This window comes from Asanoa siamensis (genome assembly GCF_016862555.1).
GTDB lineage: Bacteria > Actinomycetota > Actinomycetes > Mycobacteriales > Micromonosporaceae > Asanoa > Asanoa siamensis.
The window spans coordinates 1-54,712 of the sequence record NZ_BONE01000011.1; the positions used below are offsets into that span (position 1 = coordinate 1).

Consider the following 54,712-nt stretch of genomic DNA (forward strand, 5'->3'; position numbering starts at 1 on the left):
ACGATCACCTTGCCGGCAACGGGAATGGCTACGCCGAGCAGCGGCGCGAACCAGAACTGCTCAAGGGTCTGCTACACGAACTCTCCTCAACTCGACGCGATCTTGGCGGTCGAGCCGATGCGCGACGACTCAATTCGAACGAAACAGCCCCTGCTGCCACCCACGCGGTGAGAGCGGTGGGTCGGCTGAGTCCGTTGGCTAGCGGCGCCTCGGGACATCAGTGGCCCAATTACTGGCCTCCCTATGAGGGATTGCCTTCCTCGAGGGCTAACACCAGCCTGCGGAGCATTCCCACGAGATCAGTAATGCGCGAAAGGCCCTGCGATCTGTTCCAGCCACGAGCCACGAGCGGGGTAGGGCACCCCGCCACCGTGTTGGCGATGGTGAGCGAACCTTCCGACATCTTTGCCGCGGGCATTTGCACGTGTTCCTGGGGGCGCTCCAGCAGATCGTCAGGGACCAGCACCGATGCGGCTACCTACGCGACCGGCAATTCGTCCGGAAACAGCGACCTGGAGCGAACCGACTGCGCACGCAGCACTGCGCACACACGCCGTAGCGCGAAGCTCGTCGCCTCGGGCGACGTCATCGTCAAGCGCCCTCTAGCGCCTCTAGCGCCTCCCCGCGTATCTCAAGCGGCTGCCGTATCCTTATCCACTCCGCGACACCCCGATCATTCCGATAGAGGCCATGAGTAAACCGAGCCTCGTCCCGCTCGGCTGAGGAATTCAACTCGCTCAAAGCTCTGCCGTGTGATCGTCCCCGGCGACGAACACCCGACGTAACGAAACCTCAGGGGCAGAACGCGAGATAGGGCTTGCCCGCGCTGAACGCCGTGCGCAGCTCGGTCTCCCAGGTGATCCGGCCGTCGTCGTGGGCTCAGCTCATCATCCAGAGCGTCGTGGCCGCGCCCGGGTGGAAGTGGCGGGCGCCCAACTGGGAGACCAGGGCCGGGGAGGCGCGTTCGGCGCTCAGGACCACCGTGTTGATCATTCTGGCTGCCCACTGCGTCGCCGCGTGGTTGATCCAGTCGATCGGTTCCAGGGGGATCAGCAGCTTGGCCAGCACCGAGGCGCGGTCGCGGTCGCCGGGGATCACCTGGTAGCTGCCGAAGACCGCTTCCTGGTTGAGGGCGTTCACCCGTTCGTAGCATTTCTCGTCGAGCCAGAACTCCGTCGCCAGGCCGCAGGTCAGCGACAGGAACGGGTCCTGCTGCGCGCCCAGCTTCGGCGCCAGCAACGAGACCGTGGCGCTGCCGACGATCGCCAGGGCGCGGTGGTCGCCCATCGCGACCTCCTGCCAGCGACCCGGGTACTGGGCCTCGACCATCGCCTGGGCGAGTTCCATGCCTTCGTCGAGGTTCATCGATTCCCCTCATCGGTGCCTCAGCGCGCGCAGCGAGTCTCCGGTGAGCCGACAGTGATCACAATCCACCGGACGGTCACAGCCGATCGGCTCACCGAAGTGGACGGTGAAGACTGCCGATGCCGGCGGCTAGCATGTGTCGATGGGGGGTCGCAGCGGTGGGTCCGCGGACGTGCGCCGGCCTCCGGTCGCGCCCGTCTTCTGGCTGACCTTCGCCATCCTCGCGGTGATCTCGTTCGGCTGCGGGCTGATCGGGCTCGAGCAATATCTCAGCCAGAATCCCGATCTCGGCTACAGCGACCACCCACTGGACGTCCTCTACTACGCCCTCCAACTCTTCGTGCTCGGCTCTCCCCCGCTCGACGCCGGCGGCCCGTTCCCGCCGATCCTCGACTTCGCCCGGTTCGCCGCGCCCACCGTCACCGCGTACGCGTTGATCGAAGCCAGTCGCCTGCTCTTCGCCAGCGAGATCCGCAAGCTCAAGGCCCGCACCGCCCGCGGCCATGTGATCGTCGTCGGCGACAACCTCGTCGCGACCACCCTGTCCCGGCGGCTGCGGCAGGCCGGCCACCAGGTGATCATGGTGCCGAGCCGGGCCACGGAGCCCGCGCGGGTCACCGGCGCGGCCCGCGACCCCGACATCCTGCGCGCCGCCAGCGTCGGCCGCGCCCGGGCCGTCTACGCCTGCACCGACGACAGCGCCGCCAACACCGCGATCGCGCTGGCCGCCGCCCGGCTTCGCCGCAACGGCACGACCCTGGCGGTGTACGCGCAGGTCGCCGACCCCGAGGTCTGCGCCGCCCTGCAGGCCCGGCTGCTCAGCGCCCCGCCCCGGCACGGCACCCGCCTCGACTTCTTCAACATCGACGATCTCGCCGCCCGGCACCTGGTGGCCCGCGAGCCCGTCACCGTGCCCGGCGCCCGGCCGCCGACGATCGCGATCCTGGGCGCGACGGCGTTCGGGCGCGCCGTCTTGGTGGAACTCGCCCGGCAGTGGCGCATCCGCGACCCGGCCGCCGCGCCGCTGCCGATCGAGATCATCGACGCCGACGCGACCGCGGCGGTCAACCGCCTCACCGACCGCTACCCGTTCCTGACCAGGATCTGCAAGATCACGCCGCACGACGCCGGCCTCGAACGGCTGCTCGCCAGCCCGTCCGACGACGGCCCGGTGCCCGACCGTGTGTTCATCTGCTACGACGACGAGCAGCAGGCGCTCAAGGCGGCCCTGACCGCCGAGCAGGTCTGGCCCGGCGAGCCCGGCTCGGTGGTCGTCCGGCTGGACCGCCTGGCCAGCCTCCGCGAGGCGTTCGACGGTGGCGACCGGGTGCTCGATGAGCTGTCCGGCACGCTGCGGCTGTTCGGCGTCGTGCACGCCGCCTGCGACCCGGCGCTGATCGGCGACGACCTGGTCGAGCGGCTGGCCCGGGTGATCCACGAGCGCTACGTCCTGGACGTGTCGGGCCGCGGCGGCGACACGCCCGCGCTCGTTCCCTGGGAGGACCTGCCCGACCGGCTCAGGCTGACCAACCGCGCCCAGGCCGAGGACATCGGTCGCAAGCTGCGGGCGATCGGCTGCACGCTCTCGCCGCGCGTCGGTCCCGGGCGGGCGCACACGCTGACCGACGACGAGACCGAGCGGCTGGCGGTCATGGAGCACGAGCGCTGGCGGCGCGACCGGGCCGCGCAGGGCTGGCGGTACGCGGCCGAGCGCGACGACGAGCACCGGCTGCACCCGGCGATGGCGGCCTGGCCGGCGCTGCGCGACGAGATGCGTAACCGCAACCTCGACGAAATCCGCCAGCTCCCGGCTATTCTCGCGGATGCCGGCTTCAGGATCGTCCGGCTCCGGGCGTAGGAGGCCGTATGCCGCGGATCGGTGTCACCGGGCACGTGCGGCTCGCCGATGGGACGGCTGAGCTCGTGTACGCGGCGCTGAGCGCGACCCTGGCGACCCACGACGGCCCGCTGCACGGGGTGACCTGCCTCGCCGACGGCGCCGACCAGCTCTTCGCGCGCGCGGTGGCCGCCCTCGGCGGCACGTTCGAGGTGGTGCTGCCGGCGGCCGACTACCGCACCGTGGTCGACGACCGCGAGAGCTTCGACGACCTGCTGGGCAAGGCGATCCGGGTCGACTACCTGCCGTACGCGCGATCGGACGCGGCCGCCTACTTCGCCGCCAGCGACGAGTTGCTCAACCGGGTCGACCACCTCATCGCGGTCTGGGACGGCGTCGCGTCCGACGTGGTCAGCAGCACCGCCCACGTGGTCCGCACCGCCCGCGACCGGGGGCTCCCGGTGACGGTGATCTGGCCGGCAGGTGCACGGCGCGCCTGAGTTCTGTCCGGTCGCCGACAGGTTTGCCCGTTGTTCATCGAAGTCGGTTCACCATGCGCCATGAACCTCAGTCCACTGGTCATCGCGGTCATCGTGATCGCGGTAGTTGCCGTGCTGGTCCTGATCTGGGCCATCCGCACGTTCAACGTCCTGGTCCGCCAGCGCAACCAGGTCCGGGCTTCCTGGGCGCAGATCGACGTCCAGCTCAAGCGCCGCCACGACCTGGTGCCGAACCTGGTGGAGACCGTCAAGGGGTACGCGGGCCACGAGCGCGGCACGCTCGACGCGGTCGTCGCGGCCCGGGCCGGCGCCATGGCCGCCGGCGGCTCGGTCGACCGGCGCGCCGACGCCGAGAACATGCTGACCCAGACGCTGGGCCGGCTCTTCGCGCTCGCCGAGGCGTACCCGGACCTCAAGGCGAACCAGAACTTCCTCGCGCTGCAGAGCGAACTCGCCAACACCGAGGACAAGATCGCGTACGCCCGGCAGTTCTACAACACGGCCGTGCAGGCGCTGGACAACACCGCCCACTCGTTCCCGAGCCTGTTCGTGGCCGGCGCCACCGGGATCAAGCCGCCGGGCTACTTCCAGGCGTCGGGCGGCGAGCAGGCCCCGGTCCAGGTCCGGTTCTGACCGAGCCATGTCCCTGACCATCGCGATCGCCGTCGCCGTTGCGGCGACGGCGGCCTGGGCCGGGCTCTACGGCCTGATCCTCCTGATCACCCGGTCGTCGCTCCCGACGCCGGCACCGGCCACCATGGACCTCGGCCCCGAGCCGCCCGCCGTGGTGAACCTGCTCGCCAACCGCTGGACCCGCCCCGACGAGGACGCCGCCGAGGCGACCCTGCTGGACCTGGCCGGGCGCCGCTTCTACGAGATCCGGCAGCCGGGGGACGACCCGGTGCACAGCACGATCCACCTGCCGGGCACGCCGCCGTCCGACGCCGCGCTGCTGCCGTTCGAGCAACGGATGCTCGGGCGGATCCGGGCGGCGGCGGTCGGCGGCGTGGTGCCGCTGACCGCGCTGACGTTCCGCGACGCGGGCCAGGCCCGGGGCTGGCGGCGGCGGTTCGACGCCGAGGTGGTCGCCCACGCCCGCCGGCTCGGCCTGTCCCGCCGCCGGATCAGCCCGGCGCAGGTGGCGCTGCTGACGACCACCGCGCTCGTCCCGTCGCTGGCGATCGCCTTCGCCGTCGGGCAGCAGATCGAGCGGCACGCCGCGCCGGAGGACAAGGGCGGCGGCTATGCCGCCATGGTCATGCTGACCATCGTCCTGATGTCGACGTTCGGCCTTCTCTCCGGGCGTTACCGCGGTGACCGGTCGACTCCGGCGGGCCGTGCGGTCGCCGCGCGTTGGCTGGGCGTACGCGACTGGTTGGACGGTCATGACGCGTTCGCGGACCTGCCGCCGGCCGCGGTGATGGTCTGGGACCGCTACCTCGGGTACGGGGCCGCGGTGCACGTGGCACACGCCGCGACCGCCGCGCTCGACCTCGGGATGGGGTCGAGATATCTCGTCTGGTCCTCGTACGGCGGCCACTGGCGCAGGGTCAAGGTGCGCTACCCGCGCGTGCTCGACCGCTACGGCCAGACCACGAAGACGCTGGTCAAGGGCGGGGTGATCCGCCTGGTGATCGGCGCGGTGCTCGCGGGCGTCGCCCGTACCCTGCCGAACGTGGTGCCGACGGAGCTCGGCCCGCTGGACAGCTCGTACAGCGGCGACGACATCTCGACCTTCACCTCGCCCACCCGGCTCATCGCGGCGGCGCTGGCGACGCTGTTCATCGTGTGGGGCCTCTACCGGATCGTCCGCGCGACCGTCGACCACCACACCCCGGTGGAGATCACCGGCGAGGTGCTCTGGATCGAGGTCTGGCGCTCGGCGTCGCAGGGCGAGGACAGCCCGTCGATCCCGTGGCTGCACCATTACGCGGTCGACGACGGCACCGCGGACCGCACGGTGGCGTGGGGCCTGCCGTCGGAGTGGTCGGGCCGCTCGTCCCCCGGCGACGTGGTGCGCTTCTCGGTGCGGCGCTGGAGCCGGCGCGTGGTCGCGCTGACGGTGGTGCGCGAAGGCGGCGGGCGTTCGCTGCACCGCGGTTTCGACACCACGGACAACACCGACAACCTGGTGCTGGAAGCACTGGGGGAACGCAAGCGCGGGGCGGCGCCGGTCGCGATCCGGGACCAGGCGGCGACCGCGGTGCTGTCCGCGGAGGACCTGGCCCGGGCGATCGGCGCCCCGATCAAGGTCCGGGAGATCGGCCCGCTCAACGGGCTGTACGAGACGATGGACGGCAAGCCGGTCGCCATGATCCAGATGCAGCGCGGCACGATGGCGAAGATGTGGTGGGCGGCGGCGAAGCGCGGCACCCCGGTCCCCGGCATCGGCGACGAGGCCTTCATGTCGGAAACAGGCGGCGCGATTCGCAAGGGCGACGCGGTGGTCATCCTGGTCCTCCACCGCGGCGGCCGCGTCGCGGCACCGCACCTCCCGTGGTTGCTCGGCCAGGTCGCGACGCGGCTCTGAGGGTTTACGCGAGTGCGGCGGTGTAGTGCCGTTGGTATTTCGCCAGGATCGGCTCGAGGTCGGACGTGGCACGTGCCTCGAACGCGTCGAAGACGTGCCGGTAGAGGCGGATGTCCGTCGCACTCGTCGAGGTGAGCGAGGTGTTGAAGGTGTCGACGGCGACCGACCTGTCGTCGAAGATCTCGAAGCCGTGCAGCGCCGGGATGACGGGCTCGGCGCCGGCCGGCACGATCCGGATCGACACGTGCGGGAACTGCGCGCGTACCTCGAGCAGGCGGCGGAGCTGGCCGAGCATGTGCTCGGGCGGGCAGAAGGTGTTGTCGAGCGTCGCCTCCATCAGCACGAACTGAACCGACCGCTCGTCGTCGGCGAGAATCTCCTGCCGGGCGATCCGCGCGGCGAGGGCCTCGGTCACCGAGCCGCCGGCGTTGCCGACGTCATCGGGAAGCACGACCTCCTGCATCTGGAACACCGAGAGCAGGGCGCGGGCGTACTCGCCGGTCTGCAATAGCCCATGGATGATCGTCGACTCGAATGCCCGGATCACCTGCACGCCGGCTTCGCGCTCGGCGATCGCGCGTTGGCCGCTGGCGAGCCCGAACGGGTTGGGCGTCCAGTCACTCGGCCGCCGGGCGGCGATCTCGGCGCGGCTCACGAGCTGGTCGACCAGTGCTTCGCTAGCGCCCAGCGCCCGCGCCAGACGGGCGACGTCGTCGAGCCCCGGCTGCAGGGTGCCGGTTTCGATCCGCGACACCTTGGCCTGGCTCATCCCGGCCCGCCGGCCGACGAGGCCACCGCTGAGCCCGCTGGCTCGGCGCAGCCGAGCCAGCACGGCTCCGATGGGCTCGTCAGGATCGATGGAGATGCCGGGTGGGTCGCTCACGGGGCACCTCCTCGCCGATCAGGATCTCATTACAGCGAATGGAACGCCTCCGCGAGAAGAGCGGCGGGAATCCGCACGAGCCCTTCGCCGGCCGGAAGCTCCACTCCACTGTTGTCGGCGGTGGTGTAGCCCTGCACCAGGAGGTCACCGTCCGCGGTGCGATAGATGGTGGGGCAACCGCCGGCGGAGCAGAGGTTGGCCACGACTTCTAACCCCGGGACGCCGCCCGTTGCGGGGGACTCGATCTTCGCGCTCATGGCTGGTGACCTTATGCAGCCGTGTGGCATAGCGTCAACGATCATTAGCCTTGTACGCCGTACGGGGGTTGGTCCTCTTCAGAGGGTTGCGGTCGCTTGCAATCATCGCCACCATTGCGGACAGTACGGGTGGGACGGTGGCCGTTCATTCTCTCGGGTGTGGGTCAATTCGCTGGTGGTGAATGATCATGGATTCTTCCCGCATCGAGGAGGACGCTAGACCTTGAGCGATGTCGCTCCCACAGGTCTGACCCGCCGATCAACCGGGCGCCGTCGCCCGGTGCGGTTGCGGCAGGCGACGGCTGGACCCCGTCACCTACCGCGGCGATCGGCGGGACAGACAACCGGACCGTGACAGCAGCGTGGGTCCCCACCGGCGGTTGGCTGTGGGAAGGCCCGCGGGCATCAGCGGCGGGGGCTCAGCAGTCGACGCGAACTCACGAAGCTAACCCCTGACGACCCGTCACCGCCCGCCGGCAGGCCGCGCCGAAGACACCCCCGACCGCGGCGCCACCGCCCCGCCCGCCAGCGTTCCCGCTGCCGCGAACGCAACCCACCGCGAGCGCCGCCCTACCGCCACCGCGGCCACCGGCGGCGCCCGAAACCGCCGACGCGAGCGCTACCGCCGCTAACCGAAACCGCCGCCGCGAACGCCAGCGCCGCGTTACCGCTCACCGCTGCCGTGAGCGACACCGCTGCCGCTGCCGCAACCCACCGCGGGCCCCGCCCACCGCGGTCGCCGCCGCTCTGGGCATCACCCACATCCAACGGGTCATGACCGACAACGCCCTGGCCTACCGCCGCGGCCGCGCCTGGCACCAAGCCCTGACCGACCTCGGCGCCCAAGCCCGGTTCACCCGCCGCTACCGACCCCAAACCAACGGAAAAGCCGAACGCTTCAACCGCGCCATGTGCGACGAATGGATCTACGCCCGACCCTTCACCACCAACCGAGACCGCGCCGACGCCCTACCTCACACACCTACCACCACCACCGCGGACACACCGGCCAACCACCCATCACCCGCGTCAACAGCGCTCCTGGTGCTTACAGCTAGTGCTGTCGCGAGCGCTACCCATCGCGAGTGCCGCCTCACCGCTACCGCGACCGTCACCAGGACCGCCGCCGCCGCCAACGCCGCCCAGCCGTGAGTGCCGCCGGGCCGCCACCGCTACCGGGACCTCCGCCCACCGCGAGCGCCGCGGCCGGCGTCAGACGGCGAGCGTCGCCACGTCGTAGCGCATGATCTCCGGGTCGCGCGTCACCACGGTCAGGCCCTCGACGATGGCCTGCGCGACCAACATGCGATCGAAGGGGTCTCGGTGGTACGCGGGCAGCCTGCCGGCGAGCGTCGCGTGCGCGCTGGTGATCGGAAGATCCCGAAATCCCATGTCGCATACGCGTTCGGCGGGATCGACAGGACCCTTGAGCTTGCCGAGATTCTGCTTGATGGCGATTTCCCAGATAGTGACCGGGCTGAGGTAGATCTCGGGATCATGCCGGAGCCGGTCGAGCATCTCGTCGCTCAACTCGGGGTCGGCTGCCAGGCCCACAGGACGACATGTGTGTCGAGGAGAACGCTCACGCCGAAAGCCCGAAGTCCGCGGCGATGTCAGCGTTGGTCTCCGGCGAGTCCCAGTCGTCGGCGAAGTCGATCTGCCCGGCAAGCGAGCCCACGGCCGCGCGATCGACCGTGCGGCGCAACGGATGATCTTCGCGACAGGAGTGCCGGCACGATCGATGATGATCTCCTCGCCGCGCTGCACCCGCTCGATGATCCGAGACGGATGCGTCTTCGCGTCGTGCATGTTGAAGTGCTCTGCGGCGTCGGCAGACATGGCGGCCCTCCTTGGCTAAGCCGTTAGCTCACCCGGGCGGTCGACGCGAGGCGGCGCCGGGTGAGAGGACGCCGAAGGCACCTGAGGCCCACCAGGCAATGCCTGGCGGGCCTCTGGCAGCGAACGGTTTGACGGACGATTCAGGCGACCATCGAGCCGACGACCGGCTTGGTCAGCAGGGCCGACTGGTTGCGGGTGATGCCCGGGTCCAGCGTCCGGGCCACGAAGATCGCGTGCCAGATGCAGAAGATCAGGACTGTCCAGACCTTGCGGGAGTTGTCGACCTCGCCCTTCTTGTGCTCGTCGAGCAGGCGCAGCGCGTAGTTCAGGTCGATCAGGTCCCCGGCCGACGAGTTGGCGATGATCCAGCGCGCCCACTCGTACATCTCGCCCGCCAGCCAGACGCGGGTCGGGGTCGGGAAGCCCAGCTTCTTGCGGTTGACGATCGCCGGCGGCACCACGCCCTGGAGTGCCTGGCGCATCGCCCACTTCGTCGCGTCCGAGCGCGGCGGGAGGCGCAGCTCGACCGGGATCCGGGACGCCACGTCGAAGACCTCGCGGTCCAGGAACGGGACGCGGACCTCCAGCGAGTGCGCCATCGAGATGCGGTCGGCCTTGACCAGGATGTCGCCGCGCAGCCAGGTGTACAGGTCGATGTACTGCATCTTCGTGACGTCGTCGAGGTCCGGGACCTCCGCGTAGATCGGCGCCGTCACGTCCGTGTAGCGCACCGACGGGTCGTACCGGCGCAGCAGTGACTGCTTCTCCTCCTCGGTGAACATCCGCGCGTTGCCGTAGTAGCGCTCCTCCAGCGGCGTCGTGCCCCGCTCGAGGAAGCTCTTGCCCTTCACGCCCTGCGGGATGACCTTGGACATCGCCCGCAGGCCCTTCTGCATGCCGTCGGGCAGGCCGTTGACCGCCGACAGCGACAAGGGCTCGCGGTAGATCGTGTAACCACCGAAGAACTCGTCGGCACCCTCACCCGAGAGCACCACGGTCACGTGCTCGGCAGCCTTCTGGGCCACGAAATACAGGGGTACGAGGGCCGGGTCCGCGACCGGGTCGTCGAGGTGCCAGACGATCCGCGGGAGCGCCTCCATCATGTCCTGCGGCCCGATCTTGGTCGGGATCGTGGTCACCTCGAGGTGCCGCGCCGAGTCCTGGGCGACCTCGATCTCCGAGTAGCCCGGCACGTCGTACCCGACGGTGAAGGTCAGGATGTTGGGGTTGAACTGCCGTGCCAGCGCGACCACCGCGGTGCTGTCGATGCCGCTGGAGAGGAACGCGCCGACCGGCACGTCGGAGCGCATGTGCAGGCGCACGCTCTCGCGCAGGGTCTCGCGGATCTCGGTGAACAGGCGCTCCTGGTCGGGGACGGGCGCCGGGTTGAAGACGGGGCGGTACCAGCGGCGGACCTCGACCGGGTAGCCGGGCACCCAGTTGAGGCACTCGCCCGAGCCGATCCGGGAGATGCCCTGGTGCAGGGTGCCGGGCTCGGGCACATATTGCAGCGTCAGGTAGTGCGACAGGTTGGCCGTGTCGACGCCCGCGTCGCCGGCGTGCGCGGCGGGCGCGAAGGGGAGCAGCGCCTTCTTCTCGGAGGCGAGATAGACACCGTCGACGGTCTGGAGATAGAACATCGGCTTGATGCCGAAGTAGTCGCGGGCGCCGAACGCCCGGCGCTCCTGGCGGTCCCAGATCACGAACGAGAACATGCCGCGCAGGCGGGTCAGCACCTTCTCGCCCCAGTAGTGGTAGCCGGCGACGATCACCTCGCCGTCACCCTGGGTGGCGAACGTGGCACCGTAGTCGCGGGCCAGCTCCTCGCGCAGCTCGATGTAGTTGTAGATCTCGCCGTTGAAGGTCAGCAGGTAGCGCCCGCCCGCGTAGGGCAGCGGCTCGTGGCTGAAGGCCACGTCGATGATCGAGAGCCGCTTGTGGGCGAACACCGCGTCCTGCCCGATCACCTCGACGCCGGTCTCGTCGGGGCCCCGGTGGTGAAGGCTTTCCAGCGCTGCGGCGATCGCGTCGCGGTGGGCGCCGGCCGCGCCGTGCGCACTGAAGAAGGCCAGGATTCCGCACATGCCGGCCATCTTTTCACGTGTCGCCGACCGCCCGGCCGCCTCCCATCGGAATCGGGTCGCGTGGCGGGGTAGCGTGTCGTGGAACGCGATCAATGGGGAGGCGGCAGCGGTGATGGGTGACGAGACGACCGAGCCCGTGATGAGCGAGAGCACGGCCAAGGTCGAGGCCCACGATCCGGGCTTCCCGCCGAAGTTCCTCGAGTTCATGCGCTCCGGCTGGGCCGAGGACTCGCTGGCCGTGCAGCCCTCCACGGGGTCGCCCCGCTACGCGCAGCGACGGGCCGCGCTGTCCGAGCAGTTCCCCGGCGAGACGCTGGTGATTCCCACCGGGCGGGAGAAGACCCGGGCCAACGACACCGACTACCCGTTCCGCGCGGGCAGCGACTTCGCGTACCTGACCGGTGATCTCGACCCCGACAGCGTGCTGGTGCTGCACCCGGTCGGCGACGGGCACGATGCGGTGCTGTACACGAAGCCGCGCAACTCCCGCGAAACGGACGACTTCTTCCGCAGCCGCGACGGTGAGCTGTGGGTCGGCCGCCGGGCGACGCTGACCGAGAAGACCTCCGAGCTGGGCGTCGAGACGGCGGTCCTGAGCGACCTGTGGCCGACGCTGGCCGACTGCGCGCCGCGCCGCACGCGGGTGCTGCGGGGCTTCGACCCGGAGGTGGACGCGGCGGTGCTGCCGTGGACCGAACGGGACGAGAAGGACCAGAAGGCACGGGACGGGCGTACGCGGGACCAGGAGCTGGCCACGGCGATCGCCGAGCTGAAGCTGGTCAAGGACCCGTGGGAGATCGAGCAGCTCCAGGACGCGATCGACGCGACGGTTCGCGGCTTCGAGGACGTCGCCCGGGTGCTGCCGGCCGATCGCGGGGTCCGGGAGCGGCTGATCGAGGGCGTCTTCGGCCTGCGGGCCCGCTACGAGGGCAACGACCTGGGCTACAGCTCGATCGTCGGCGCCGGCCGGCACGCCACGATCCTGCACTGGATCCGCAACGACGGCATGACGGTGCCGGGCGAGCTCCTGCTGATGGACATGGGCGTCGAGAACCGCAACCTCTACACCGCGGACGTCACGCGTACGGTCCCGGTCTCGGGCAGGTTCAGCCCGCTGCAGCGCGACGTGTACGACATCGTCCACCGCTCGCAGCAGGCGGGCATCGACTTCATCAAGCCGGGCGTGAAGTTCGAGGACATCCACCTGACCTGCATGCGCGTGCTGGCCGAGGGGCTGGCCGACCTCGGCGTGCTCCCGGTCAGCGTCGACGAGGCGATGGACCCGACCTCCACGATCTACCGCCGCTGGACGCTGCACAGCTTCGGCCACATGCTGGGCATCGACGTCCATGACTGCTCGCAGGCCCGCAAGGAGAACTACCGCGACGGCGTGGTGGCGGAGAACTACGTGCTCACGGTCGAGCCGGGCCTCTACTTCCAGGCCGAGGACGAGCTGGTCCCGGCCGAGCTGCGCGGCATCGGCGTCCGCATCGAGGACGACGTCCTGGTGACGGCCACGGGCACCCGGGTGATGTCCGCGGGCCTGCCGCGCTCGTCGGCGGAGGTCGAGTCCTGGCTGGACGCCCAGCGCGCCGCCGGGCCGCGCATCCCGGGCGCCTGAGCCGCTGACCGACCGGCGGAGAGCGAGCGTCCGTGCGCTCGCCCTCCGTGGGATCGCGTCGGTCGTGAAAGGGGACCCGTCAGCGCAGGAGCGACAGGAAGACCAGCGCGAGGGCCGCTCCGGCCACCAGCACCGCGACCGCGGCCTGCATGAGCGACTTGAGCAGCTCGCCGAACATGGAGATCATGGGCTTGACCGCGGTGCCCATCATGACGACGGCGATCGCGACCATCAGGACCGCGACGAAAGCGGTCTGTTCGTTACTTGCGACGGTGTCAAGGGACGCTAATCTGGACATAGCAGTTCCTCGCTAGGCAAGCAGGCTGCTGATCAAGGGACGCCCTCGGACTCGACCTCCGGGGGCGCCTTGCTGCGCGCGGAGCGCACCAGAGAAGCCCAGGTAATCCTGTCTGGACACGTGGCGGACCTCGTGGATTACGGGTAGCGATCATGCTAAGCTCCGTTAGCTGATGGTTCAGATGAACTCATGAACCTTCATCTGATTCCTCACCGTAACCTTCAGATCACACCTGAAGCAATGAAGCTGGTGGGATATGCACGCGACGCCGGGACGTGCTGAAGCCGCCCGGAGGCTGGCGGCTCGCCTCCTGGAGCTTCGACAGACAGGCCTGTCGAGCGGCGCCGTGCCCCAGACGGAGCTGGCTCGGGCGCTCGGCGTGAAGGCCCCCTCGGTGTCGTCATGGGAGAGCGCGAGCAAGCCGATCGCGCCACCGGTGGTCCGCATCTCGATCTACGCCCAGTTCTTCGCGACCGAGCGGACGTTGGCCGACGGGCGTTACCGGCTGCTGGAGGTCGGCGAGCTCGACCCGGCCGAAGAGACCCGCAGGCTCGAGCTCGAGGCGGAACTGCTGGCGATGCGCGCCGCGAGCCTCGGCGAGACCCTGTCGGACGACGAGCTCTTCGAGGCCGGCCAGTGGAACCCGTGGCGGTTCCCGGACGGGGCCACGGTCACCATCGTCTGTGCCGAGCTGCCGGAGGCCCTGCGGGGCAACACGAAGTACGCCGACCCGGACGACCCCGACTACATCGACCTCTACACCTACGCTGACCCGGGGACGCTGCTGGAGCTGCACGGCCACATCCGGGCCACCAACCCGCGCACGCAGGTGAACATCCGCCTGGCGGACCAGATGCAGCCCGACGACTACGCGACGCACCTGGCGATCCTGGGCGGCGTCGACCTCAACATGGCCACCCGGCTCGTGCTCGCCGCGGTCCGGCTCCCGGTCGAGCAGCGCTCGTTCTACGACGACGACCCGTCGAACGCGGGGTTCGAACTGCACGGCTCCGGCAAGACCCGGCGCTGGACGCCCACGCTCGTCAGCGACCACGGCAAGAAGGTCCTCGTGGAGGACGTCGCCCACTATGTGCGCGGGCCGAACCCGTACAACCACGAGCGCACCTTCACCGTGTGCAACGGCATGTTCGGCCGGGGGACCTATGGCGCCGTGCGCGCGTTGACCGACGCGAACTTCCGTGACCGGAACGCGGCCTTTCTCCAGTCCCGGTTCGACGTGAACCAGCCACACAGCGTCCTCACCCGGGTGCGGATCGCGGGTGGCAAGGTGCTCACGCCCGACTGGACGGCCGACGACGTCGTGCTGCACGAATGGCCGGCGGCCGCCGCGTGAACCGGCGCGCCACCGGGCACCTGCCCGGGCCGCCCGTGCACCACGGGACCCACACGAAGCTGTTGCGGCTGGTGCCCGACGTATCCGGGCTGCCGGCGCGGCCGGTCGACGCGATCATCGTGCCGACCGCGCGCCCGTCCGCCTATCTCCGTTCGGCCATGCAGGTGGCGCACGCGCTCGACAGCCCGCTGTTGGCCCTCTGCAGCAAATACGCGCAGGCGCAGGAGGTCATGGACGAGGCCGTCGCCGCGGGCAAGAACGTGATCGCGGTTGACGTGACGCCGGCGGGTGGCCTCCCGGACATGGCGACCTCGAAGCGGCTCGCGGGCACGCGGTTCGAGCGCAGGACCGACACCAGCTACAAGCGCAACGTCGGCCTCGCGGTCGCGCGCATGTCGGGGTGGCGCAACGTGGTGTTCCTCGACGACGACATCGCGGTCGACGATCCCGATCACCTGCTGGCCGCGTCGGCGCTGCTGGAGACGTTCGACGCGGTGGGCCTCGCGAACCACGGGTTCGCCGACAACTCCGTGGTGTGCCACGCGCGTCGCGCGGTCGGCTACCAGCAGGACAGCTTCGTCGGGGGCGGTGCGATGGCCGTTCCGGCCCACCGTACGAGGTCGTTCTTCCCCAACATCTACAACGAGGACTGGTTCTTCCTGCTGAGCGCGACGAAGCTCAGCACCGTCGGCGTCACCGGACGCGTCGTGCAGAAGCCCTTCGACCCCTACGCCGACCCGCGGCGGGCGCGGTCCGAGGAGTTCGGCGACTGCCTGGCCGAAGGCATCTTCGCCCTGCTCGACCAGGGTCGCCGGGTCCAGGACGCCAACGAGGAGTTCTGGGCGGGCTTCCTGGCGAACCGGCGCGAGCTCGTCGCCGACGTGCTCGCCCGCCTGCCGGAGACCGCGTGCTCCTCGGCGGGCGAGCGGACCCGCATGATCGAGGCCATGACCGCCGCGCAGGGCCGGCAGAAGTGGATCACGCCGGAGCTCTGCACCAGCTATCTCCGGGACTGGACGCTCGACCGGACCCGTTGGCAACGCTTCATCGGCGGGCTGCCCACGCTTCCGACCGCGGAGGCGCTCGGGTTCCTGGGCTTCAAGCCCACGGCCGCCGACGCCTACCGGTCCCGCGGCGTCCCGGCTACAGCTCGTCGATCAGGTCCGCGACCGAGTCGATGATGCGGCTCGGGCGGTAGGGGTAGCGTTCCGCCTCCGCGCGGGTGCTGATGCCCGTCAGCACCAGGATCGTCTCCAGGCCCGCCTCCAGACCGCAGAGGATGTCGGTGTCCATGCGGTCGCCGATCATCGCCGTGCTCTCCGAATGGGCGTTGATCGTGTTGAGCGCCGAGCGCATCATCATCGGGTTCGGCTTGCCCACGAAGTAGGGCGTGACGCCCGTCGCCTTCTCGATCATCGCGGCCACCGAGCCCGCCGCCGGGAGGGCGCCCTCGGTCGACGGGCCCGTCGGGTCCGGGTTGGTGCAGATGAAGCGGGCGCCGTCGTTGATCAGGCGGACGGCCTTCGTGATGGCCTCGAACGAGTAGGTCCGCGTCTCGCCCAGGACCACGTAGTCGGGCGCGTAGTCCGAGAGCACGTAGCCCACCGCGTGCATCGCCGTGGTCAGGCCGGCCTCACCGATCACGTACGCGGAGCCGCCGGGGCGCTGGTCGGAGAGGAACTGGGCCGTGGCCAGCGCCGCGGTCCAGATCGACTCCTCCGGCACGTGCAGGTCCATCCGGGCGAGCCGGGCCTGCAGGTCGCGTGGCGTGTAGATCGAGTTGTTGGTCAGCACCAGGAACGGCTTGCCGCTCGCGCGCATCGTGCGGACGAAGTCCGGCGCACCGGGCACCGGCTGGCCCTCGTGGATGAGCACGCCGTCCATGTCGGTCAGCCAGCTCTCGATCGCCTTGCGGTCGCTCATGATGACGGTCTCCTGGCCGGTGGCGTGCAGCAGTCGACGGGGCACGTGTCCCAGGCGGGGAGCGTACCCAGGCGTTGTTTCGAGTCGGCGCCGTCCATCCGCTCCTGGACGAGATCGCGCACCATCGCGACGAAGCGCGGGTCGGTGCCGGGGGTCGCCGCGCGTACGAAGTCGAGGTTGCGGCTCTTCGCCGTCGCGGCCGCCTCGTTGTCGAGGTCCCAGATCACCTCGAGGTGGTCGGAGACGAAGCCGATCGGGCTGACCACCACACCGGTCACGCCGGTGTCGGCGAGCGCGGCCAGGTGGTCGTTGACGTCGGGCTCCAGCCACGGCACCTGCGGCGGCCCGGAGCGGCTCTGCCAGACCAGGTCCCACGGCAGGTCGGGCGCCGCCGCCGCGGCGACCAGGGCGGCCGTCTCGCGGAGCTGGGCGACGTAGCGGCCCGGGGGAGCGACGGGCGGCGGGCCCGCGGTCGTGGCCATCGACGTCGGGATCGAGTGGGCGGTGAACACCAGCCGGGTCGTCGACCGGCGGGCCGGGTCGAGCGTGTCGAGGGCCGTCCGGACCGCGTCGGCGTGGGGCTCGACGAAGCCCGGGTGGTCGGCGAAGTGCCGCAGCTTCTCGATCACGGGGGCGCCTTCGCCGACGGTGGCGCGGGCCTTCGTGATGTCCTCGAGGTACTGCCGGCACGACGAGTAGCCGCCGTACGCGCTGGTCACGAACGCCAGGGCGCGGCGCACGCCGTCGGCCTTCATCGTGGCCACCGTGTCGGCCAGCATCGGATCCCAGTTGCGATTGCCCCAGTAAACCGGGAGGGACAGCCCGTTGGCGGCGAAATCGGCACGGATCGCCGCCAGCAGGTCGCGGCACTGCTGGTTGATCGGCGACACGCCGCCGAAGTGGTTGTAGTGCTCGGCGACCTCGGCGAGGCGTTCCGGCGGGACGCCCCGGCCCCGGGTGACGTTCTCCAGGAACGGAATCACGTCTTCCGGGGCTTCGGGGCCACCGAATGAAACCAGGACCAATGCGTCGTACGGCATCAGACGATTGTGCCCTGTGCGATCAGATCGACGCGGCCTCGGCTCCCAGTGCGTGATATCCGCCATCGACGTGGATGATCTCGCCGGTGGTCGCCGGGAACCAGTCGGAGACGAGCGCGAGCACGGCCCGCGCCGCCGGCTCCTGGTCCTGCAGGTCCCAACCGAGCGGCGCCCGCCGGGTCCACGCGTCCTCGAACTGCTCGAAGCCCGGGATCGACTTGGCGGCCATCGTGCGCAGCGGGCCGGCCGAGACCAGGTTGCTGCGGATGCCCTGCTTGCCGAGGTGCAGCGCCAGATATCGCGACGCCGACTCGAGGCCCGCCTTGGCGACGCCCATCCAGTCGTAGACCGGCCACGCCTTGGTCGCGTCGAAGGTGAGCCCGACGACCGACGAGCCGCGCCGCATCAGCGGCAGGGCCGCCATGGCCAGGGACTTGTAGGAGTACGTGGACACGTGCAGCGCGGTCGCCACGTCGTCCCAGGTGGTCTCGAGGAAGTTGCCGCCGAGCGCGCTGGCGGGCGCGAAGCCGATCGAGTGCACCAGGCCGTCGATGCCGTCCATGTGCTTGCCGACCTTCTCGGCCAGCGTCTCGAGGTGCTCCTGGTTGGTCACGTCGAGCTCGATCACCGGCGCCTCGGCGGGCAGCCGCTTGGCGATCCGCTCGACCAGCGACATGCGGCCGAAGCCGGTCAGCACGACGGTCGCGCCGTTCTCCTGGGCCAGCTTCGCGACCGAGAACGCGATCGACTGGTCGGTGATCACGCCGGTGACCAGGAGTCGCTTGCCCTCCAGCAGTCCTGCCACGGTGCACGCCTTTCTAGGTTGTGGGAACGCTCAGTGACCCATGCCGAGGCCGCCGTCGACCGGGATCACGGCGCCGGAGATGTAGCCGGCCTGGTCGCTGGCGAGGAAGGTGACCGCGGCGGCGATCTCGTCGGCCGAGGCGAACCGCCCGGCCGGGATCGACTCGACGTATTTCTTCTTCAGGTCGTCCGGCAGGTTCTCGGTCATGTCGGTGGTGACGTAACCGGGCGCGACCACGTTGGCCGTGATGTTGCGGGTGCCCAGCTCACGGGTGATCGACCGGGCCATGCCGACCAGCCCGGCCTTGCTGGCCGCGTAGTTGACCTGGCCCGGGTTGCCGGACAGGCCGACGACCGACGAAATGAAGATCATGCGACCCCAGCGGGCGCGCAGCATCGTCTTGGACGCGCGCTTGGCCAGCCGGAAGGCGCCGCTCAGGTTGGTGTCGACGACGCTGGTGAACTGCTCCTCGGTCATCCGCAGCAGCAGGGTGTCGGCGTTCATGCCGGCGTTGGCGACCAGCACCTCGACCGGGCCGAGCTCCTGCTCGACCTGGCTGAAGGCGGCGTCGACGGCGTCGGCGTCGGTGATGTCGCATTTGACGCCGAGGGTTCCTTCGGGCGCCCCGGTGCCACGGTGCGTGACCGCCACCTTGTCGCCCTGCGCGGCGAACGCCAGCGCGATCGCCTTGCCGATGCCCCGGTTGCCGCCCGTCACGAGCACCGTGCGCGCCATTTCGTCGTCTCCCCACTGCCAGGTGCGTCTCATGCGGGACATTACGGCCTACCCGGGGGTACGGCTAATTCGCCTCGCCCGGGTGGCCATCCTCATACCCGGGTATGACATCCGGGATGGCTCTCCAGCGGCACGCGGGGTGTCGTACCCCGCGCGTAGCCTCCGGATGGTGAACGAGAGCGTCGTCGCCACCAGCCTGCGGGAGCTGCGCCGGGTGCTGATCGGCCGGGATTTCCCGCCGGAGCCCGGCCGGCGTCTGCGCGGCCCGCGCCTGGAGCGGTGGTGGCTGCGCTGGCGCTCGCTGGTCGTGCCCCTGCTGCTGCTCGGCGTGCTCGGGCTCGGCGCCGCGGCGGCGAAATACCTCGAAGACAACCGCGGCACGACCGCCGCGGTCGCCGCGATCGTCGGCTACGCGACGACGCTGCCGGTGCTGTTCGCCTTCCACCGGCCCCTGCTGGCCTGGCGGCTCGCGTACGGGATGCTGTTCGTGGGTGTGCTGGACGCCCTGCCCACGGAGTCGTGGCCATGGAACCCGGTGCAGATCGTCTTCTTCCTGATCATCCTGCTGTCGCTGGCCCTGCGTGCCGACACCGGCGTGGCGGCCTGGGCCGGCGGGCTCACGCTGATCCCGGTGTTCCTGCTCGTCAACACCGCCAACGCGTGGGGCGTCTCGATCCTGTTCCTGCTCATGCTGATCCTCGGCAACCAGGTGCACCGCTGGCGGCTCAACCAGCGGCGGCTCAGCGAGCGGCTGGCCGAGCAGGAGGAGCTGTCCGAGCTGGAGAAGGCCCGTCGCGCGGTGCTCGAGGAACGCACCCGGATCGCCCGCGAGATGCACGACGTGGTCGCCCACCACATGTCGATGATCGCCGTGCAGGCCGAGACGGCGCCGTTCCGACTACCCGAGATCGACGACCCCGTGCGCCAGGAGTTCGCGTCGATCGCGGGCTCGGCCCGGGCGGCGATGGTCGACATGCGCCGCCTGCTCGGCGTGCTGCGCAGCGAAGGGCCCGCGCTGACCGCGCCCCAGCCCGGGCTGGCCGAGGTCGCCGAGCTCGTCGAGGCAACCCAGCGGGCCGGTGTCCGGGTCAGCCTGCACGGCACCGTCCCCGAGGCGACGGGGCCGGTCGCGCTCGCGGCCTACCGGATCGTGCAGGAGGCGCTGGCCAACGCCGCCCGGCACGCGCCGGGCGCCATGGTGCGGGTCGCGGTGACCGGCGACGCCACCGCGGTGGCGGTGCGGGTGGAAAACGACGCGCCGGCCGACGACACCGCCCCGACCGGCGACGGCGAGGGGCACGGGATCGCGGGCATGCGCGAGCGGGTCACGCTGCTCGGCGGCACCTTCGAGGCGGGCCCTACGGTGTTCGGAGGGTTCGCGGTCGCGGCGACGCTGCCGGCCACGAGCGTCGACCCGATCCCGGAGGGGCAGGCGGTGTGATCAAGGTCCTGATCGCGGACGACCAGGCGATGGTCCGCGAGGGCTTCGGCGCGCTGCTCGCGGCACAGCACGACATGCTCGTGGTCGGCGCGGCCGCCGACGGGGCGCAGGCGGTCACGGAGGCCCGCCGGCTCGACCCCGACGTGGTGCTGATGGACATCCGGATGCCGGTGCTCGACGGCCTGGGCGCCACCCGGCAGCTGCTCGACGGCCGCCCGGCGGGCAGCCCGCCGCGGGTGCTGGTGCTGACCACGTTCGACCTCGACGACTACGTCTACGAGGCGCTGCGGGCGGGCGCGAGCGGCTTCCTGCTCAAGGACGCGCCGGCCGCCGACCTCGTGCACGCGGTGCGCGTCGTGGCCGGCGGCGAGGCGCTGCTCGCGCCGTCGGTGACCCGGCGGCTGATCGAGGAGTTCGCCGCCCGCCCGGGCCCGGCCCGGCCACGCCCGACCGCGTTGGCCGCGCTGACGCCCCGGGAGACCGAGGTGCTGCGGCTGATCGCCCGCGGCCGCTCCAACCAGGAGATCGCGGCGGAGCTGGTGGTCGCCGAGCAGACCGTGAAGACCCACGTGGGCCGGATCCTGGCCAAACTCGCGCTGCGCGACCGCGCGCAGGCCGTGGTGCTGGCGTACGAGACGGGTCTGGTCGCCGCGGGGGAGTAGCCCCGGTCAGCCTCAGGTAGCACGGGCAAGACCACGCTGCGGTACGACGATTCGGCACCGTCCACACCGGCATCGTGCGGCACATGATGCGACGGACACTTCTCCTCGGCGGCGTCGCCGCGACGTTCGGTGTCGGCCTGCTGGTGCCGGGGCCGGCTCCGGCGGTCGCCGCGCCCGCGGCGGGCCCGACCCCGGTTCTGGCCTACCAGGCGACGGCGGCGGCGATGCGTGCGACGGGCGGGGCGTACGCGGGTTGGACGGGCCGGCACTTCCTCACCTTCGACCCCCGCGGCGACGGCACGGCGGTGGAGGTGGTCGGGGACCTCACGACCGCGGACCGGATCGCGGTCATCGTGCCCGGGGTCGACAACACGCTGGCGAACTTCACGACCGGTCTGGGCGGCGTGCCCCGCCGGGCGCCGGCGACGCAGGCGCGATCGTTGGCGGCGGCCGCCGACCCGGCCGTGCGGACCGCGGTCGTGGCCTGGCTGGGCTACGACCCCCCGGAGGGGGTCGGGCTGGAGGCGGCCCGCGAGGTCCGGGCGCGGGCCGGCGCCCGCGACCTCGCCCTGTTCGCGCGGTGGCTCGCGGACCGGCGGCCGGACGCCCGGATCACGCTGATCGGGCACAGCTACGGCGCGGTCGTCGTGGGCCTGGCCGCACCGTCGTTGCCGCCGCAGGTGACCGCGCTGATCGCGCTGGGCGCCCCGGGCATGGGCGCCGACGACGTGGCCGACCTGCGCACCGGGGCGAGGGTCTACGCGGCGCTGGCACCGACCGACTGGGTCCGGCGCATCCCGCAGGTGCGGCTGCTCGGGTTGGGCCTGGGCACACGCCCGGCGGACAGCTCGTTCGGCGCGACGGCCCTGCCGACGACGGGCGTCGAGGGCCATGATTTCTACCTCTCACCGGGCACGGCCTCGTTGGCCGCGGTCGCCGCGGTGGTGACCCGATGAGGGGGCGGGGGCACCTGCGCGCGGTGGGGGCGGGCCCGGCTTCGCTCGGCGGCAGGCCGACGGCGCCGCCGCCGCGGGACACCGGCATCGACGCGGTCCGGGCCATCGCGATTGCCGGGGTGGTCGTCGGCCACTGGCTGGTCACGGCGCTCGTCATCGAGGACGACGGGGCGCTGGGGGTCCTGAGCCCACTGGCGGCGCTGCCCGCCTTCCAGCCGGTGAGCTGGCTGCTGCAGACACTCGGGCTGTTCTTCCTCGCAGGCGGCTACGCGGCGGCAGCTTCGGCAGCCCGCCGCCGCACCACGGCGTCGGAAGTCGGTCATCGATCGCCGGCATCGGACGGCGGGCGTCTGTCTGCGGTGTCTGCGGTCGGGCGTCGGGCTGCGGCCTTTAACGGCGGGCGGCGGTCGGCAGCATCGGACGGTGGGCGTCGGGCGGCGGTCTTGGAGGCCGGGCGTCGGTCTGCGGCGTCGGAGGTCGGGAATCGGTTCGCGGTCCTGGACGTCACGACAGCGGCCCATTTACCCGCCTCCCGAACCTGGAGCGCCCCCGCGTCGGCCGGCCGCGCCCGCGGTTGGTGGCGTCGGGTGCGACTGCCGCGGCGCGTTCGGGCCTTGGCTGGCCCCGTAGGCGCGCTGCTCGGCCTGCTCGCCCTCGCGCTGGCGGCTGGCGCCCTGGCCGGCGTACCCGAGGAAACCTTGCGTACCGCCGGCAAACTCGTGATAAGTCCACTGTGGTTCCTGTTGCCGTTCCTCGTCCTGACCGCCGTCGTCAAGCCCATCGCCCGCACGGTCGACCGGTTCGGTCCCGCACCGCTGGCTGTCGCGGCCGCAACCGTCGTGCTCGCGGCCGACCTCGGCTACGGCTGGCTGCCCACCACCCTCTTCGCCGCCTGGGCCGTGCCGTTCGTGCTCGGCGTCGCCCTCGCCCAAGGCAGGCTCCGCGGCCGGAAAACCGGCTGGGCCCTCCTCACCGCCGGCGCCGCCGCCGTGGTCGTGCTGGTCTTCGTCGCCGGCTACCCGGCCAGCGCCGTCGGCGTCCCCGGCGCCGGACGCTCCAACCTGGACCCGCCCTCACTGGCCGCCGTAGCACTAGCCGTCGCCCAGGCCGGCGCGGTGCTCCTGCTCCTCCCACGCCTGCGCCGCCTCGGCACCCGCCGCCCCGTGCGCGCGGTCAACGACGCCGCGCTGCCGATCTACCTGTGGCACCAGGCGACCATGATCTCCGTCACGGTCGCGGGAGCATGGCTCGCCGGGCACCTGCCGGGCCTGTTGACGGCGCCCGACGGCTACGCCTGGGCCGCCGCCCGGCTGGCCTGGCTTCCCGTGTTCGCCGCCGCGCTCCTGCTGGTCGTCCGCGTCGCCTCGAGGCGTCCGATGCCCGGCCGGCCGGCCCGACCAATTCGGACGGTCGCTGACCAACCTTCCGGCCAATGTCACGTCGACGCCGGGCGGGGGATAGAATCAGCGACGGTTCGTGTGCCCGGCCGACGTCTGGAGGTGATCGCCGTGCGAGACAGCGATCCTCCGAGTCGCAGCCGGGCCGCCGTCCGGTCCCGCTGACTCAGCCGCGACCCGACGACAGCCAGAATTCGCCTGCCGGCAGCCGCCGCGCCGTGTCCCCGTACGACCGGGGCCGGCCCCGGTGCGCCGCCGTCCGGCTGCGACTCTCCTCCGCCGCGATTCCGCAACCCCAGAAGTCCCACCGTCGCATCGGAGTGTCGTGATGAACCGTCGTTACGTGGCCCCGCTGGGCTTCACCCTGGCCGCCCTCTGGGTCTTCGTCATCGCCATGCTGGTCAACAACACCAACTGACCAGGCCCGTCAGGGCAGGCGCGACGACCAGACCAGGCTGAGGCCCGCGGCCAGCAGACCGAAGAGCAGCGCGAACCCCGCGTACCAGTGGGTGACCTCGCGCGGCTCGACCCGGTGGCCGATCGAGCTGCCCATGTCCTCGTAGACCCGCTTCAGCTCCGACGCCGTCGCCGCCTCGTAGAAGAAGCCGCTCGTCGTCTCCGCGAGCTGTGCCAGCGACAACCGGTCGACCGGCACCCGCTGGAGCTGGCCGCCGATGTCGACCGTGCCGTTGTCGGTGCCGAACGCGATCGTCGACACCGGCACGTTGGCGGCCTGCGCGGCGCTCGCCGCCTCCTCCATCGGCCGCCCGGCCGTGCGGAAGCCGTCGGAGAGCAGCACGATCCGGGCCGGCGGGATGCCTTCCGCGCCGTCGGCCGGGACCGAGCGGATCGCCTCCAGAGACGTGAACACGGCCTCGCCCGTCGCGGTCGCCTCCGCGAGCGTCAGCCCGTCGATCGCCGAGGTGACCGCCGAGCGGTCCTTGGTCGGCGGCACGAGCACGTTGGCCGACTTCGCGAACGAGACCAGACCCAGGTTGTAGGTCGGCGGCAGCTCCTGCACGAACTGCTTCGCCGCCACCTGCGCCGCCTCCAGGCGGGTCGGCGCGACGTCGCTGGCCTCCATCGACAGCGACACGTCGATGGCGAGCATGATGGTGGCCCGCTCGAGCGGCAGCTCGCGGTCGATCGACGGCCGGGCCATCGCCAGTGCCAGGCCGAGCAGGCTGAGCAGCAGCGCCCCCGCCGAGACGTGCTTGCGCCAGCCCATGCCGCGCGGCGCCAGCGTCTTGAGCAGGTCGACGTTGGTGAACCGGATCGCGTAGTCGCGCCGGCGCAACTGCCGCCAGACGTAGGCGGCGGCCACGAGCACCACCGGCACGACGGCCAGCAGCCACCACGGTTGCAGGAAACGGATCATCGTGTCGTACCCCGGGTGCGTGCGTGTCGCTGTGCGGCGACGAACCTGACGATGTCGAGGAGCCAGTCGGAGTCGGTGCGCAGCCGCAGGTGCTGGGCCCCGGCGGCGCGCAGCGCGTAGGCGATCGCGGACCGCTGTGCGGCGGCGCCGGCCGCGTACCGGGCGCGCAGCTTCGCGTCGCCCGTGTAGACCTCGTGCAGCGCGCCCGTCTCCGGGTCGGCGAGCACGAGCACGCCGACGTCGGGCAGTTCCAGCTCACGCGGGTCGACGACCTCGATCGCGAGCACGTCGTGCCGGACCGCCAGCTTGCGCAGCGGCCGGCCCCAGTCGTCCGGCGGAGCCAGAAAATCGGAGATCACCACGGCCAGACCCCGGCGGCGCGGTGGGCGGTTGAGCATGTCGACGAGGGCACCCAGGTCGGTTCTTCCCGGTTTGATGGGGGTACGCGCGACCGCGCGCAACAAACCCTGGGCCTCCTTGCGCCCGGGCCGGGCCGGCAGCCGCACGGTGCTGCCGCCGCCGGTGCCGACCACGGCGCCGATCCGGTTGCCGCCCCGCACCGAAAGATGGGTGACGGCGGCCGCCGCCGCGACGGCCAGGTCGCTCTTGAGCATCCGCGCGGTGCCGAACGACAGGCTGGCCGACAGGTCGATGGCCAGCCAGGTCTCCAGCTCGCGGTCGGCCACGGTCTGCCGGGTGTGCGGCACGGTCGTGCGGGCGGTGACCGGCCAGTCCATCCGCCGCACGTCGTCGCCGGGGCGGTATTCGCGCGACTCCCCGGGCTCGGTGCCCGGCCCCGGCAGCAGCCCGATGTAGTCACCCTGGAGCAGCCCGTCGAGCTTGCGGGTGATCAGCAGCTGGAGCCGCGACAGCACCTGCTCGGCCCGCGCGGTCGCCACCCCGCCGGCCGCGCCGTGGGTGCCGGCGGTGTCCGCCATCCGGTCGGCGCTCGTGCGGCCGGAGCCGGAGCGCGGCGGACCAGGGTCGGCGGGGGCGGTCACGGCAGGTGACCCGGCCAGGCGCCGGCGGTCTGCTGCGGTGGCTGCGGTGGCGGCGGCGCCGCCTGCTGCCGGGGCGCCACCGACGGCAGCGGCACGGCGGTCATCAGCCGCGCGACGATGTGGTCAGCCGGCACGTCGTCGGCCAGCGCGTCGTAGCTGAGCACCAGCCGGTGGCGCAGGATGTCGGGCGCGATGTCCTGGACGTCCTGCGGCAGCACGTAGTCCCGGCCGCGGAGCAGGGCCAGCGCCCGGGCCGCCCGGACGATGCCGAGCGAGGCGCGCGGGCTCGCGCCGTATTGAATGAGCTGGGCGACGTCCGGCACCCCCGAGTCGGCCGGGTTGCGGGTGGCGAGCACCAGCCGGACCGTGTAGTCGACCAGCGCGTTGTGCACGAACACGCCGTCGGCCTTGGCCTGCAGCATGACGAGGTCGGCCGGGCTGAACACGACGGCCGGCTCGGGCGGCTTGACGCCCATCCGGTAGACGATCTCGCGCTCCTCGGCGTCGGTCGGGTAGCCGACCAGGATCTTCATCAGGAACCGGTCGCGCTGGGCCTCGGGCAGGGGGTAGACGCCCTCCTGCTCGATCGGGTTCTGGGTGGCCATGACCAGGAACGGGTTGGGGACCCGGTGGGTCTCGCCGCCGATCGACACCTGCTGCTCGGACATCACCTCGAGCAGCGCCGACTGGACCTTGGCCGGCGCCCGGTTGATCTCGTCGGCGAGCAGGAAGTTGACGAACACCGGCCCGAGCTCGACGTCGAACTTCTCGCTCGACTGGCGGTAGATCCGGGTGCCGACCAGGTCGGCGGGAACCAGGTCGGGGGTGAACTGGATCCGGGAGAAGGTGCCGCCGACGACGGTGGCCAGCGTCTCGACGGCGAGCGTCTTGGCCACACCGGGCACGCCCTCCAGCAGGCAGTGACCGCGGGCCAGCAGCGCGACGAACATCCGCTCGACCATCCGGTCCTGGCCGACGATCACCCGCTTGACCTCGAACAGGGCCCGTTCCAGCAGCGTCGCGTCCTGGGCGGGGGTCGTCGTGGCCGGCGGGTCACCGGGCTGCCCACCGGTCGGCATGACCGGCCCCGCGCCGTTGGCGGCGTCGGGTCGCGGAGCGTCGGGTGCGGTCGGCTGGGCCACGGGTCCTCCACAGTCGCGTGAATCGGCGTACCTCATTCTGGTAGCCGAACCTGGGAACGCGCTCAGTTTGTCGGTGCGGCGCCGGGCGCGCCGCAACAAAGCCTTGCATGCCGCGCCGCGCGCCGTGTGGGCAGAACCGGATTCCGCTGTCCGCGACGCTCCGGGAGACACCGGTAGACAAAGAGGGGAACGTCACGTGTACGATTCCTCCACGCCGGGCGACTTCCCCCGTGGTCGCCCGGCGCTCATCTCTTTCGTAGACTTCGCCCGGTGGATGCCGAGCTCGAGCCCGTGTGCTCCGCCAAGGGCTGCCGGCGGGAAGCCGCCTACGAGATCCGGTGGAACAACCCGAAGATCCATCCGCCCGAGCGGCGGAAGGTCTGGCTCGCCTGTGCGGAGCACCGCGAGAGTCTCGCCGACTTCCTCGACCGACGCGGCTTCCTTCGCGAGGTGGCGCCCTTCCGGTGATCCCCTACCCTCATAGGGGTGGATATCGCCGCTGCCGGGCCGACCAGCCCTCTCGAGCCCTGGCCCGACACCGTCGACTGGCAGCCCGTCTCGCGCGACCTCATCTGGGTCGAGCTGATCCGCTGGGGCATGGGCGCCGCGGCCATGTTGATCCCGCTGGGCATCCTCTGGGGCATCTTCGGGGTGTGGCCGCTCGGCCTCGCCTTCGTCGTCGTACTCGTGCTGATGCTCTGGCGGTTCTGGTCGATCTTCCGGGCCGTGCGCGCCTGGGGGTACGCCGAGCGCGACCACGACCTGCTGGTCCGGCACGGCCTGGTGGTCCGCCGGCTGTCGATCGTCCCGTACGCCCGGATGCAGTTCGTCGACGTCAGCGCCGGTCCGCTGGAGCGCGCGTTCAACCTGGCCACCGTCCAGTTGCACACCGCCGCGGCGGCCAGCGACGCGCGGGTGCCCGGGTTGCGCCCGACCGAGGCGTCCCGGCTGCGTGACCGGCTGACCGCGCTCGGCGAAGACCGGGCCGAGGGGCTGTAGCGGTGGAGGTCATCGGCGAAGAGCCCCGGCGCCGGCTCCACCCGCTGAGCCCGTTGCTGCACGGCGCCAAGGCGCTCGTGGTGATCGTCGTGGCGCTCTCCTGGCAGACGCTGCGCGAGGTCGGCCTCGGGTTCTTCGCGCTCATGGTGCTGGTCGTGGTGATCGGCGCGGTGATCATGTCGGTGGTGAGCTGGTACAACACCGGTTACCACGTCGTCGGGCACGAGCTTCGGGTGTACGAAGGCCTGCTGTGGCGGCGCACCCGGGCGATCCCGCTCGAGCGACTGCAGTCCGTGGAGGTCGTCCGCCCGCTGCTGGCGCAGGTCACCGGGCTCGCCGAGCTCCGCCTCGAGGTGGTCGGCGGCGGCAAGACCGAGGCGCCGCTGGCCTATCTGTCGGTGGCCGACGCGACCGTGCTGCGCGACCGGCTGCTGGCCATCGCGCGCGGGGTGTCCGACGTCGTCCCCGCCGAGGGAGCCGCGCCGGTGGTGGGGCCGTCGCGCGTACCCGGTGATGGCCCTGTGCTGCTCGCCGTGCGTAACCGGGACCTGGTGATCAGCCAGCTCCTCACGCCGCAGGCCCTGTTCCTGCCGATCGGTGTCGCGTTCGTGGTGGTGCAGTTCGCGTTCGACCCCTCGTGGTCGTTCATCGGCGTCGCGAGCACGCTGACCGCGATCGCCGGTGTGCTGCTGCAGCCGGTGCGGCGGGTGCTCAGCGACTGGAACTTCCGGCTCCGGCACGGCGACCGGGCGCTGCGGCTGCGGTTCGGGCTGCTCGAGACGCGGTCACAGACGGTGCCGGTCGACCGGGTGCAGGGCGTGACCGCGACCTGGCCGCTGCTCTGGCGCGGGCACCGCTGGCTGCGGCTGACCCTCGACGTGGCCGGGGTGGCCGGCCAGGACACCAGCGGTGGGGGCAACGAGACCGACCGCCTGCTGCCGGTGGGTACGGCCGACGAGGCGGAGCGGGTCGCCGGCATCGTGCTGCCCGGGGTGCGACTGGACGCGCTCGCGTTCGTGCCGCCACCGCCGCGGACCCGGTGGTTCCATCCGCTGGCCCAGCCCCGGCTCGGCGTGACGCTGACCGACCGGATCGTGGCGACCCGCGACGGACTGTTGACCCGGACCGTGCTGATGGTCCCGTATGCCCGGATCCAGAGCGTACGCGTGGTCCAGGGGCCGCTGCAGCGGCTGCTCGGGGTCGCCACCGTCTACGCCGACACGGCGCGCGGGCGGTCGGCGGCGCTGCGGGACCGCGACCTGGCCGAGGCGTGGCGGCTCGCCGACGACCTGGCCCGGCTCGGCCGGGCGGCACGGGCGGCCGCGCCCGACCGCGGCGGCGCGGTGGTCGTGCCGGCGCAGACCGTCGACCCGGCGGCGCCGCCGTTGCCCCAGCCCTCGGGCTGAGCAGCGCATCCATGGTTGTCCACAGGTTGGCGGGGCTCGTAGCCTGAGCGTGGCGGAGCGCCTACGCTGTGGGTCATGGAGCAGCAAGCGGACGCGCCCTTCGCACCGGGCCTGAGCTCGCGGGTGGAGCTGACCGTGACCGACTCCGACACCGCGCAGGCGGTCGGCTCCGGCGACGTGCCGGTGCTGGCCACGCCGCGGGTGCTGGCGTTGGTCGAGGCCGCGACCGTCGCCGCCACGGCGACCCGCATGCCCGCCGGCATGACGACGGTCGGCACCCGGGTCGAGCTCGACCACAAGCTACCCACGGCCATCGGCCGCACGGTCTACGCGGTGGCCCAGCTGGCCAAGGTGGACGGTCGCAAGCTCCTCTTCGAGGTGACGGTCAGCGACGGCCCGGGCAGCGACTCCGCCGTGGTGGCCGAGGGCCGGGTCGAGCGGATGCTGCTCGACCGCCACCGCTTCGTCGAGCGGGCCGTCGGCGAGTCATGAGCTCCGCCGCACCGGCGTTCATCGAGATCGCCGACCGGGTCTTCGTGCTGCGCTACCCGGTGTTCGACGTCAACGTGACGCTGGTGGTCGGCGACGAGGCGGCCGTCCTGGTCGACACGCTGTCGACCGCCGGCCAGGGTGCCGAGCTGGCCGCGGCGGCCCGGCGGGTGACCGGCGCGCCCTGGGCGATCGTCAACACCCACCACCATTTCGACCACGCGTTCGGCAACGCGGCGGTGGCGCTCCAGGGGCCGCCGCGCAGCGAGCCGTTCGCCACCTTCGCCGACCCCGACGCGCCGGCGCCGCCGGAGACGCGGGTCTGGGCCCACGAAGAGGCCGCGCGTCTGCTCGGCCACGAGGAGACGGCCCGCCGGGTCGCCTGGGAGGCGGTCCGCGAGTCGCGGCCGGAGCTGGCCGACGAGGTGGCGGGCACGGCGCTGCTACCGCCCAACGAGCTGGTGCTCACCGACGCGGCCCTCGACCTGGGCGGCCGGGTGGTCACGCTGGCACACTACGGCCGCGGCCACACGGCGGGCGACCTGGTCGTGCACGTCCCCGACGCCGACGTGGTGGTGGCCGGCGACCTGGTGGAAGAGAGCGGCCCACCGGACTTCGGCGACTCCTACCCCCTGGAGTGGCCGGCCACGGTGGCGGCCCTGCTCCGCCTGACCACACCGGCGACGGTCGTGGTCCCGGGCCACGGGGCACCGGTGGGCCAGGGCTTCGTCACGGGCCAGCACGAGGAGCTGACGGAGCTGGAGTGGCTGATCCGCAACGGCCACGCGGAACGCGCGGACATCGAGGCCTTGACCAGACGAGCGCCGTTCGGCGCGGCGGCGCACGCGGCGATCAAACGCGCCTACGCGACCCTCGACGGGTCCTGACCCCACGTGACCCCGCTGACGGAGGCGGTCGGTCTCTTCGCGACCAGGGAGGCCGGCTGGGACCCGGCGGAACTCTCCGCCGAGCTGTCGCGCACGGGGTGGTCCGTCTTCCGGGAGGTCCCCACCCCGTACCCGTCCTGGCTGGCGAAGGACGGGCTGCGCCTCGCGATCCTCGCGGGATACGAAGGGCTCGGCCGGGTGGCCGTCCAGGTGGCGATCAAGGAATGGGCGGGCGACTGGTCGGCTCCCGAGTCGTCCTCCGAATACGTGCGCGCGGTCCTGTCGGGTTATCCGGCGCAGATCGACGAAGCGCGGCGGGTGGGCCGCGACCTGATCGCCGCCCTTTCCGCGCATCATGTCGTGGAGCCGGCGGCGTACGCGCGCGCGGACGAGACCTTCGCGTTCGTGTTCGCGGAGTCCTGGCGGATCGGGCGGGCGCTCCTGATCCTCGGGGTCGAGCACCTCGATCCCGATGACACACCGATCGAGCTGAACCTGTACGTCCGGCCGGCCTGAGGCGCCCGGCGACCGCACGGCCGCCGGGCACCCACCGTGTCACGAACCGACGCAGCTGACCGTCGGCAGTGTGTTGGTGCCGCCATGGCTCGCGAGGAAGCCGAAGGTCGTCGTGCCCTCCGGCGCTACGGAGCCGTTCCAACTCACGTTGCGGACGGTCACGTTCGTACCCGAGACCGTCGACGAGCCGTTCCAGACCTGCGATATGGACTGGCCGGACGGCCAGGCCCACGACGCTGTCCAGCCGCCGTACGTCCGGCTGCTGTGGTTCATGATCGTGACCTCGCCCTGGAATCCGCCGCTCCAGCTCCCGATGATCCGGTAGACCGCCATGCAGTCACCGCCCGGGCCGGTGGTGGGTCCCGTGGTCGGCCCGGTCGTGGGGCCGGTGGTCGGGCCCGTCGTCGGACCCGTGGTCGGGCCCGTCGTGGGGCCGCCGCCGTTCGGGCCGACGCCCGTCACCTGGCCGTTGCCGCCGTCGAAGACGACGTCGGAGCAGCCGAAGAAGTTCTCGTTGCTGTCGGACCGGACCCAGCGCGAGTAGATCAGATGCCGCCCGCTCTTGCCCGACGGCAGGTTGCCGCTGAAGTAGTAGTGCCCCTCGTTGGTGCCGACCCCACCGCTCTGCGGCGGGTTGGTCACCGTGAGGAACGGCGACGACTCCAGGTCGTTCCAGGCCAGCGGCCGGGTCGGGCTCCAGCTGTCCTTGGTGACGTAGAAATAGAACGTACCCGGGTGGTGGGCCCAGTTGCTGTACTTGAAGTCGAACCGCGCCCCGGACGTCAGGTGGGTGAGCGGCCAGTCGTTGCGGGCGAGGTTGTAGGCGGCGAAGGTCGGGTTGCCGCCGCTGCACAGCTCACCGTCGTTGACGAAGCCGACGGTGCGGCCCGCGGCGTCCGAACGGAGGACGCTGAACCAGTTGTAGAGCGGGTTCGTGCCGCCCTGCTGGACCGCGGCGGTGCAGGCGGGGTTGTTGGGCCGGATGTCGCCCTGCGGCGACAGCCCGTCCTTCCAGCACAGGAAGGTACGGCTGCCCGGTGCCATCGGCGTGCCGTGGCCCTGCGCGGGCAGTTGGCTGACGACCGACACGAGTCCGGCGGCGAGCACGGCGGCGGCGCCGAGCACCGCCGCCCTGCGGATGAGTCTCACGGGTTGGCTCCTCGGGGAGTCGGCGCGCACGGGCGCGCCGTTGTCGACTCGGGGAGCGCGGGCTCGCGGGCATGCCGCAGCACGCGCATGACCCACCAGTGGTGGGCGGCGCCACCCGCGTGTGCATTGCCCGGCATGGATATGTGACCACGACATGGTGCGCGGCGGCAAGAGCCGCGCTGACAAGATGCACACCATGGGTTATGCGGTGGTCCTCGGCGAGGCGTTGATCGACCTGCTCGACGGCGAGTGCGCCGGCGAACGGGTGTTCCGGCAGGCGATCGGCGGCGCGCCGTTCAACGTCTCGGTCGGCGTGGCCCGGCTCGGCGGCGAGGTGTCGTTCGCGGGGTCGGTCGGCGACGACGCGCTCGGCTCCCGGATCGTGGACTTCCTGACCGAGGCCGGCGTGGGCGGCCGCGCCCTCGTCCGGGTGCCGGTGCCGACCACGCTCGCCGTAGCCACCTTCACCGGCGCCGACCCCGAGTTCCGCTTCTACGGCTCGCCACCGTCGTACGCGCTGCTCCGCGACGTCCCACGCGACCTGGTGGCCGGCGCGGCGGTCGTCTACTGCGGGTCGATCGTGCTGCTGCACCCCGAGTTCCTCGCGGCCGCGCGCACGGTCTGGGCGGCGACCACCGGCCTGCGGGTGTTCGACCCCAACGTGCGCCCGACGCTGCTGCCGACCCCCGCCGACGTCGACGGCCTGCGTACCGTGGTCGAGGAGTTCGCCGCGACCGCCGACCTCGTGAAGCTCAGCCACGCGGACGCCGCCGTGCTCTATCCCGGCTTGTCGCTGTCGTCGGTGGCCGGCGACCTGCTCTCGCTCGGCGCGGGCGCGGTCGTGGTCACCCGCGGCCCGGCCGGGGCGCTGGTCGCGGTCGGTGACGACCGGGTCGAGCTGCCGGCCCCGGTGGTCGAGGCGATCGACGCGACCGGCGCGGGCGACTCGGTGATGGCGGCGCTGATCGCCGGCCTGCTCGCCACCGGGCGTCCGGCCACAGTGGACGTCTGGTCACGCCACGTGTCGTACGCGTTGCGGGTTGCCGGGCTCGTCTGCGAGCGACCCGGGGGAGCGGTGGCCATGCCGACCCGGGCGGAGGTGGCGGCGCGCTACGGTTCGGACGCATGAGCCAGTCGTACTTCTCCGACCCGGGCCGGCACGCCGCCCTCCTCGACGACCTGCCCGCCGACCCGACGGTCTTCCCCGGCGGGCCCGGCCCTGACTGGCGCCGCGTCGCCGATCTGCTCGACGCCGACCAGGAGCGCTGGCCCGGCCGGCCGCTGTCGGAGCCGCGCCCGCGCCCGGTGGGCGCTTCGAGCAGGGCCACCGCGCTGCTCTCCGTCGCCGCCCTGCGCCGCGGCGGGGTTCCGGCCCGCTGCCGGATCGGCTTCACCAGGGGGTACGCGCCGGCGGTGGTCGTCACCCGACCCGGCGGGTCGGAGTCCTTCGGGCCGGACGGTTTCGTGCTCGCCGGCGAGGTGTGGCTGGCCTGGCGCGACGGCACGCTCGACGCGACCCGGTTCGGCGGCGCCGCCGCGGTGCGGGACGCGGTGCTGCGCGACCTCGCGTACGCCAATCGCGACGAACTGCCCTTGTCCGAGACCTGGGGCCCGATGGGCCCGGACCTGGTCGGCGACCTCGACTTGGTCGACGACCTGGCGGCCCTGCTGGTGGCGGCGTTCCTCCGCGACGACGTGGCCGAGCGGGAACTGGCCGAGCGCTACGCCAGCGACCACCGCGTCCGCCCGCCGCGCGACCTCGCGCCGGTGGCCTAGCGAGCCGGCGGGGGCCGAACGGGCGACGCGCGTGCCGCGGGGTGTCGGCGACAATCCTCCGATGTCCGTTCTCTGCCGGCTCGGCTGGCATCGCTGGAAACCGGCCGGCGACCGCGTCGTCTGCCCACGGTGCCGGGCGGCGGCGATCGCCCGCCGGCCGGTCCAGATGCGCGTCGTGCTCTGGCTGCTCGCCGGCATCGTCGTCGTCTCGCTGGCCCGGGCGGTGGCGGCGCTGACGGTCCGGCCGGGCGTGCGGCGGGCCGCGGCCGGCGACCTGATGCGGGACACGCTGGGCCGGACCGCGGTCTTCGACACCCAGGACGTCGTCACGTACGGCGTGGTCGCGGGACTCGCGCTCGCCGCCGTGCTGCTGGCGGTGCTGCTCGCCCTGCGCGGTCCGGTGAGCGGGGCCCGCTGGGCGACGCTCGGCGTGCTCTGCGTGGCGCTGCTCGGCCAGGTGCTCTACATCAGCACCGACCTGGCCGGCACACCGGTGCGGCTGGGCGTCGTGCCGGGCTGGTATCCGCTCACCCAGCAGCTCATCGAAGTGGTCCTCCTGCTGGCGTCGGCCGCCGCGCTGACGCTGCTGCTGCACGGATCGGTCCGGGAGTATTTCGAGGAGGGCGTGACCGACGCGGACGCGGGCCCGGACGGGTTCGACCGCGCACTCGACGCGGTCCGGCGCCGGCGGGCGGCGCAAGGATGACCGGCCGGGAACGCGGGGCCGCCGCGCGGCGTACCGGCGACGGTCTTTCGTCATGACGCTCGTCTGCCGGCTCGGCTGGCACCGCTGGGTCCGCGACGCCGGCCAGGTCCGCTGCTCGCGCTGCCGCCTGGTCGCGCTCACGGCACGGCCGGTCCAGGTGCGGATCCTGTGGTGGCTGCTGGTCGCCGCCGTCGCGGTGTCGCTGACCCGGGCCGTGCTCGCGCTCGACGTGCGCCCGGCGGTCGAGGCGCTGGCCTCGGGCGGATCGACGAACGAGACGATCCGCGACGCCCAATCAATGATCAACTACAGCTTGTACGCGGGTCTGGCCCTGGCCGCCGCGCTCGCCTTCCTGCTGGTCGCGCTGCGCGGCCCCCTGACCTGGGCGCGCTGGACGACGGTCGCCGTCCTCGGCACGGCCCTGGTGGGCCAACTGGTGAACGGCGCGCTCGACCGCTCGGTCCGCCCGCTGCTGCAGGGCATCGTGCCGGAGTGGTTCCCGTTCACGCAGGACTGCCTGGAGTTGGCCCTGCTGGCGCTCACGGCGGCCGTGGTGTTCCTCTTCCTGCGCCCGGCGAGCAGGGAGTACTTCGACGACGGCCTGGGCGACCTCGACGTCCGCGAGGAGGACGACCTCGACCGGGCGCAGCGGGCCGTCCGGCGCCGCCGAACTTCGAGCTGACCCGCGCGCCACCTCCGCCCGCCGTCGATGGTCTAAGCAGATGACGACGGCGATGGATGGAGGTGGCAGGTGGACGGGGAAGCCGACCTGCGGGCGATCTATCTGGCGTCGGCGGGCCGCCTCGTCGCCGTGCTCTACGGCCTCACCGGCGACTTCGCCGAGGCCGAGGACGCGGTGCACGAGGCGTTCGCCCGCGCGTTGAGCCGGCCGGGCCAGCTGCGCCGGGTCGACAGCCCGGAGGCGTGGCTGCGCACGGTCGCGATGAACATCGCCCGGACCCGGTGCCGCCGGCGGCTGCTGCTGGAGCGGATCATCCATTCCGGACGGTTGCGGCGGCCGGAGAGCACGCCGCCGATCTCGGCCGACCGGGTGGCCCTGGCCGAGGCCATGCAGGCGGTGCCGCGGCCGGTCCGGGAATGCCTGGTGCTGCACTACATCGCCGACCTCACCATCGCCGACGTGGCCGCGGCGCAGCAGTGCAGCGTGGAGGCCGTCAAGTCGCGCCTGCTGCGCGGCCGGCGCGCACTGGCGACCCTGCTCGAGGACAAGGAGGGGACCCGTGCCTGACCTCGACTTCGCCGGTCTCGCGGAGGAGGCCCGGCAGGCGTTCACGCCCCGCTTCGACGAGGTGCTCCGGCGGTCCCGCCGCCGGCGGCGCTGGCTCTCCGGGCTGGTGGCACTCGCGGTCGCGGCGGGCGGGGGAGGCCTCGCCGTGGGCCTGGCGGGCGGCGGCGACACGGCGCCGCCCGACGGGGCGGGTTGGGGCGGTCATCCGCTGGACGCTCCGGCTGTCGGCGACCGGGACCGCCTCTACCAGCTGACCCGGACCTGCGAACCCGGCCGATGCACCGACCACGTCGCGGTCTCCGACGACCTCGGCACGAGCTGGTCACGCCGGGCGGCGCCGGGGCCCGCCGACACGCAGCACCGGCGCATCCTGCTCGCGACCGGCTCGACGGCCGTCGTGGCGGCCTACGGTCCGGAGGGCGCGGAAGCGACCTATTGGACCACCGCCGACGCGGGGGTGACGTGGCGGCAGGCCGGCGCCTCGGCGGGGGCGCCCGACGCGTCCGATCTCCCCGTGTTCGCCGAGGATTCCCGGGTGGTCGCCCTGTCGCCGACAACCGGCCGACTCGCCGCCGCGCCGGCTCCGTTGCCCCTCGTCCATGCGGCTTTCCCCATCTATGACGGCGGCGGTTGGTGGTTCTTCGGTGCCACCGGAGACGAGACCGTTCCGGGAAGCGACCCGCCGGCCACGCGCCCCACCCGCCTGGCACTCGCCGTGAGCCGGGACGCCGGACGGTCGTGGGACGTTCGCGCCCTGCCGGGCGACGACGGCTTGGTCGACGTCACAACCGCGGACGGCGTGCTGGTCTACGCCCTCTATGCCGCGCAGCGGGGTGTCCAGGTGTACGCCAGCCACGACGGTGGTGTCACCTGGAGCGCGGGGGCGGTCGTGCCGGTCGAGGACCCCCAGGGCGGAGACCTGCTCGCCACGCGGGGCGGGACGTTGTGGCTGTCGACCACCGCCGGCGTGGTCAGGAGCGCGGACCAGGGCCGGAGCTTCGCACCCGCCGCCCTCGAAGCGACCCAGCTCCTTCGCTTCCACACCTGGTCCGGCGCGTACGTCGCCTCGGTCGAATCCGGCGAGCTGGCCGAGAGCTGGCTCTCGACGGACGGCGAGAGGTGGGCCAGGCTGCCCGGCTGACGGTCAGAGCGGCCCCTCCGGCGTGCTGCCGAGCGCGGGCGTCATGCCCGCCGTGAGCTTGTCGATCTCGGCCAGGTCGTCGGCGCTGAGCGCCAGGTCGGCCGCCTGCGCGGCGGCCTCGATGTTGCGGGCGTGCCGGGCCCCGACGATCGCGACGTCCACCCCGTCCTGGGCCAGCACCCAGGCGACCGCGAGCTGCGCGACCGTCATCGAGCGGCCGGCCGCGAACGCCGCCAGGTTGTCGACGATCTCCAGGTTGTGGATGAAGTCGTCGCCGGTGAAGGCGCTCGAGCGGGCCCGCCAGTCGTCAGGGTCGAAGCGGGTCGACGCGGTCATCGCGCCCGTCAGCAGGCCGCTGCCGAGTGGGCTGTAGGCGAGGACGCCGATGTCGAGGCGCCGCGCGTACGGCAGGATCTCGTCCTGGATCTTCCGCTGGAACAGGTGCAGCGGCGACTGCAGCGTCTCCACCGGCCGGACCGCCTCGAACGCGGTCAGGTCGGCGACGTCGTAGTTGGACACCCCGACATGCCGGATCTTGCCCGCGTCGACGAGCTCCTGCAGCGCGGTCGCGGTCTCCTCGGCCGGCGTGTCCGGGTCCGGCCAGTGCACCTGGTAGAGGTCGATGTAGTCGACGCCCAGCGCCCGCAGGCTCGACTCGACACCCTTGCGCAGGTACGCCGGCCGGGCGTCACGGGTCCGCTCGCCCTCCGGGTCGATGCCGCCCTTCGTCGCCAGCACGATCGACGCGCGGTCGCTGCGGAGCTGGTCCCGCAGGGCGCGGCCGAGCAGCTCCTCCGACGTGCCGTACCCGTACCCCTGTGCGGTGTCGAAGAGATTGATGCCCAGCTCGTACGCCCGCCGGATCGTGGCGACGACGCCCGAGTCGTCGAAGCTGCCCCAGTCGCCGCCGAGCTGCCACGTGCCGAACGCGATCCGGGACACCGCCAGGCCGGAGCGCCCGAGTTCCGTCATCCGCATTCGTCCAGCCCACACCCGTACGCGCGGGCGCACCGGTCGTTCCGCCCGAATGAGAAGCAGATCACCCGCCAACGCGGCGTCCGATCGGCGCCAGATTTCGGGGCCGCGCCCGGCCAGGCTGGTCGTCATGGACAAGGTTCTCGACGGCAAGGTTCTCGATGGCAAGGTCGCCCTGGTCACGGGCGGCGGACGAGGGATCGGCGCGGCGGTCGCGGCGCGCCTGGCACGGGAGGGTGCGGCCGTGGTGCTGACCTTCCAGCGTGACGAGGCGCGCGCGGCGGGCGTCGTCGCGGAGATCACGGGTGCGGGCGGTCGGGCGGCCGCGGTACGCGTCGACAGCGCGGACGCGGTCGCGCTGGTCGCCGCGGTCGACGAGGCCGCGGCGCGGATGGGGCGGTTGGACATCCTGGTCAACAACGCCGGCGCGTTCCTGCTCGGCCCGTTCGGCGAGCTCGGGCGGGCGGAGTTCGACGAGACGGTGGCGGTCAACGTGCGGGCGCCGTTCCTGGCCGCGCAGGCCGCGGTCCGGCACATGGCGGCCGGCGGGCGGATCATCAACATCGGCAGCAACGTGGCGGAGCGCGCGGTCTTTCCGGGCTTCGCGCTGTACGCGATGAGCAAGACCGCCATGATCGGGCTGACCAAGGCGCTCGGGCGTGAGCTGGGCCCGCGGGCGATCACGGTCAACCTGGTGAACCCCGGGCCGACGGACACGGAGCTCAACCCGGCCGACGGGCCGAATGCCGCGGTTGTCAACGGGTTCACGGCGCTCGGGCACTATGCCGAGCCGGCGGACGTGGCGGCGGCGGTGGCGTTCCTGGCCGGGCCTGGCGGCCGGTACATCACGGGCGCCACGGTCAATGTGGACGGTGGCTTCACCATCTGATTCGCGTACGGCGGCCCGCTCCTGGCTCCTCCGGCCGGGGGCGGGCTTTGTCGTGTAAAAGATTCTCGACATGAAGTAAAAGATGCGCTACTTTCGTGGTGTCAAAGATTCCTTACATGTCGAGGAGTGGGGTCATGACCCTGGAGCAGAGACGGGCCTGGATCAGACTGGTGGTCGCCGTTCTCGGCTATGCCGTCTATCTCGTCGTGGTGCTGGGCCGGGCGGCCGGCGAGCCACTGGCCTCGGTCTCCTACGGCGGCCCGCTGCTCTGGACCGTCGGCGGGGCGATCGCGGCCGCCATCCTGGCCGAGATCGCGTTCGCGGTCGCCAACCCCCGCGCCTCGCAGCTCAAGGACGACCGCGACCGGGAGATCGGCCGCCTCGGCGACCAGGCCGGCCACCCGTTCGTCGTGATCGGCGCCGTCGCCGCCATGCTGATGGCGATCGTCGACTGGGCGCCGTTCTGGATCGCCAACGTGATCTACCTGTGCTTCGTGCTCTCCGCGGTCGTCGGCGGCATCGCCAAGGTCGTCGTCTACCGCGGCAGCGTGCCCGAATGGTGAAGCCGACCCGCGTCACCAACCGCATCCGCGCGCTGCGGTTCGCGCACGACGAGATGACCCAGGCCGACCTCGCCGACCGGATCGGCGTGACCAGGCAGACCCTCATCGCCATCGAGCAGGGGCGTTATTCGCCGTCGCTGGAGATGGCCTTCCGCATCGCCCGCGTGTTCAAGGTGCCGCTCGACGACGTCTTCCAATACCCCGAGGAGACCTGATGAAGGCGATCGCCCAGTCCGGGTACGGCCCGGCCTCCGTGCTCTCGCTGCGGTCCGTGCCGGAGCCGACGATCCGCCCGTCCGAGGTGCTGGTCGCGGTTCGGGCGGCGGGCGTCGATCCGGGTGTGTGGATCAACATGACCGGTCAGCCGTACGCGGCGCGGGTCGCTTTTGGTCTGACCAAACCCAAGGTCGCGGTGCGCGGCCGGGCGCTGGCCGGCGTCGTTTCCGCGGTGGGTTCGGCCGTCCGGGGTTTCGCGCCCGGCGACGAGGTGTACGGCACGACCGGCAGCGGCAGCTTCGCGGAATTCGCCGCCGTGCCGTCGGCGCGGCTCGCCCGAAAGCCGAATGGTCTGACCTTTTCCCAAGCGGCCGCGGTGCCGATATCCGCCGTCACGGCGCTCGTTTCGGTCCGCGACGGCGCAAAGGTCCGGCCGGGCCAGCGGGTGATGGTGATCGGCGCCGCCGGGGGCATCGGCGCGTACGCGGTGCAGTTGGCGAAGGCGGCCGGCGCGACTGTGACGGGTGTCTGCTCGACCGGCAAGGTGGCGCTGGTCCGCTCGCTCGGCGCGGCGGAGGTCATCGACTACACGGCGGAGGAGGTGGACCGCGACGGCCCGGTACACGATGTCGTCATCGACACGGCGGGCTGCCGGGCGCTGTCACTGCTCCGCAGGGCAACGACACCGCGGGGCACGGTGCTCCTGGCGGGCGGCGGGCATGATGCGGGCGGGTTGCTCGGGGGCTACACGCGCCAGTTGCGGGCACCGTTCGTGTCGCTGTTCAGCAGCCAACGCGTCACGGGGGTGGCGGCTGGGGAGCGCGCCGAGTATTTGGAGGCGCTGACGCCGCTGCTCGAGGACGGCACGATCCGCCCGGTGATCGACAGGGTCTATCCACTGGCGGAGGCACCGGACGCGATCCGCTACCTCGCCGAGGGCCACCCCGCGGGCAAGGTCGTCGTGACGATCTAGGTCAAGCTGGCGCCGGCGGCGCGCGCCCGGGGATGCTGGCGCGGCGGCCGCGCCCCACGCGGGACGTCACAGCGATCCGCGACGGTGTGGAGCCCGCTTGGCTGGGCTGGCTTTGCTCAGGCTTCGAAGTTCCGGACAACCAGGGTTGCGTGCCCGTGGAGAGCTGCGCGGTGCTCCGCCGGTACAGGTCGGACCGCCACCGGTCGGCCAGGCCGTCGTGCACGGACGGTGGCGGTCGGCCAGGCCGTGGTGCATGAGCGGCCGCCGGTGGTCACGCCGTGGTGCATGAGCGGCCGCCGGTGGTCACGCCGTGGTGCATGAGCGGCCGCCGGCGCGGCCGGCATTGCGGCGAGCCGCAGTGTGGCGGCGGTCCAGAACGCCGCCTGTGTCTCCCCGACCCGGGTTGGCGCGCTGCTTCGTCACGGCTCAGCTCGGGGCTTCGAACTCCCAGAGGATGAGGGCAGGTGTGCCGTGGAAGGCCGCGCGTTGCGCCGCCGGGGCGATCGGGTGCAGCGACCATGGCCAGCCCTCCCACGGGCCTGGGTCGAGGTCGTCGCGTAGGCCCGTGGGTGCCTCCCCGATGGTCATCTTCGGCTCGATGCAGCGCCGTACCGTCAGGCCCAGGGGTAGGGCGGCGTCCAGGTAGTCGGCGGCGCGGTGGCGGTAGGCCGGTAGGAAGCCCCGCTCGCCGTTCGCGAGCACGACGCGGGGCACCGAACCCAGCGCCACGAGTTCCTGGTGGACGTCGGAGACGATCAGGCGGCCGCCGGGTCGCAGGACGCGGGCGAACTCGCCGAAGACCGGCTTCAGGTCGGCGACGTGGGTCAGGGCCAGGGTGCAGAGCACCAGGTCGGCGGAGTCGTCGTCGAGCGGCAGTGCGTGGAGGTCACCGTGCGTGAACTCCGCTGCCGGCACCCGGGTGCGGGCCCTGGCCAGCATGTCGGGGGAGCTGTCGACGCCGATCACCCGGTGGCCGAGCGCGGTGAGCCGTTCGCTGTGCCGCCCGGTGCCGCAGGCGGCGTCGACAGCGACACCGGCGGGCAGCGGGTCGACGATCTCCCGGAGGATCGCCTCCTCCATCGGGAAGAGCCCGTTGCCCGGCTCGTCGTAGGTCGCGGACCAGACCTCGTACCCGCGCACGGTGTCCGTGCGGACCCCGCTCACCGGCTCGGTGTCGAGCGCCGGATCGTCCAGCAGCCGGCGGATCTCGGCGATCCGGTCGGAGGCGAACTCGGCGTCGTGGTCCTCCGTGAACGCCCGCAGCAGGGCAACGCCTTCGAGGCCGAGGAGGTAGCCGAGCGGACGCTGGTAGAGCATGCGCTGACCGTATCGGCGGGCTCCGGATGATCACCATCGATTAATGTCGTACCCCCGTGATGCACTTCTGACCATGGAGAACTCGCGCTTCCTCGACTGCCTCGCCGCCGATTTCGCCCGGCTCCGGGCGGTCGCCCAGCTCGATCCGGCCGGCGCGGTGCCGACCTGTCCGGGCTGGACGGTCGCCGACCTGACCCGCCACGTCGGCGAGGTCTACCTCCACAAGACCATGGCCATTCGCGACGGTGTCGAGCCCGAGCAGTGGCCGCCGGCCGAGCTGGCCGCCGAGGAGCCGCTATCCCTGCTCGACCGGGCCTACGCCGAGCTACGCGGCGAGCTGACGACACGCGACCCGGCGGAGCGGGCGGGCTCCTGGTACGCGCCGGATCCCACGGTCGGTTTCTGGATCCGCCGGATGGCGCAGGAGACCGTGATCCACCGCGTCGACGCCGAGCTCGGGGCGGGCCAGCCGGTCGCGCCGATCCCCGCCGACCTCGCCGTCGACGGGGTCGACGAGCTGCTGAAGGTGTTCGTCGCCTACTGCGTGGGCGAGTGGACCAGCTCGTTCAAGGAGGTGCTCGACGGGTCGCCGGGGCGCACGTTCGCACTCCGCACCGACGGGGCGGCCTGGACGGTCCGCACGGCACCGGGCACGTTCACGGTCGACGACGGCGACGCGCGGGCGGTCGACGTGACGATCAGCGGTCCGCCGGCTGCGTTGTTGCGCTGGGTGTGGCACCGGCAGCCCGGCGCCGAGGTGACGGTAACGGGGGCGGCGGAGGCGCTCGACGAGCTACACGGCTGCATCACCATCGCCACCCAGTAGGGCCGATCCGGGAACCGGGAGGGAGGTGACCAGGTCCAACGAAGATGACGAACAGCCTGCGCCGCCTCGTGGCGGGCGGCCCCTGCGTGGTCCTGCTGGCCGGGTTGCTGGTGGCCTGCGTCGCGGAGCCGCCTGGGGACCGGCGGGGCGCGGCGGCCGGGCCTGGTGACTCGCCGGCGCCCAGCGGCTCGCCCGCGCCTGGCTCGTCCGACCAAGGTTCGTCCGGGCCTGGCTCGTCCGGATCGGGCTCGTCCGGATCGGGCTCGTCCGGATCGGGCTCGTCCGGATCGGGCTCGTCCGGATCGGGCTCGTCCGGGCCGGGCTCGTCCGGGCCGGGCGGCGCGTCGGACCCCGGCTCGCTCGACCTGCACCGGTCAGGCGACCTCGGCTTTTACGCGTCGTTCAACATGGACGGTCCCGACTGGGCCGAACACTTCGGCACCCTCGACGAGGGCGCACGCGCCTCGACGGTCGTGGTGGTCGCCAAGGCGGTCGACGTGGTCGTGACGCGGATGTTCCAGGGCGAGGTCGCGGAGGACCGCTTCCCGATGATCGGCGTGGTCCTCCAGCCGACGGACGTCGTGGCGGGCGCACTACCGCCGGGGTTCAGCGACCGGCTCACGGTCGAGTTCGTCGGCAGCGGCGCAACCGACGACGAACAGATCGCCACACTCCGCCGGCGCTTGCCGGCGCAGCAGGGCCTCTGGTTCCTCCGCCGCAAGGGCGACCCGGCACCAGGCGCCTCCCCGGTGCCGGTGGCACCGCGGGAACGCGACTACTTCCGCACGATCTCGCCACAGGGCCTGTTCGTCCAAGGCAACGACCGTGTCGAAACACCACTCACCAGGGAGGGCGATGGCGAAATGGCCGCGGAGGGCCGCACCTACCGCCGCCTCAGCCAACTGGTCGCGCTGGTCCGCGGCATCAGATAGGGCCCGGTCCCAACCGGCGCGGGATTCGCGGAGTCGCCGTCGTCGCGCCGCTGCGGGGCCGGTTTCGGGCAGTGTTCGCGCGGCGCGGACCAGTGCGTGGGCGCTGTCATCTCGGCGCTGCGGCGTCGGTTGCGGCGGCGGCGTGTCCGTGACGGGGGCCGGGACCGGCGCGACGCTGCCGTCGTGTCGGCGGTGCGGCGTCAGGTCAGGGCGGCGTCCGCGGTCAGTGCGGAAAGGGGTAGGCAGCTGCGGTCGAGTCGAGGCGAGCCGCTAGATGAGCGGGGCGTTGCAGGCCGCGACCAGAGCACCCCGGCACGCCGCCGCCAGTGGGCGTAGGGCGGCGTCGCGCGCCTGCGCCTCGAAGCCGTTGACCGCGCCGCCCGGGGCGACCTCGTCGGCCAGCGCCAGCACCCGGTCGAGCACGTTCGCGCGGGCGAACAAGCGCCGCGCCCGCGGCTCGAAGCCCGGCGGCAGCTCGTTGGCGCTGTCCGGCTTGCGGATCGCGGCCAGCGCACCCGCCAGTTCCGGGCGCCACTGGGCGATGTCGAGCCGGGCCAGGGTGTTCGTCGCCTCCGCGAGCAGCAGGTTCAACTCGCCCTCCGCCTCCGAGACCGTGAGCGGCACCGGGGTCGGGGCGTCAACAGGCAGGGGGAAGCACCGCCACAGCACCGTCTCGAACGTCATGCCCGAGCCTGAGGTGTGCGAGCGGACCTCCGGGATCAGACCCAGCGAGCCCGCGATCACCGCCTCGCCCGCGACCAGCGCCGCGCCCGTGAACTCGCCCGGGCCCGGCAGGCCGCGCGGGTCGCCGGGCACCGGCAGCACCAGGCGGATCTGGTCGGGCGTCAGCTTCGAGAACGCGGTCAGGCCCTCGCGCAGCGGCACGTCCATCCAGGTGCCGGGCGCGTCGGCGACGAGATGCTCCTCGCCGAGCGACACCTCGTCGGCGACCTCGTCGTAGGGCACCAGGCCGGCACGCCACGAACGTACCCAGGCCACGAGCCGGCTCGACCGGCGCGTCGCGAGGGTGGTGGCACCCGCTGCGGTGGACATGCAGGAAAGGGTACGTGCTGTGCGCGCCGCTGTCTCGATCGTGCGACCACCGGTACCCGCGAGGAATACCACACCGGGCCGACCTGGACAGGTGGTTCGGAACAGGCGAAGACGGCGCGTCGGGCGCGGGCGGTGACGCGTGGGCGGCTAACGTCCGGACGCATGTATGGGGAGGACGTGCTCGCGGGGGACTGGCGGCGCCGCAAGGTGACGCCCGAGGTGGACGCCGAGCCCGACCTGGTCGTCGAGGACGCCGACTCCGGCTTCTGCGGCGCCGTGGTCGGCTTCGAGATGGGCGCCGTCGTGCTCGAGGACAGATTCGGCAAGCGCCGCAACTTTCCGCTGCTGCCGGCCGCGTTCCTGCTCGACGGCCGGCCGGTGACGCTGCGCAAGCCGAGCCGGTCGGCGCCCGCACAGAACCAGCACCAGCGGACCCGTACCGCCAGCGGTTCGACAGCCGTCCAGGGCGTGACCGCCCGCGTCGCCCGGGCCAGCCGGATCTGGGTCGAGGGCATCCACGACGCCGCCCTGGTCGAGCGGATCTGGGGCGACGACCTCCGGATCGAGGGCGTCGTGGTCGAGCCGCTGGACGGCATCGACGCGCTGCGCGAGGAGGTCGCCGCGTTCGGCCCCGGCCCCGGTGCCCGGCTCGGCGTGCTCGTCGACCACCTTGTCCCGGGCTCGAAGGAGAGCCGCATCGTCGCCACGGTGACCTCGCCGCACGTGCTGGTCACCGGCCACCCGTACGTCGACATCTGGCAGGCCGTCAAGCCCGCCGCGGTCGGGATCAGGGAATGGCCCGTGGTGCCACCGGGACGCCCGTGGAAGGAGGGCATCTGCGCGGCCCTCGGCGTCGCCGAACCGGCCGACATGTGGCGCCGCATCCTCGGCACGGTCCGCTCCTACAAGGACGTCGAGACCCCGCTGATCAACTCGATGGAACGCCTGATCGACTTCGTGACGGCCGCCGACGGCGGCTGACGACGGCGGCTAGACCCCGAGCCGGTCCGGGTGCCGCGTGAAGATGAAGGTCGCGATCTCCAGGGCGACCGGCACCCCGTGCTCGTCGCGCCGGACCGTCAGCACCTCGCCGTCGTTGGGCCCGCCACGCCCGCGCCAGCGGTCGAGCCCCTCGGTCGCGAACCGGGTCGGCTTCGGCGCCCCGACCTTGAGCTGCCGCAGCACCAGCTCGCCGGACGCGTCGTCCCAGCCCAGGTCGTACTCGATGCCCATCCACCACCAACGGCCCGTCAGCGGTGCCAGCGGCGGCGGGGGCGCGCCGGCCGGGCGCCACGGTGCGGGCGCTTCCGGCTCGCGGTCGAGCACGTCGGTCAGCACCTCGCGGCCGAGCTGCCCGATCGAGCCTTCCCGGAAGCTGTACGCGTTGGCGAAGCCGACCACCCCGGTGCGCGACGGCCGGTGCACGGCGAGACAGGCGACGTAGCCGGGCATCGAGCCGCCGTGGCCCACGTAGACCCGCTCGCCGACGCGGTACAGCTCCAGCCCCAGCCCGTGCCCCGACGTCCAGGCCTCCAGGTCGCTGATCACCACCGGCGCGCACATCTCGGCCAGCGTGTCGGGCGCGAGCACCTCCGGGCGCGGCGCCGCGAGGAACGCCGCCCAGTGCGCGAGATCGGCCACTGTGGACCAGAGCTGACCGGCGGGCGCCATCGCACCGGTGTCGGTCCGCGGTTCCTCACGCAGGGTTCCGGACCACGGGTGTACGACATAGCCGCGGGCGAACGGCTCCACCGGGTGGTAGGTCGTGGCGCGCATACCCAGCGGGTCGAACAGCCGCTTGTTCAGCAGCGTCGTCCAGTCCTCACCGGTCACCCGGCGCAGCACGGCGCCGAGCAGCCCGTACGCCAGATTGGAGTAGTGGTAGGTGCGGTGCGGCGGGAACGCCACCTTGTCGGGGGTGAGGCCCGCGAGCAGCGCGTCGATGTCGTCGCCCTCGTGCCGCTCCCACCACGAGCCCTCCGGCTCCCGCTGCAGGCCCGCGGCGTGCCCGAGCAACTGGCGCAGCGTGACCCCGCCGACGGGGGTGCCGGGCAGGTGCCGGTAGAGCAGGTCGTCGAGCGCCAACCGGCCCTCGTCGCGCAGTTGCAGCACCAGCACGGCCGTCATCGTCTTCGAGATCGACCCGATCCGGTAGCGCGTCTCGGGGCCGGGGCGCGGGTCGCCGGCCGCCGCCGGCGCGCCCGCGATCGCCACGTGCGCCAACTCGCCGTCGCGGACGACGCCCAGCGAGATCGCCGGGACCCGGCCGGCCGCCTGGGCGCGGGCGACGGCGGTGTCGACCGAGCGGGCGGTCTCGGGCAGCAAGGACGTCATCTCGGCTGGCTCCCTCGGGGCTGGCGGGCGGCGGTTCCGGAGGGTCAACGGCTCCTATGGACCCGACGTTACCGTCGTGCGACCCTTGCACAGTCGCAATGGGTGCGCCGCCGTGACACGATCGATGTGTGGATGTCGTTCTCTGGGTCGTTCTGGGAGTCGTGCTCGCGGTGGCGGAGATGTTCACCGCGACCCTTTTCCTGTTGATGATCTCGGTGGGCGCGCTCGCGGCGGGCGCCGCGGCGGCGTTGGGCGCACCCGCGATCGTGCAGGCGATTGTTTTCGCCGCCGTGTCGGGCCTGACCGTGTTCGCGGTGCGCCCGATCATCCAGCGGCACCGGCTTTCGGCCCTGGAGACCAACTCCGCGCCGATCGGGCTGGAAGCCTTCGAGGGTTCGAGCGCACTGGTGCTCGAACAGGTCGACGCCGACCAGGGCGTTGTCAAGATCGACGGAGAGACGTGGCGGGCCCGCGCGTACGACAGTCATCAGGTCTTCAAACCCGGTGAGCGGGTACGCGTCATCGAGGTCAAGGGCGCGACCGCCATGGTGTGGCGGGACGATGCGACAGACGGGGACAACACCGGAGAAAAGGTGAACTAGGGATGGACATTGCCATTTGGGTCGTGATCGCGGCGGTCGTACTCGTCGCGGTGATCACGATCGCACGCTCGGTGCGGATCGTGCCGCAGCAGCGGATGGACGTCGTCGAGCGTCTGGGCAAATACAAGCGGACCCTGTCGCCGGGCCTCAACCTCCTGGTGCCCTTCATCGACGCGGTACGCACCAAGGTCGACATGCGGGAGCAGGTGGTCAGCTTCCCGCCCCAGCCGGTGATCACGTCCGACAACCTGGTCGTCTCCATCGACACCGTGCTCTACTTCCGGGTCGTCGACCCGGTCCGGGCCACCTACGAGATCGCCAACTTCCTGCAGGCCATCGAGCAGCTCACCGTGACCACGCTGCGGAACGTGATCGGCTCGCTCGACCTGGAGAAGGCGCTGACGAGCCGCGAGGAGATCAACCGGCACCTGTCCGGTGTGCTCGACGAGACCACCGGCCGGTGGGGCATCAAGGTCACCCGTGTCGAGATCAAGGCGATCGAGCCGCCGCCGAGCATCCGCGACTCCATGGAGAAGCAGATGCGCGCCGAGCGTGACCGGCGCGCCGCGATCCTCAACGCCGAGGGCCACAAGCAGGCCCAGATCCTCACGGCCGAGGGTGAGAAGCAGGCGGCGGTGCTGCGGGCCGACGGTGACCGGCAGTCGCGGATCCTCCAGGCCGAGGGTCAGGCGAAGGCCATCCGCACGGTGTTCGACGCGATCCACACGGCCAACCCGAGCCAGAAGGTGCTGGCGTACCAGTACCTGCAGGCGCTGCCGCAGATCGCCAACGGCTCCGCCAACAAGGTCTGGATCGTGCCGACCGAGCTGACCAAGGCCCTGGAGGGCATGGGCGGCGCGCTGGGCGGGCTGGCCAACATGGTCGGTGACCAGCCGACCCAGGCGGTCGACTCCGGCGCCGTCGAGCGCGAGGCCGACGAGGCGGCGAAGGCCGCCGCGGAGGCGGCGGCTGAGGTCAATCACGAGGTACGCGCGGCGGAGGAGCAGGTCTCCTCGTCGAGCGGGCCGGGCCTGCCGCGGGAGACGCCGGGCATCACCGCCGGCGAGCCGGTGCCACCGTCCACCGTGCTCGGCGAGGAGCGCCCGCCCGAGCGCGCCTGACCGTTCCTTTCGAAAGGGCCTCGCCGCGGCGGGGTCCTTTTGTTTTCGGCGATCCAACGCGAGGGACCCTCGCAAGCTGTCACGATTCGCATAGGTAACGCACGGTCACCCTAAGGTCACGGGCGCCTTCCGCGTGCCCGCCGCCCGGGTGATCGTGGTCCGTTCCGGCGAGAATCGAGGTGACGGCGATGGGTCACGTGGCGAAGCACTCCGCCGGCGCGGGGTCCAACCGGGACCGTTCCGCGTCGCCGGGCAAGCCGGGGGAGCCCGCGGAGGCACCGGCCGATCCGGTCGCGGTCAGACCGGACGAGCCCGGCGACCACCCGGACGACCCGGCCGGCTCGGTGGTGGTCGAGCCGATCGACCGCACCGACCGTACGGTGCTGCGCCCGACCGTGCCGGGCCGCGCGGCCCGGCGCTGGTGGCAGTTCGGCCGCGGCGAACCGGAGGGCCCACGGCCGACCTCACACGCGGCCGGCGCACGCGCGAGGGCCGACGAGGGCGCGGCGGCGTCGCGCGGTCGCGCCGAGGATCCCGAGCGGTCGGCCCGCGGTGGGCGCTCCACGTCGGAGCGACCCGAGGCCGGGCGTGGCGAACCGGCGGGGCGGCACGGCCGCTCTGACGGCGAGGCCCCGTTCCGCTGGCGACCGGCGGGCTCGGACGGCGCCAACCAGCCGTCGACGTGGCGCGGCGCGAACCGCGGCTCATCGACGTCGGACCAGGCGGCTGGCAGCGGTGCCGAGAGGGCACGGGACTCGGCCGAGCCGTCGGCCACGCGCCGCGGCAGCGACCGCGCTGACGCGGGTGACAGCGTGACCGGGCGCACCTACGCGAGTCGCCCGGCAGCCGCGACGGACGACCAGGCGGACCCTGGCCGGGCCCGTCCGGGCGCAGGCGACCGAGACAGCTCGGACAACGGACCGGGACGGACGTCCGCCGGCCGCTCGTCGGCCGGTAGGGACCGCTCGTCGGCTGGTAGGGACTCCGGGGCCGAGTCGGGGCGGGATCGTGGGGATTCGTCACCCGGGAGGTCCTCGGGTCGCTCGTCGGCCGGTAGGAGCGCCGAAGCCGAATCGGCGCAGCGCCCGTTCGCGGGCACCGGCGAAGCGGTGGCTCGTGTGTCGGCCGGTCCGAGCGATGGCAGCGGGCCGCGGACCTACGCGAGCCGTGCGGCCGAGGACGATGGCGACCGCGGCGAGGCTGGGCGGACCTACGCCAGCCGGGCGGCGGCCGCTGGTGGCGACGGCGCGGAGGCCGGTGTCGACGGTGTGAAGCTCGAGGAGGGGCAGCGGTCCAGCCTGCGTCCGAGCGCGACCGGGACCCCGACCTACGAGGGCATGGGCATCGAGGACACCGCCGTGCTGCCGAAGATCGGGGATGCGCTGCAGACGCAGCGGATCTGGACCACGCGGGTCGAGCCGGACGAGGACGAGCGCGAGCCAGAGGACGAGAGCAAGAAGAAATCCGGCAAGAAGATCAGCGTGACCGCGCTGACGGACGTCGGCATCAAGCTTCTGCCGGAGCTCGAGCCGGGCGCGCCCGAAGGCCCGGTGACGAACGCCCGGTGGGCGGCCCTGGTCCGGTCGGCCGCGCGCCGGCTGATCTGGTGCCTGCCGGCCGCGGGCGTGGTCGCCGCGGCGGCGTCGATCGGGGCGATGGTGGGCGGCGGTCCGGCCCACTACCTCAGCGGTGCGTCGCCGTTCCGGCTCTTCGCCTGGGTGACCAGCGTCTGGCTGGGCATGACCGCGATGGTCTGCCTGGTCGGCGTCATGGCCGCGGTACGCAGCCGGGGCACGGCCCTCCTCGGCCTCCTGCTCGGCATCCTGGGCGGCGTCTCGATGCTGATGTTCGCCGCGGTACCACCCGCCACCCCCATGTGGGGCCTGAGCGCCAAAACCCTGGCCCTGTCCTGCGCCGGCATCTACAGCGCCGGCTGGATGGCGATGGGCTGGGCGGTCTTCCGCTCCCGCATGTTCACCCGCGGCGACGGGCTGATGCTCGTCCTCGCCGGTCCGATGATCGGTATCGCCGGGCTCTGGATGTCGCCCTTCCACACCGCCGGTGCGCTGCTGCTCTCCGCGGCGGGTCTCGGCATCGCCTGGAAGTCCGGCAGTACGCTCCGCGCGGTCCGCGCCGGCCGCGCCGAGCCCCCGGCCCCGCCCCTGGAGCTGGCCGAGATCCGCCCGCGCCGCCGCGACAAGCCGCCGAAGGCACCGAAGCCGTCCAAGCGTGCGAAGCGCGCCAAGGCCCGCGCCGACGCGAAGGCGGCCAAGACCAGGAACAGCGCCACAACAGCCGGGGCCCGCCGTGACGGCGCCGGCGGGGACGGGGCCGGCAAGGGCACCGCTGGCAAAGTCGGCCCAGGTGCGGACGGCTCTGCCTGTGACGGTGCCGGCAGGACCGGCGCGGGCGCGGAGGGTGCCAGAGGTGGCGCAGGCAAGGGCCGGTCAGGCGCAGGTCTGGGCGAGCCTGCCCGCGACGGTGACCGCCGGGACGGGCACGTGCCGAGCCGCGCCGCGGGCGACGGACCGACGGGCAGGAGCCCGTGGGCCGACCCGAACTCGGTCGCCGTGGACGCCAACCCCACGACCCCGAGCCTCAGGTCCGCGACCCCGGATCCGAAGGACAGCCGGGACTCCAAACGCACCGACGGCAAAACAAAGCCGGAGCGTACGGGCTGGTTCGGCCGCAGGTCGTCGAAGGCACCGAAGACCCCGACCGCGTCCGACCACCCGACAGCAACGAAGCCGCACCAAGACCAGAAGACGGCCCACACCGCCAAGGACGAGAACCCACCGACGGCCTCGCGCCGACCGGGCAAGCGCCGCCTCCGTCACGGGGCCGAGACCAGGGAGACCAACCCGCCGTCGTCCGACCGCGACCGCAAGCGCTGACCACGAGACCCGGGCACAGCCGCGCCGCCCACCCGGCGCCGGCTGTGCCCGCCTCGTGCCGCAGCCGTCAGAGCTCGCGTGTGGAGCGCAGCGCCTCGGGCGACAGCAGATGTTCGCCGCCCTCGCCCGCCGTGTGGATCCGCCAGTAGTGCGGAGCGATGGCGTCCGGCTCGGCGTCCGTGGCCAGCGGGACGTGCGCCGCGTACACCCCTTTGTCCGCCAGCGCGTCGTGCAGGTTGAGGACCCAGTTGCGCAGCGCCGCGCAGGCCATCCCGACGTTGCCCATCGCCGGCGCGGGCGTCACCGCGTGCGGGCCCGTCGTGTACAGCAGCGTGCCCGTGCCGCGTTCCAGCATCCCGGGCAAAACCTGGCCGGTCGCCGTGATCGCGCCGTGCACGTAGAAGTCGAAGTGCGGCTGCACGTTGGCCACGCTCACGTCCAGCGGGCCCGCCAGCACCAGCCCCGGCTCCGGCCCGCGCGGCGCCGGCGAGAACTCCAGCACCTCGACCGGGTCGTGGTTGGCGGCGATCTCCTTGAAAGCGTCCACCAGGGACGGTCGGTCCATGATGTCCGCCGGATAGCCGGCCGCGTCCACACCCGGCAGCCCGGCCACCAGCGAATCCAATGTGGACCGGCTGCGGGCGATCAGCGCGACCGAGTACCCCTGCGCGCCGAACACCCGGGCGATCGACAGTCCCAGCCCCGGACCCGCGCCGACGATCGCCAGAGTGGGCATGGCGGATCAGCGCCGTGTGTCGACGACGAGCTTGCCGAGCTTGTGGTTGCCGAAGTCGGCCAACGCCTGCGGCGCCTCGGCCATCGCGTACGTGTGGGTGATCGGCACCCGCAGCGTGCCCGACGCGATCGCGTCCAGGATCGTGCTCAGCGCCTCCGGGGTCGCGGTCGGCATCACCGGCGTGACCGTGATGTCGGAGCGACCGACGGCCGTCGTCGAGGCGCCGAGCGCCGACGAGAGGCGCCCACCCGCCGGGAGCAGCGCGGCGAGCGCCGTGGCATCACCGGCGGCGTGCACGATCGCGGTGAGGCCGGACGGTGCGGAGAACCCGCCGTCGGTGTAGTCCAGCGTCTCGTTGGCACCCAGCCCGCGGACGAACTCGGTCGGCTCGCCGGGACGCGCGGTCGCGTAGACCGTGGCTCCCAGGGAACGCGCGAACTGCAGGGCGTACGCGCCGACGCCGCCCGTCGCGCCCGCGACCAGCACGGTGTCCGACGGCGTCAGGGCCAGCGCGTCGACCAGCGCCTTCGCGGTGAGGGCGGCCAGGCCCGCGGCGGCCGCCTGCTCCTCGGTGATGCCCTCCGGCAGCGGAGCCACGCTGCGAGCGTCGAAGATGATCGTGTCGGCCAGCGCCCCGCGGGCCAGCGTCATGCCGGTGATCACGCCGGCCACCCGGTCCCGGGGCCGGATCGTCGCGACGCCGGGCCCGACCCGTTCGACGGTGCCCGCGAAGTCACGGCCGAGGATGACCGGGAAACGATGGGGTACGGAGTCCCAGAGTTGTCCCGATCCGGTCGCGGCGTCGATCCCGTTCAGTGACGCCGCCTCGACCGCCACCCGGATCTGCCCCGGGCCGGGGTTGGGCACCGCGACGTCCAGGACAGCGGGACTCTGGTCGCGCCCGGCGACCGCCAGTGCTCGTGCCATCGCGAGACCACCTCACCTAACCGGGGGATTGTCCCTGCTTAGCTCCTTCTGCGACGCTAGCACGACCGGGGAACGATCCCCGGTTGCCGCCGTAAGGTATCTGCCATGTCTCCCGGAAGCTTGCGGGCCGACGCCGAGCGCAATCGCCGACAACTCGTGGACGCCGCCCGCGCCATCTTCGCGGCCCGCGGCCTGGACGCGCCGCTGGACGACATCGCCCGCCGCGCCAAGGTCGGCAACGCCACCCTCTACCGCCGGTTCCCCCGCCGCCGCGACCTGGTCGGCGCCGTCTTCGTCGAGCCGCTGCGCGAGGTGGTCGCCGCCGCCCGGTCGGCGCTCGACGACCCCGACCCGTGGTCGGCCTTCGCGCGCCACCTGACCTATCTGTGCGAGCTGCAGGCCACCGACCGGGCGCTGGCCGAGCTGCTCACCGCGCGGATGTCCGAAGTGGACGAGCTGGACGACCTGCGGGACATCGCCTTCGACTACCTCACCGCGCTGATCGACCGGGCCCGGACGGCCGGGGCGATCCGGGCCGAGGTCGACCACGCCGACGTCGTGCTGATCCTGATGGCCAACGCCGGCCTCGTGGAGCGCACCGCCACCAGCGCGCCGGACGCCTGGCGCCGGCACCTCGCGTACGTGCTCGACGGGCTCCGCCCGACCTCCGTGCCGACCCGGCCACCGCAGGTCGAGGCCGTCCCGGGTTAAGGCCCGCCGACGACCAGGCGGAGAATGGCCCGCGTGCCGGTCACCGTGATCACCGACCCGGGCGACGAGCGGCTGGGCGACTACCGCGCGCTGACCGACGTCGAGCTGCGTACCCGCTGGGAACCCCCGCACGGCCTGTTCATCGCCGAGGGGGAGTTGGTGCTGCGCCGCGCCCTGCGCGCCGGCTACCGGCCCCGCTCGTTCCTCGTCGACGAGAAGCGCGTCGACCAGCTCGGCGACCTGGCGGACATCGCGCCCGTCTACGCCGGCGGCCAAC

The 54,712-nt window shown here is 72.3% G+C and carries 55 protein-coding genes and 3 pseudogenes (1 of these 58 cut by a window edge); 36 read left to right on the forward strand and 22 right to left on the reverse strand.

Annotation, left to right across the window (positions count from 1 at the left end):
• Positions 1 to 879: 879 nt before the first annotated feature.
• A complete protein-coding gene (locus tag Asi02nite_RS09270) occupies positions 880 to 1,365 on the reverse strand; it encodes a hypothetical protein (protein WP_203711783.1) in 486 nt (161 codons plus the stop codon).
• A gap of 142 nt (positions 1,366 to 1,507) precedes the next feature.
• On the opposite strand from Asi02nite_RS09270, the gene Asi02nite_RS09275 reads away from it, so the two are divergent.
• From Asi02nite_RS09275 to Asi02nite_RS09290, 4 genes are read left to right on the forward strand one after another with little or no spacing between them, the layout of a single operon-like run.
• Positions 1,508 to 3,223, forward strand: a complete 1,716-nt coding sequence (locus Asi02nite_RS09275; protein ID WP_203711784.1) for a RyR domain-containing protein — start codon at positions 1,508 to 1,510, stop codon at positions 3,221 to 3,223.
• 8 nt (positions 3,224 to 3,231) lie between these two features.
• Positions 3,232 to 3,702: a hypothetical protein gene (locus Asi02nite_RS09280; protein ID WP_203711785.1), complete on the forward strand. Its 471-nt coding sequence runs from the start codon at positions 3,232 to 3,234 to the stop codon at positions 3,700 to 3,702.
• Between the two features lie 60 nt (positions 3,703 to 3,762).
• The gene (locus Asi02nite_RS09285) at positions 3,763 to 4,335 is read left to right on the forward strand and encodes a LemA family protein (protein WP_203711786.1); all 573 of its coding nucleotides are present in this window, start codon (positions 3,763 to 3,765) and stop codon (positions 4,333 to 4,335) included.
• A gap of 7 nt (positions 4,336 to 4,342) precedes the next feature.
• Complete coding sequence (locus Asi02nite_RS09290; RefSeq protein ID WP_203711787.1) at positions 4,343 to 6,232, forward strand: DUF2207 family protein; 1,890 nt, start codon at positions 4,343 to 4,345, stop codon at positions 6,230 to 6,232.
• Between the two features lie 4 nt (positions 6,233 to 6,236).
• On the opposite strand, the gene Asi02nite_RS09295 is transcribed toward Asi02nite_RS09290, so the two are convergent.
• Together Asi02nite_RS09295 and Asi02nite_RS09300 are read right to left on the reverse strand one after the other, a co-directional pair.
• The gene (locus Asi02nite_RS09295) at positions 6,237 to 7,115 is read right to left on the reverse strand and encodes a helix-turn-helix domain-containing protein (RefSeq protein ID WP_203711788.1); all 879 of its coding nucleotides are present in this window, start codon (positions 7,113 to 7,115) and stop codon (positions 6,237 to 6,239) included.
• A 29-nt stretch (positions 7,116 to 7,144) separates the two neighbouring features.
• A complete protein-coding gene (locus Asi02nite_RS09300) occupies positions 7,145 to 7,372 on the reverse strand; it encodes a hypothetical protein (RefSeq protein WP_203711974.1) in 228 nt (75 codons plus the stop codon).
• Between the two features lie 750 nt (positions 7,373 to 8,122).
• Between Asi02nite_RS09300 and Asi02nite_RS09305 the strand changes: the two are divergent.
• Positions 8,123 to 8,430: pseudogene (locus Asi02nite_RS09305) on the forward strand (integrase core domain-containing protein); the annotation flags it as partial.
• Positions 8,431 to 8,584: 154 nt separating this feature from the next.
• Here Asi02nite_RS09305 and Asi02nite_RS09310 read toward each other — a convergent pair.
• The 3 genes and pseudogenes from Asi02nite_RS09310 to asnB form a co-directional block, all read right to left on the reverse strand.
• Positions 8,585 to 8,958: pseudogene (locus Asi02nite_RS09310) on the reverse strand (type II toxin-antitoxin system VapC family toxin).
• A pseudogene (locus Asi02nite_RS09315) lies at positions 8,955 to 9,211 on the reverse strand (type II toxin-antitoxin system Phd/YefM family antitoxin). Before Asi02nite_RS09315 ends, Asi02nite_RS09310 begins: the two co-directional pseudogenes overlap by 4 nt.
• 140 nt (positions 9,212 to 9,351) lie before the next feature.
• A complete protein-coding gene (gene asnB, locus Asi02nite_RS09320; protein ID WP_203711789.1) occupies positions 9,352 to 11,295 on the reverse strand; it encodes an asparagine synthase (glutamine-hydrolyzing) in 1,944 nt (647 codons plus the stop codon).
• 112 nt (positions 11,296 to 11,407) lie between these two features.
• Between asnB and Asi02nite_RS09325 the strand changes: the two genes are divergently transcribed.
• A complete protein-coding gene (locus tag Asi02nite_RS09325; protein WP_203711790.1) occupies positions 11,408 to 12,916 on the forward strand; it encodes an aminopeptidase P family protein in 1,509 nt (502 codons plus the stop codon).
• Positions 12,917 to 12,995: 79 nt separating this feature from the next.
• Here Asi02nite_RS09325 and Asi02nite_RS09330 read toward each other — a convergent pair whose 3' ends face one another.
• Positions 12,996 to 13,148, reverse strand: a complete 153-nt coding sequence (locus Asi02nite_RS09330) for a hypothetical protein (RefSeq protein ID WP_203711791.1) — start codon at positions 13,146 to 13,148, stop codon at positions 12,996 to 12,998.
• Between the two features lie 412 nt (positions 13,149 to 13,560).
• Between Asi02nite_RS09330 and Asi02nite_RS09335 the strand changes: the two genes are divergently transcribed.
• Positions 13,561 to 14,568 (forward strand): helix-turn-helix domain-containing protein, encoded by a 1,008-nt coding sequence (locus Asi02nite_RS09335; protein ID WP_203711792.1) that lies wholly within the window; start codon positions 13,561 to 13,563, stop codon positions 14,566 to 14,568.
• Complete coding sequence (locus tag Asi02nite_RS09340) at positions 14,565 to 15,749, forward strand: hypothetical protein (protein ID WP_203711793.1); 1,185 nt, start codon at positions 14,565 to 14,567, stop codon at positions 15,747 to 15,749. Before Asi02nite_RS09335 ends, Asi02nite_RS09340 begins: the two co-directional genes overlap by 4 nt.
• Here the strand turns inward: Asi02nite_RS09340 and Asi02nite_RS09345 are convergent.
• Genes Asi02nite_RS09345 through Asi02nite_RS09360 form a run of 4 tightly spaced genes read right to left on the reverse strand, consistent with a single transcriptional unit; the run spans position 15,712 to position 19,071 of the window.
• The gene (locus Asi02nite_RS09345; RefSeq protein ID WP_203711794.1) at positions 15,712 to 16,491 is read right to left on the reverse strand and encodes an HAD-IIA family hydrolase; all 780 of its coding nucleotides are present in this window, start codon (positions 16,489 to 16,491) and stop codon (positions 15,712 to 15,714) included. The genes Asi02nite_RS09340 and Asi02nite_RS09345 overlap by 38 nt on opposite strands.
• Positions 16,488 to 17,531, reverse strand: coding sequence for a ferrochelatase (locus tag Asi02nite_RS09350; RefSeq protein WP_203711795.1), 1,044 nt, complete (start codon positions 17,529 to 17,531; stop codon positions 16,488 to 16,490). Before Asi02nite_RS09350 ends, Asi02nite_RS09345 begins: the two co-directional genes overlap by 4 nt.
• A gap of 22 nt (positions 17,532 to 17,553) precedes the next feature.
• Positions 17,554 to 18,336 carry an enoyl-ACP reductase FabI gene (fabI, locus tag Asi02nite_RS09355; protein WP_203711796.1) on the reverse strand — a complete coding sequence of 261 codons (783 nt, stop codon included), beginning with the start codon at positions 18,334 to 18,336 and terminating at the stop codon, positions 17,554 to 17,556.
• A gap of 30 nt (positions 18,337 to 18,366) precedes the next feature.
• Complete coding sequence (locus Asi02nite_RS09360) at positions 18,367 to 19,071, reverse strand: beta-ketoacyl-ACP reductase (protein WP_203711956.1); 705 nt, start codon at positions 19,069 to 19,071, stop codon at positions 18,367 to 18,369.
• A 169-nt stretch (positions 19,072 to 19,240) separates the two neighbouring features.
• On the opposite strand from Asi02nite_RS09360, the gene Asi02nite_RS09365 reads away from it, so the two are divergent.
• The 4 genes from Asi02nite_RS09365 to Asi02nite_RS09380 all read left to right on the forward strand — a co-directional run bounded on the left by Asi02nite_RS09365 (position 19,241) and on the right by Asi02nite_RS09380 (position 23,692).
• On the forward strand, positions 19,241 to 20,512 hold the full coding sequence (locus Asi02nite_RS09365) for a sensor histidine kinase (RefSeq protein ID WP_203711797.1): 1,272 nt from the start codon (positions 19,241 to 19,243) through the stop codon (positions 20,510 to 20,512).
• Positions 20,509 to 21,174, forward strand: coding sequence for a response regulator (locus Asi02nite_RS09370; RefSeq protein ID WP_203711798.1), 666 nt, complete (start codon positions 20,509 to 20,511; stop codon positions 21,172 to 21,174). Before Asi02nite_RS09365 ends, Asi02nite_RS09370 begins: the two co-directional genes overlap by 4 nt.
• A gap of 83 nt (positions 21,175 to 21,257) precedes the next feature.
• Complete coding sequence (locus tag Asi02nite_RS09375; protein ID WP_239126594.1) at positions 21,258 to 22,130, forward strand: alpha/beta hydrolase; 873 nt, start codon at positions 21,258 to 21,260, stop codon at positions 22,128 to 22,130.
• Positions 22,131 to 22,744: 614 nt separating this feature from the next.
• Positions 22,745 to 23,692 (forward strand): acyltransferase family protein, encoded by a 948-nt coding sequence (locus tag Asi02nite_RS09380; protein WP_203711799.1) that lies wholly within the window; start codon positions 22,745 to 22,747, stop codon positions 23,690 to 23,692.
• A gap of 262 nt (positions 23,693 to 23,954) precedes the next feature.
• Here the strand turns inward: Asi02nite_RS09380 and Asi02nite_RS09385 are convergent, their stop codons facing one another.
• Genes Asi02nite_RS09385 through Asi02nite_RS09395 form a run of 3 tightly spaced genes read right to left on the reverse strand, consistent with a single transcriptional unit; the run spans position 23,955 to position 27,048 of the window.
• Entirely contained in the window at positions 23,955 to 24,905 is a 951-nt protein-coding gene (locus Asi02nite_RS09385; protein WP_203711800.1) for a VWA domain-containing protein, read from the reverse strand.
• Positions 24,902 to 25,843, reverse strand: coding sequence for a DUF58 domain-containing protein (locus Asi02nite_RS09390; RefSeq protein WP_203711958.1), 942 nt, complete (start codon positions 25,841 to 25,843; stop codon positions 24,902 to 24,904). Before Asi02nite_RS09390 ends, Asi02nite_RS09385 begins: the two co-directional genes overlap by 4 nt.
• A 59-nt stretch (positions 25,844 to 25,902) precedes the next feature.
• Positions 25,903 to 27,048 (reverse strand): AAA family ATPase, encoded by a 1,146-nt coding sequence (locus Asi02nite_RS09395; protein WP_373312205.1) that lies wholly within the window; start codon positions 27,046 to 27,048, stop codon positions 25,903 to 25,905.
• Between the two features lie 270 nt (positions 27,049 to 27,318).
• Between Asi02nite_RS09395 and Asi02nite_RS09400 the strand changes: the two genes are divergently transcribed.
• From Asi02nite_RS09400 to Asi02nite_RS09425, 6 genes are all read left to right on the forward strand, one after another.
• A complete protein-coding gene (locus tag Asi02nite_RS09400) occupies positions 27,319 to 27,516 on the forward strand; it encodes an acetone carboxylase (RefSeq protein WP_203711801.1) in 198 nt (65 codons plus the stop codon).
• An 18-nt stretch (positions 27,517 to 27,534) separates the two neighbouring features.
• A complete protein-coding gene (locus Asi02nite_RS09405) occupies positions 27,535 to 28,047 on the forward strand; it encodes a PH domain-containing protein (RefSeq protein WP_239126595.1) in 513 nt (170 codons plus the stop codon).
• 2 nt (positions 28,048 to 28,049) lie between these two features.
• A complete protein-coding gene (locus Asi02nite_RS09410) occupies positions 28,050 to 29,453 on the forward strand; it encodes a PH domain-containing protein (protein WP_203711802.1) in 1,404 nt (467 codons plus the stop codon).
• Positions 29,454 to 29,528: 75 nt separating this feature from the next.
• Complete coding sequence (locus Asi02nite_RS09415; RefSeq protein WP_203711803.1) at positions 29,529 to 29,945, forward strand: thioesterase family protein; 417 nt, start codon at positions 29,529 to 29,531, stop codon at positions 29,943 to 29,945.
• Positions 29,942 to 30,829, forward strand: a complete 888-nt coding sequence (locus Asi02nite_RS09420; protein ID WP_203711804.1) for an MBL fold metallo-hydrolase — start codon at positions 29,942 to 29,944, stop codon at positions 30,827 to 30,829. The genes Asi02nite_RS09415 and Asi02nite_RS09420 overlap by 4 nt, the downstream gene beginning before the upstream one ends.
• Positions 30,830 to 30,835: 6 nt before the next feature.
• Positions 30,836 to 31,345, forward strand: coding sequence for a hypothetical protein (locus tag Asi02nite_RS09425; RefSeq protein ID WP_203711805.1), 510 nt, complete (start codon positions 30,836 to 30,838; stop codon positions 31,343 to 31,345).
• Between the two features lie 39 nt (positions 31,346 to 31,384).
• Here the strand turns inward: Asi02nite_RS09425 and Asi02nite_RS09430 are convergent, their stop codons facing one another.
• The gene (locus Asi02nite_RS09430; RefSeq protein WP_239126596.1) at positions 31,385 to 32,494 is read right to left on the reverse strand and encodes a lytic polysaccharide monooxygenase auxiliary activity family 9 protein; all 1,110 of its coding nucleotides are present in this window, start codon (positions 32,492 to 32,494) and stop codon (positions 31,385 to 31,387) included.
• A 196-nt stretch (positions 32,495 to 32,690) separates the two neighbouring features.
• Here Asi02nite_RS09430 and Asi02nite_RS09435 point away from each other — a divergent pair, with 196 nt between their 5' ends.
• The 6 genes from Asi02nite_RS09435 (at position 32,691) to Asi02nite_RS09460 (ending at position 37,366) form a co-directional block, all read left to right on the forward strand.
• A complete protein-coding gene (locus tag Asi02nite_RS09435) occupies positions 32,691 to 33,623 on the forward strand; it encodes a carbohydrate kinase family protein (protein ID WP_203711806.1) in 933 nt (310 codons plus the stop codon).
• On the forward strand, positions 33,620 to 34,270 hold the full coding sequence (locus Asi02nite_RS09440) for a hypothetical protein (RefSeq protein ID WP_203711807.1): 651 nt from the start codon (positions 33,620 to 33,622) through the stop codon (positions 34,268 to 34,270). Before Asi02nite_RS09435 ends, Asi02nite_RS09440 begins: the two co-directional genes overlap by 4 nt.
• A gap of 61 nt (positions 34,271 to 34,331) precedes the next feature.
• Positions 34,332 to 34,976, forward strand: a complete 645-nt coding sequence (locus Asi02nite_RS09445) for a hypothetical protein (protein ID WP_203711808.1) — start codon at positions 34,332 to 34,334, stop codon at positions 34,974 to 34,976.
• A gap of 52 nt (positions 34,977 to 35,028) precedes the next feature.
• On the forward strand, positions 35,029 to 35,658 hold the full coding sequence (locus tag Asi02nite_RS09450) for a hypothetical protein (protein ID WP_203711809.1): 630 nt from the start codon (positions 35,029 to 35,031) through the stop codon (positions 35,656 to 35,658).
• Positions 35,659 to 35,727: 69 nt separating this feature from the next.
• On the forward strand, positions 35,728 to 36,225 hold the full coding sequence (locus tag Asi02nite_RS09455) for an RNA polymerase sigma factor (protein ID WP_203711810.1): 498 nt from the start codon (positions 35,728 to 35,730) through the stop codon (positions 36,223 to 36,225).
• Positions 36,218 to 37,366, forward strand: a complete 1,149-nt coding sequence (locus tag Asi02nite_RS09460; RefSeq protein WP_203711811.1) for a sialidase family protein — start codon at positions 36,218 to 36,220, stop codon at positions 37,364 to 37,366. The genes Asi02nite_RS09455 and Asi02nite_RS09460 overlap by 8 nt, the downstream gene beginning before the upstream one ends.
• Positions 37,367 to 37,369: 3 nt before the next feature.
• On the opposite strand, the gene Asi02nite_RS09465 is transcribed toward Asi02nite_RS09460, so the two are convergent.
• A complete protein-coding gene (locus tag Asi02nite_RS09465) occupies positions 37,370 to 38,338 on the reverse strand; it encodes an aldo/keto reductase (protein WP_239126597.1) in 969 nt (322 codons plus the stop codon).
• A gap of 133 nt (positions 38,339 to 38,471) precedes the next feature.
• Here Asi02nite_RS09465 and Asi02nite_RS09470 point away from each other — a divergent pair, with 133 nt between their 5' ends.
• The 4 genes from Asi02nite_RS09470 to Asi02nite_RS09485 all read left to right on the forward strand — a co-directional run bounded on the left by Asi02nite_RS09470 (position 38,472) and on the right by Asi02nite_RS09485 (position 40,982).
• Positions 38,472 to 39,230: an SDR family NAD(P)-dependent oxidoreductase gene (locus Asi02nite_RS09470; protein ID WP_203711813.1), complete on the forward strand. Its 759-nt coding sequence runs from the start codon at positions 38,472 to 38,474 to the stop codon at positions 39,228 to 39,230.
• 134 nt (positions 39,231 to 39,364) lie between these two features.
• On the forward strand, positions 39,365 to 39,793 hold the full coding sequence (locus Asi02nite_RS09475; RefSeq protein ID WP_203711815.1) for a hypothetical protein: 429 nt from the start codon (positions 39,365 to 39,367) through the stop codon (positions 39,791 to 39,793).
• Positions 39,787 to 40,008 (forward strand): helix-turn-helix transcriptional regulator, encoded by a 222-nt coding sequence (locus Asi02nite_RS09480; RefSeq protein ID WP_203711816.1) that lies wholly within the window; start codon positions 39,787 to 39,789, stop codon positions 40,006 to 40,008. Before Asi02nite_RS09475 ends, Asi02nite_RS09480 begins: the two co-directional genes overlap by 7 nt.
• Positions 40,008 to 40,982 (forward strand): NAD(P)-dependent alcohol dehydrogenase, encoded by a 975-nt coding sequence (locus Asi02nite_RS09485; protein ID WP_203711817.1) that lies wholly within the window; start codon positions 40,008 to 40,010, stop codon positions 40,980 to 40,982. The genes Asi02nite_RS09480 and Asi02nite_RS09485 overlap by 1 nt, the downstream gene beginning before the upstream one ends.
• Positions 40,983 to 41,408: 426 nt before the next feature.
• Here the strand turns inward: Asi02nite_RS09485 and Asi02nite_RS09490 are convergent, their stop codons facing one another.
• Positions 41,409 to 42,299: a class I SAM-dependent methyltransferase gene (locus Asi02nite_RS09490; RefSeq protein ID WP_203711818.1), complete on the reverse strand. Its 891-nt coding sequence runs from the start codon at positions 42,297 to 42,299 to the stop codon at positions 41,409 to 41,411.
• A 73-nt stretch (positions 42,300 to 42,372) separates the two neighbouring features.
• Here Asi02nite_RS09490 and Asi02nite_RS09495 point away from each other — a divergent pair, with 73 nt between their 5' ends.
• Together Asi02nite_RS09495 and Asi02nite_RS09500 are read left to right on the forward strand one after the other, a co-directional pair.
• Positions 42,373 to 43,125: a maleylpyruvate isomerase family mycothiol-dependent enzyme gene (locus tag Asi02nite_RS09495; RefSeq protein ID WP_203711819.1), complete on the forward strand. Its 753-nt coding sequence runs from the start codon at positions 42,373 to 42,375 to the stop codon at positions 43,123 to 43,125.
• 44 nt (positions 43,126 to 43,169) lie between these two features.
• Entirely contained in the window at positions 43,170 to 44,057 is an 888-nt protein-coding gene (locus tag Asi02nite_RS09500; protein ID WP_203711820.1) for a hypothetical protein, read from the forward strand.
• A 270-nt stretch (positions 44,058 to 44,327) separates the two neighbouring features.
• Here Asi02nite_RS09500 and Asi02nite_RS09505 read toward each other — a convergent pair whose 3' ends face one another.
• On the reverse strand, positions 44,328 to 45,110 hold the full coding sequence (locus Asi02nite_RS09505; protein WP_203711821.1) for an Rv1486c family protein: 783 nt from the start codon (positions 45,108 to 45,110) through the stop codon (positions 44,328 to 44,330).
• Positions 45,111 to 45,272: 162 nt separating this feature from the next.
• Here Asi02nite_RS09505 and Asi02nite_RS09510 point away from each other — a divergent pair, with 162 nt between their 5' ends.
• A complete protein-coding gene (locus Asi02nite_RS09510; protein ID WP_203711823.1) occupies positions 45,273 to 46,091 on the forward strand; it encodes a DUF3097 domain-containing protein in 819 nt (272 codons plus the stop codon).
• 9 nt (positions 46,092 to 46,100) lie between these two features.
• Here the strand turns inward: Asi02nite_RS09510 and Asi02nite_RS09515 are convergent, their stop codons facing one another.
• Positions 46,101 to 47,444: a serine hydrolase domain-containing protein gene (locus Asi02nite_RS09515; protein WP_203711824.1), complete on the reverse strand. Its 1,344-nt coding sequence runs from the start codon at positions 47,442 to 47,444 to the stop codon at positions 46,101 to 46,103.
• 128 nt (positions 47,445 to 47,572) lie between these two features.
• On the opposite strand from Asi02nite_RS09515, the gene Asi02nite_RS09520 reads away from it, so the two are divergent.
• Together Asi02nite_RS09520 and Asi02nite_RS09525 are read left to right on the forward strand one after the other, a co-directional pair.
• A complete protein-coding gene (locus Asi02nite_RS09520; protein WP_203711826.1) occupies positions 47,573 to 48,046 on the forward strand; it encodes an NfeD family protein in 474 nt (157 codons plus the stop codon).
• A 2-nt stretch (positions 48,047 to 48,048) separates the two neighbouring features.
• Positions 48,049 to 49,167 (forward strand): SPFH domain-containing protein, encoded by a 1,119-nt coding sequence (locus tag Asi02nite_RS09525; protein WP_203711827.1) that lies wholly within the window; start codon positions 48,049 to 48,051, stop codon positions 49,165 to 49,167.
• A gap of 193 nt (positions 49,168 to 49,360) precedes the next feature.
• Here Asi02nite_RS09525 and Asi02nite_RS09530 read toward each other — a convergent pair whose 3' ends face one another.
• A complete protein-coding gene (locus tag Asi02nite_RS09530) occupies positions 49,361 to 49,537 on the reverse strand; it encodes a hypothetical protein (protein ID WP_203711829.1) in 177 nt (58 codons plus the stop codon).
• A 748-nt stretch (positions 49,538 to 50,285) separates the two neighbouring features.
• Between Asi02nite_RS09530 and Asi02nite_RS09535 the strand changes: the two genes are divergently transcribed.
• Positions 50,286 to 52,061: a hypothetical protein gene (locus tag Asi02nite_RS09535; protein WP_203711831.1), complete on the forward strand. Its 1,776-nt coding sequence runs from the start codon at positions 50,286 to 50,288 to the stop codon at positions 52,059 to 52,061.
• Positions 52,062 to 52,128: 67 nt separating this feature from the next.
• Here the strand turns inward: Asi02nite_RS09535 and Asi02nite_RS09540 are convergent, their stop codons facing one another.
• Positions 52,129 to 52,797: an SDR family NAD(P)-dependent oxidoreductase gene (locus tag Asi02nite_RS09540; RefSeq protein WP_203711833.1), complete on the reverse strand. Its 669-nt coding sequence runs from the start codon at positions 52,795 to 52,797 to the stop codon at positions 52,129 to 52,131.
• A 6-nt stretch (positions 52,798 to 52,803) separates the two neighbouring features.
• A complete protein-coding gene (locus Asi02nite_RS09545) occupies positions 52,804 to 53,724 on the reverse strand; it encodes an NADP-dependent oxidoreductase (protein WP_203711835.1) in 921 nt (306 codons plus the stop codon).
• A 105-nt stretch (positions 53,725 to 53,829) separates the two neighbouring features.
• On the opposite strand from Asi02nite_RS09545, the gene Asi02nite_RS09550 reads away from it, so the two are divergent.
• Both Asi02nite_RS09550 and Asi02nite_RS09555 read left to right on the forward strand, forming a co-directional pair.
• Positions 53,830 to 54,435, forward strand: a complete 606-nt coding sequence (locus tag Asi02nite_RS09550; RefSeq protein WP_203711837.1) for a TetR/AcrR family transcriptional regulator — start codon at positions 53,830 to 53,832, stop codon at positions 54,433 to 54,435.
• A gap of 33 nt (positions 54,436 to 54,468) precedes the next feature.
• Positions 54,469 to 54,712, forward strand: partial view of a TrmH family RNA methyltransferase gene (locus Asi02nite_RS09555; protein ID WP_203711838.1) — the 5' end (the start) only. The gene runs 557 nt beyond the window's last position; only the first 244 of its 801 coding nucleotides appear in the window; it begins with the start codon at positions 54,469 to 54,471; its stop codon lies off the right edge, out of view.

Excerpts from the sequence above, each read along its gene's own strand:
- Asi02nite_RS09270 (WP_203711783.1), bottom strand. The coding sequence starts at position 1,365 with ATGAACCTCGACGAAGGCATGGAACTCGCCCAGGCGATGGTCGAGGCC.
- Asi02nite_RS09275 (WP_203711784.1), top strand. The coding sequence starts at position 1,508 with ATGGGGGGTCGCAGCGGTGGGTCCGCGGACGTGCGCCGGCCTCCGGTC.
- Asi02nite_RS09280 (WP_203711785.1), top strand. The coding sequence starts at position 3,232 with ATGCCGCGGATCGGTGTCACCGGGCACGTGCGGCTCGCCGATGGGACG.
- Asi02nite_RS09285 (WP_203711786.1), top strand. The coding sequence starts at position 3,763 with ATGAACCTCAGTCCACTGGTCATCGCGGTCATCGTGATCGCGGTAGTT.
- Asi02nite_RS09290 (WP_203711787.1), top strand. The coding sequence starts at position 4,343 with ATGTCCCTGACCATCGCGATCGCCGTCGCCGTTGCGGCGACGGCGGCC.
- Asi02nite_RS09300 (WP_203711974.1), bottom strand. The coding sequence starts at position 7,372 with ATGAGCGCGAAGATCGAGTCCCCCGCAACGGGCGGCGTCCCGGGGTTA.
- asnB (WP_203711789.1), bottom strand. The coding sequence starts at position 11,295 with ATGTGCGGAATCCTGGCCTTCTTCAGTGCGCACGGCGCGGCCGGCGCC.
- Asi02nite_RS09325 (WP_203711790.1), top strand. The coding sequence starts at position 11,408 with ATGGGTGACGAGACGACCGAGCCCGTGATGAGCGAGAGCACGGCCAAG.
- Asi02nite_RS09330 (WP_203711791.1), bottom strand. The coding sequence starts at position 13,148 with ATGGTCGCGATCGCCGTCGTCATGATGGGCACCGCGGTCAAGCCCATG.
- Asi02nite_RS09345 (WP_203711794.1), bottom strand. The coding sequence starts at position 16,491 with ATGAGCGACCGCAAGGCGATCGAGAGCTGGCTGACCGACATGGACGGC.
- Asi02nite_RS09350 (WP_203711795.1), bottom strand. The coding sequence starts at position 17,531 with ATGCCGTACGACGCATTGGTCCTGGTTTCATTCGGTGGCCCCGAAGCC.
- Asi02nite_RS09360 (WP_203711956.1), bottom strand. The coding sequence starts at position 19,071 with ATGGCGCGCACGGTGCTCGTGACGGGCGGCAACCGGGGCATCGGCAAG.
- Asi02nite_RS09375 (WP_239126594.1), top strand. The coding sequence starts at position 21,258 with ATGATGCGACGGACACTTCTCCTCGGCGGCGTCGCCGCGACGTTCGGT.
- Asi02nite_RS09385 (WP_203711800.1), bottom strand. The coding sequence starts at position 24,905 with ATGATCCGTTTCCTGCAACCGTGGTGGCTGCTGGCCGTCGTGCCGGTG.
- Asi02nite_RS09390 (WP_203711958.1), bottom strand. The coding sequence starts at position 25,843 with ATGGCGGACACCGCCGGCACCCACGGCGCGGCCGGCGGGGTGGCGACC.
- Asi02nite_RS09415 (WP_203711803.1), top strand. The coding sequence starts at position 29,529 with ATGGAGCAGCAAGCGGACGCGCCCTTCGCACCGGGCCTGAGCTCGCGG.
- Asi02nite_RS09420 (WP_203711804.1), top strand. The coding sequence starts at position 29,942 with ATGAGCTCCGCCGCACCGGCGTTCATCGAGATCGCCGACCGGGTCTTC.
- Asi02nite_RS09435 (WP_203711806.1), top strand. The coding sequence starts at position 32,691 with ATGGGTTATGCGGTGGTCCTCGGCGAGGCGTTGATCGACCTGCTCGAC.
- Asi02nite_RS09440 (WP_203711807.1), top strand. The coding sequence starts at position 33,620 with ATGAGCCAGTCGTACTTCTCCGACCCGGGCCGGCACGCCGCCCTCCTC.
- Asi02nite_RS09445 (WP_203711808.1), top strand. The coding sequence starts at position 34,332 with ATGTCCGTTCTCTGCCGGCTCGGCTGGCATCGCTGGAAACCGGCCGGC.
- Asi02nite_RS09450 (WP_203711809.1), top strand. The coding sequence starts at position 35,029 with ATGACGCTCGTCTGCCGGCTCGGCTGGCACCGCTGGGTCCGCGACGCC.
- Asi02nite_RS09465 (WP_239126597.1), bottom strand. The coding sequence starts at position 38,338 with ATGACGGAACTCGGGCGCTCCGGCCTGGCGGTGTCCCGGATCGCGTTC.
- Asi02nite_RS09470 (WP_203711813.1), top strand. The coding sequence starts at position 38,472 with ATGGACAAGGTTCTCGACGGCAAGGTTCTCGATGGCAAGGTCGCCCTG.
- Asi02nite_RS09475 (WP_203711815.1), top strand. The coding sequence starts at position 39,365 with ATGACCCTGGAGCAGAGACGGGCCTGGATCAGACTGGTGGTCGCCGTT.
- Asi02nite_RS09480 (WP_203711816.1), top strand. The coding sequence starts at position 39,787 with ATGGTGAAGCCGACCCGCGTCACCAACCGCATCCGCGCGCTGCGGTTC.
- Asi02nite_RS09485 (WP_203711817.1), top strand. The coding sequence starts at position 40,008 with ATGAAGGCGATCGCCCAGTCCGGGTACGGCCCGGCCTCCGTGCTCTCG.
- Asi02nite_RS09490 (WP_203711818.1), bottom strand. The coding sequence starts at position 42,299 with ATGCTCTACCAGCGTCCGCTCGGCTACCTCCTCGGCCTCGAAGGCGTT.
- Asi02nite_RS09495 (WP_203711819.1), top strand. The coding sequence starts at position 42,373 with ATGGAGAACTCGCGCTTCCTCGACTGCCTCGCCGCCGATTTCGCCCGG.
- Asi02nite_RS09500 (WP_203711820.1), top strand. The coding sequence starts at position 43,170 with ATGACGAACAGCCTGCGCCGCCTCGTGGCGGGCGGCCCCTGCGTGGTC.
- Asi02nite_RS09505 (WP_203711821.1), bottom strand. The coding sequence starts at position 45,110 with ATGTCCACCGCAGCGGGTGCCACCACCCTCGCGACGCGCCGGTCGAGC.
- Asi02nite_RS09510 (WP_203711823.1), top strand. The coding sequence starts at position 45,273 with ATGTATGGGGAGGACGTGCTCGCGGGGGACTGGCGGCGCCGCAAGGTG.
- Asi02nite_RS09515 (WP_203711824.1), bottom strand. The coding sequence starts at position 47,444 with ATGACGTCCTTGCTGCCCGAGACCGCCCGCTCGGTCGACACCGCCGTC.
- Asi02nite_RS09525 (WP_203711827.1), top strand. The coding sequence starts at position 48,049 with ATGGACATTGCCATTTGGGTCGTGATCGCGGCGGTCGTACTCGTCGCG.
- Asi02nite_RS09540 (WP_203711833.1), bottom strand. The coding sequence starts at position 52,797 with ATGCCCACTCTGGCGATCGTCGGCGCGGGTCCGGGGCTGGGACTGTCG.
- Asi02nite_RS09545 (WP_203711835.1), bottom strand. The coding sequence starts at position 53,724 with ATGGCACGAGCACTGGCGGTCGCCGGGCGCGACCAGAGTCCCGCTGTC.
- Asi02nite_RS09550 (WP_203711837.1), top strand. The coding sequence starts at position 53,830 with ATGTCTCCCGGAAGCTTGCGGGCCGACGCCGAGCGCAATCGCCGACAA.